Origin of the sequence: Rhodococcus sp. BH5, assembly GCF_027583855.1 — a bacterium.
Taxonomy (GTDB): domain Bacteria; phylum Actinomycetota; class Actinomycetes; order Mycobacteriales; family Mycobacteriaceae; genus Rhodococcus_F; species Rhodococcus_F qingshengii.
Genome location: NZ_JAJHVW010000001.1, coordinates 402,614 through 458,558, shown reverse-complemented (window position 1 = coordinate 458,558; position 55,945 = coordinate 402,614). Strand labels below are relative to the sequence as shown.

Below are 55,945 nucleotides of genomic sequence, written 5' to 3'. Positions count from 1 at the left end.
CGACCGGGCCCCAGGACAAGGCGAAGAAGAACACGAATGCGTTCGCCCCGATAAGAGCGATAGTGGCATTGGCTCCGGTCAGTGTGGCCACGGATTCGCCGATCTCGTTCTTGGTCACTGTTGCCGAATGGAAACAGAACGCTGCGGTGCCCAGTGAGATGGCCATACCGGCGGAACCGACCAGCAACAACGGCTTTCGACCGACCCGGTCGATGACGGCGATGGCGACGAACGTACCGACGATGTTGACCAAGGCGCTCACGACGCTGATCAGCAGGGACCGGTCGGCGCCGAATCCGACCGCCTGCCAGAGGGTGCTCGAGTAGTAGAAGATCACGTTGATACCGACCAACTGCTGCAATGCGGCGAGTGCAATACCGACCCACACCAGATGGGAGACCCCGAGCCGCTTCGAGAAGAGTTGGCGGACTGTGGTCTTGGCTTGCTTCTCCGTCAGAGATTCGCGGATCTCGTTCATGCGTTCGGTGACGGCGTCGTGATCTCCACCTTCGAGATCGGAGATGATCTTGCGAGCACGATCGTCCTTGCCCTGCGCCACGAGGAACCGTGGAGACTCGGGAATCGTGGTTGTCATGATCAGGTACAGGACTGCGGGAACCGCCTCGAGCATCAGCATCCACTGCCAGGCTTCGAGGCCTGCGATCTGATTGCGATCACCACCGGCCGCGGCCTGGAGGGCGTAGTTGACCAACTGCGACACGGCGATTCCGAGAACGATAGCCAGCTGGTACATCGAGCCGAGACGTCCGCGAATCGCGGCGGGAGAGATCTCCGCGATGTAGGCCGGGGCGATGACTGACGCGAAACCCACTGCCAGGCCGCCGACCACGCGCCAGAACGTGAGGTCGTAGACGCTGAACGGAATTGCGGAGCCTACGGCGCCGATGATGAACAACACCGCGGCTATCTGCATGACGCGGATGCGGCCGAGTCGGTCGGCGAGTGTGCCTGCGATCCAGGCGCCGAGTGCTGCGCCGAGCAGAGTCAGTGAGACCGTGAGCCCGGTGCCCGAGGCGCCGATGTCGTACTTGTCTCGGATCGCACCGACCGCCCCGTTGATGACGGCGGTGTCGTATCCGAACAGAAAACCGCCGAGCGCGGCGGCGCCGGCGAAGAGCACTGCATGTCCGACGTCGGCGCGAGTAGCGCCTGATCCTCCGCCGGAGGCGGTTCCGCTGAATGCCATTCCTGCCCCCTCAAAGGCCCTACGGTCGACACCCCGATGCGCCGATCCATCCGCGAGCACTCTGCACGCTACGCCCACCGGGACAGATTTGGCGGGGACTCACGCGCCGTTACCCAGCTGAGTCCATTCCCGCAGAGAATCAGCTTGACACAGTAATGTCGTATTGATTGCAGTTAGTATGCAAACAATATGGTAAGTGCAGGTGAGGGCGCTTTACTCGCCCGAGAGACGCTCGGCTTTTGCTGCGATGTCTTCGAGATCCTTCGCCATGAATTTCCGGGTCACCCGCCTCTCCGGCGAGCCGTTCGATACGGATCACGCCGGAGAGGGTTGTCGGGAAATCTCGTTTCTAGGCCGAGGCGCGCTTTGCGGCTTCGCTCAACGTCGGTGTGATCTGGCCGAGGACCCACGGCGTGCTCAGGACGTTGACGTTGCTCAGTCCGCCGATGACCCGGGTGTCGCTGAGGAATGCGGTGGATCCACGCTTGACCGCGCCGAGTCCACCGACTGCGGGTATGCCGGACGGATCACCGGAGCCGTCGGTGAAGCCGACGATCACATCGGCGTCGATGTCGGCGATGTTCTCGTAGGAGATCGTCTTGAAGAACGATCCACCTGCATTTTCCGCGGCTAGCTTCTCGACGCCCGGTGCGTTGACGAACCCGAGTTCGGTCAGCACCTGGACCCGCGGATCAGTGGGCAGATAGACGTTGATGTTGCTCGAATCGGTGTCGAAGTTGACCACTGCCAATGTCTTTCCGGCGAACTCCGGGTGGGCTGTGGCGGTATCGGCGAGAGTCGCGTCGAGGCCGTCGACGAGCTTGTCGGCCTCTTCGCTCTTGCCGACTGCCTTGCCGACGATGCGGGTCTGGTCCTGCCAGGATGTCTGCCAGGCCGCGCCGGGGTAGGCGGCCGTCGGTGCGATCTTGCTCAGTTGGTTGTAGACGGATTCCTCGAAGCCCTCGTACGGCGCGAGGATGACGTCGGGGGTCAACGACGCGATGGACTCGATCGGCGGTTCTCCGCTGGCCGGCATGTCGAAGAGCGTTGTCTTGTCCGCGTCGAAGTAGTCCTGCGCCCAGGGCATGACGCCGTTGTCGTCCGCGCCGTAGGTGTACTTGGGCTGTCCGACCGGAGTCAGATCGAGTGCGTACAGGATGTCCTGCGCGTTCCATCCGAGGGTGACGAGGCGCTCGGGCTTCGAGTCGATGGTCGTGGTGCCGAAGGTGTTCTCGATGCTGACGGGGAATCCGCCCGTACCTTGGGATGGCGTGGATGTGCCTGAATCCGAGGAGCACGAGACAAGTGCGGTGACCGCGATTGCAGCCGCACCGAGGGCAGTGAAGCCCCGAACAGAAGTTTTCATGAAGGGCAGCCTAACCTACTGAATTTCGGCAGCCAAACGAAACCGATTGTGCCGTTTATGCAGGTGGGAGTCGGATCTGGACCGCGTTTCTCAGTGCACCGTTTCGGTGGGCAATACTTTCCTCGTGCGATCACAGCAGAAGATTCTCGGCGCCGCCCTCGGACTGATCGAAGGTGGCGGATTCGAGGCTGTGAACATTGCCGCAGTTGCCACCGCGGCCGGTGTCTCGCGCCAGACGGTGTACTCGATTTTCGGCACACGTGAGGAGGTCGTCTCCCAGGCGATGGGCGGTCTCGCTGTCGAGGTTCTCGGGGAGATCACGGCACAGGTGGAGTCGGTCGACACGGCGTGTAATTACGTCGTCGAATTCATCGTTGCCGCGCGAACTGCCGTGCGTGCTCACCCGGTGCTCGCGACTCTGCTCCTCGCCGAGCGGGGAAACCCTGTCTTCGATCTCGAAATGATGAGTCGAGCAATACCTTTCGCTGGTCAGATGCTCACCCCTATGGTCGAACGTGGCCTCGCCACCGAGGCGGAGTTGGATGAGATAGTGGAAATTGCCGTGCGACTGGGGCTTTCGGTTGTTGCATTCGACAGTGACCTCGTACATTCCGACGACTCCTTACGGGCCTTTCTCTCGAGGTGGCTCGGGCCCGCAATCCGGTCGACCTCGTAGTTCCTTGCCTGCTCCGCCAAAACCTTGACACTCGAGCGTCAGAGTGTCTAGTTTTGGCGTGCCCGGAATTCTCTGGCGACATTCTTCGAGGGAGCACCAGTCATGTCCGGAGTGAAACGTAGATCGTTCTTGGCCGGTACGGCCGCCGTGGGAGTCGCGATGATGGCGCCACGCACTGCCAGGGCTGCAACAGGGATTCCGCTGACACGTGAAGTGCACCGTGTCGTGGTTATCGGATCGGGGTTCGGCGGCGGGGTGACGGCACTTCGCCTGGCCGAGGCGGGGGTTCCGGTCACTTTGCTGGAGAGAGGGATTCGGTGGCAGACCGGGCCGAATGCCGAAACTTTCCCGCACCCCGCCAGCCCGGACAAGTGCATCCTCTGGCATCAGTCCAACCCGACTCTGTTCGGCAGGCCGGCGATCTTCGAGCCATACGCGGGTTTGTTGGAGACGGTGACCGGTGAGAACATGACCGCGATCTGCGCAGCCGGTGTGGGCGGCGGATCGCTTGTGTACCAAGGGATGACGCTGCAACCGGAAGAAGCGGTCTTCAACACGCACTTTCCGGAGGAGCTCGATTACGCACGAATGGGCCGCGTCCATTACCCGCGGGTGGCGCGGATGCTGCAAGTGGAAACTGCACCAGACGAACTGATTTCCAGCCCGAACTACGAGGCGGCACGTGTATTCGCGCGTAACGCAACGCGTTCCGGTCTACCCGTGTCGAAGATTCCGATGCCGATCGACTGGAACTTCGCGTTGGCCGAACTGAGGGGTGAGATGAAGCCGTCTTACACCAACGGTGACGGCGCGCTCGGTGTCAACAACGGTGGCAAACATTCGGTGGATGTCACCTACATTGCGGCTGCGGAAGCGACCGGATTGGTGAATGTGGAGACTCTGCACCAGGTCACCGATGTCGAGCGGTCCGCCGACGGACGGTGGCGCGTGTACGTGGACCGGACCGACATTTCCGGCAAGATTCTCGAGAACAAGATCTTGACGACGGATGCGCTCGTCATGGCTGCCGGCAGCATGAACACCACCAAACTCCTGGTCCGCGCCGCGGCAACGGGGCGGATCACGGATCTGCCGGACGAGCTCGGCGCAGGGTGGGGGACCAATGCCGATCGGATCTACATCTGGTCGGATCTCGCCGAGAATTTCGGCGCGACGCAGGGCGGGCCGGTCGTCTACGGCAGCCGGAACTGGGACGACCCGCATAACGCGTTCACCGTCATTCAGGCGTCGTTCCCGCCCGTTGCGTTCGACGCTCACAGCACGGTGATGGTCGGATTCGGTGTGAGCCGCGACCGAGGTCGGTTCGTGTACGACTCGGCGCGGGGTGAGGCGGTGCTCCGTTGGCCGAGTGATGGCGACTCTGCGATCCAGCAAGGCCACATCGGACCTGCGGCCCAGCAGATCGCGGCAGGAGGACTGCTCACCGATACGAACGCGATACTGCCGTCCACGTGGCATCCCCTCGGCGGTGCCTGCATGAACTCGGTGTGCGACCTTGATGGGCGGGTTCTGGGCCAGCGGGGGTTGTACGTGCTCGACGGCGCTCTGCTGCCGGGAAACTCCGCTGCGTGCAATCCGTCGATGACTATCGCCGCCGTCGCGGAGCGTGCGCTCGAGAACATCGTGAAAGACGATGTGGGAACCCTATTCTGAGCCTGCAGAACGCCACGGACGGCGTACCCGAGGGCACGCCGTCCGTGACGGGTCGATCGACTGACTCAGACGCTGGCAACACCAGGCGCGAGGAAGCGCTTGCCGTTGACGGCCTCGGAGGTGCCGGTGCGGTCCAGGTACGGCGTGATGCCGCCGTTCCAGAATCCGAATCCGCCGCCGAGCAGCAGGCAGAGGTCGATGTCCTCGGCTGCCGCTACGACGCCCTCGTCGAGCATGATCTGAATTTCCTCGGCAAATGCACGACGTGTGCGCTCGAGGACCTCTTCCGAGGTGGACACCTTGTCACCCTGCGGCCACAGTGCGGCGACCTCGGGGTCGACGGCCTGACCGTTCTCGCCCCAGGTCCACACGCCGGGCTTGCGGGCCTCGACGAGTGCTTCGAGTCCGGGTGAGCTCTTGAACCGGTCCGGGTACGACTCCTGCAGGGTCTCACCGGTGTGCAGTGCCACTGCGGGTCCGACGAGGGCCAGCAAGGTGAACGGCGACATGGGCATGCCGAGTTCGGCGATGGCATTGTCTGCGACGTCGAAGGGGGTGCCTTCGTCGACGGCGGACATGACCTCACCCAAGGTGCGGGTGACGAGGCGGTTGAAGACGAAGCCGGCCTTGTCGCCGCAGAGGACGGCGGACTTCTTCAGCGACTTCGCGGTGGCGAAAGCCGTTGCGAGAGTGGCATCATCGGTCTTGCTGCCCTTGATGATCTCGAGGAGGGGAAGAACGGCCACCGGGTTGAAGAAGTGGAAGCCGACCACACGCTCGGGATGCTCGAGGCCGGACGCCATTTCCGTGATGGAGAGCGAAGAGGTGTTGGTGGCGAGGATGGTTTCGGGAGCAATGAACTGCTCGAGTTCCGCGAAGACCTTCTTCTTGACGTCCATGTTCTCGAAGACGGCTTCGATGACGAAGTCGGTCTTGGCGAACGCGGCCTTGTCGAGGGAACCGGAGACGAGCGCCTTGAGGCGGTTCGCAGCGTCGGGGGACAGGCGCCCCTTGCCCTGGAGCTTCTCGATTTCGGTGTGGACGTAGCCGACACCCTTGTCGATGCGTTCCTGGTCGATGTCGGTCAGGATGACCGGCACCTTGAGCTGGCGGACGAAGAGCAGCGCGAGCTGGCTGGCCATGAGGCCGGCGCCGACGATGCCGACGCCGCTGACCTTACGAGCGAGCGAGCGGTCGGGTGCTCCGGCGGGACGCTTGGCGCGCTTGTTCACCAGATCGAAGGCGTACAGACCCGCGCGGAGTTCGTCCGTCAGGAGGAGGTCGGCAAGAGCCTCGTCCTCGGCCGCGAAGCCCTTGTCGAGCGAGGCGGCATCGGTGATGTCGGTGCTGCGAGCCAGTTCGAGCAACTCGACGGCCTTGACGGCGCCGGGAGCGTTGCCCTTGGTCTTGCCGTCGACGATCGCCTTCGCACGAGCGATCGCGTCGTCCCAGCCCTGGCCACGATCGATCTCGGGGCGAGCGGGGGTCACTGTGCCGGCGAGGACCTGCGACGCCCAGGCGAGGGACTGCTCGATGAAGTCGGCGGAATCGAGAACGACGTCGACGACGCCGAGTTCGAGTGCCTTCTTGGGGGAGAGCACCTTGTTCTGGTTCAGCGAGTTCTCGATAACCACGGTGACGGCGTTCGACGGGCCGACGAGGTTGGGGAGCAACTGCGTTCCGCCCCAACCGGGGACCAGACCGAGGAATGCTTCCGGAAGACCCAGTGCGCCCGCATTGGCGGCAACCGTGCGGTAGTGGCTGTGCAGTCCGACCTCGAGGCCGCCGCCCAGAGCGACACCGTTGATGAAGGCGAACGTGGGAACGGACGACTCACGCAGGCGTCGGAACACCTTGTGACCCAAGCGGCCCAGCTCGAGTCCCTGCTCACGAGAGGTGATCGCGGGAACACCCTTGAGATCCGCGCCGGCGGCGAAGATGAACGGCTTGCCGGTGACGGCGATGGCAACCGGGTTGGCGGCAAAGGCTTCGTCGAGGGCGGCGTCGAATGCTGCGAGTCCGCCGGGACCGAAGGACGACGGCTTGGTGTGGTCGAAGCCGTTGTCGAGGGTGATCAGTGCAAACGGGCCCTCGATGCCGGGGACCGAGATGATCTTCGTGTAGGCGTTCGTCACGACCTCGTCGGCGAATGCTGTTGCAATATCAGACATTTAGTTAACTCCTGCCTGGTAGTCAGCGTGGTTCGGGTTCTCCCAGATGACGGTGCCGCCCATGCCGAGGCCGATGCACATGGTGGTCAAGCCGTAGCGCACGTCGGGACGCGTCGCGAACTGGCGGGAGAGCTGCGTCATCAGGCGAACGCCCGAGGAAGCGAGAGGGTGGCCACACGCGATGGCGCCGCCCCACTGGTTGACGCGCGGGTCGTCGTCGGCGATTCCGTAGTGCTCGAGGAACGCGAGGACCTGAACGGCGAACGCCTCGTTGATCTCGAAGAGTCCGATGTCCTCGATCTTGAGGCCGGTGCGTGCCAGCAGCTTCTCGGTGGCGGGAACCGGGCCGATGCCCATGACGGCGGGGTCGACGCCCTGGTAGGCGAAGCCCACCATGCGCATGCCGACCGGCAGGCCGAGCTCGGCTGCGGTGTCCTCACCGGCGAGCAGTGCTGCGGTGGCACCGTCGTTGAGTCCGGCTGCGTTACCGGCGGTGATGCGTCCGGCCGGGCGGAACGGCGTCTTGAGCTTCGCGAGATCTTCGACGGTGGTTCCGGGGCGCGGCGGCTCGTCTTCGGTGGCCAGACCCCAGCCCGCGGAACTGCGGGTGGCGACGGGGACCAGGGTGTCGGCGATGAAGCCGGCCTTCTTGGCAGCGTCGTACTTGTTCTGGCTGTTGACGGCGTAGGCGTCCGTGCGGTCCTTGGTGATGGTCGGGAACCGGTCGTGCAGGTTCTCGGCGGTGTTACCCATCACGAGGGCGCTCGGGTCGACCAGGCGGTCGGCGAGGAAACGCGGGTTGGGGTCTGCGCCCTCACCCATCGGGTGGTGACCCATGTGCTCGACGCCACCGGCGATCACGACGTCGTACTGGCCGAAGCCGATGCCCGACGCGGTGGTGGTGACGGCGGTCATCGCGCCGGCACACATGCGGTCGATGGCGAATCCGGGAACGGTTTCGGGGAGACCGGCGAGGATCGCAGCGGTGCGGCCGATGGTCAGGCCCTGGTCACCGGTCTGCGTGGTGGCTGCAACGGCAACTTCGTCGATCCGTGCGGGATCGAGCTGCGGGTTACGGCGAAGCAGCTCACGAATCGCCTTGACGACGAGATCGTCTGCGCGCGTGTCGGCGTACATGCCTTTCGGGCCGGCCTTGCCGAACGGGGTGCGAATGCCGTCGACGAAGACGACGTTGCGTTGGTTGTTTGTGGATGGAGCCACGCGAATTCCTCCTGATGGAGCTGCCCACCGCACCGAAGGGCGGCGAGACGTTGGTTCGGCGATCACGGCCAGGCGTCCGGCCTCGTATCGAGCGTACTACTGCCCATTACTGACCGGTAACTTAACGTGCCGAATTGCTCCAACCTCACACCGGGGTCAGGTCAGGATTCCGGCTCTTCCACTTCGGGCTCGGCCGGGACCACGGAGTTCAGTGCCTCGGCGAGGACGGGAACGGTCAAAGTGCGTTGCCAGCCACGTGCGCCACCGGAAGTGAGCTTGGTCTCGATCGCACTCTCGACTTCGGCGATGTCCGAGTCGGGTTCCAGTTTCCAGTCCCAGCACAGGCGCCTGACCAGGTCGGGTTGGAGCAGATTCTCCACGGGCACCGAAACCTCTTTGCTCAGGTCCGACAGTGCTGCGCGCGCCGCGGTCAACCGATCAGCCGCCGCTGGATCCTGGCGGGCCCAGCGACCGGCAGCGGGCGGCCCGACGATGGGCGGGGTTTTCGGCGGAAGCTCGCTGTCGGGGAGCTTCCGCGCGGCTTCCAGTGCATCCATCCAGATACGCGAATAACGGCGTTGACGTGGTCCGCCGAAGACGGGAAGCGAGCGGAGCGCGTCCAACGACCGAGGATCTTTGAGAGCGGCATCGATGATCGCGGAGTCAGGAAGAACCCGACTCGGAGACACGTCGCGCTTGCGTGCGAGATCCTCGCGCGCCTGCCACAGCGCCCGTACCGCCGCCAACTGACGGGTGGTCTTGAGTGAGGTGATGTGCGACGTACGACGCCAGCGGTCCGGTTTGGGCTTGGGCGGGCCGGCCAGACGGATGTACTCGAACTCTTCCTTCGCCCACTCGAGCTTGCCTTGGGATTCGAGTTCGGCTTCCATTGCGTCGCGCAGTTCGAGAAGCACTTCGACGTCGAGGGCGGCGTAGTTCAACCAGGCGTCCGGCAGCGGACGTGTCGACCAGTCCGCAGCCCCGTGACCCTTGCGAAGTTCCACTCGCAGGGTTCGTTCCACGATCGCGGCGAGTCCGACTCGCTCGAACCCGGCCAGTCGTCCGGCCAGTTCGGTGTCGAACAGCTCGGCCGGCGTCAGGCCCAGTTCGGCGAGGCCGGGGAGATCCTGATCGGCAGAGTGCAGCACCCATTGCAACGGGTTGATCACCTCGGCCAACGGCTGCAGGTCTTGCGCTGTCGGAATCGGGTCGAGCAGGAACGATCCTGCTCCTTCGCGTCGAAGCTGGATCAGGTACGCCCGTGCCGAATAGCGGAATCCGGATGCGCGCTCGGCGTCCACGGCGAGCGGGCCGTGGCCGGAGGCCAGCGCGGCCGCGGCGTCGGCGACACCGGCGGCAGTGGTGATGACGTCCGGAACTCCGTCACGCGGAACGAGCAGCGGAACTACGTCGGAGGTGGGCTCGGTTGCATCATCGGTGACTTCGGACATGGTCACTGACTCTACGTCGCAGTCGGGGCCGGGGTTGTCACCTCAGCGTCGAACAGTTCGTCGAGTGCGGCTCCGAAACCTTGCGCGAGCTGGTCCAATTCGGGTGCCAGATCGGAGCAACTGACGATGCCGACGTCGAGTTTTCCGTCGAGAGACATCACCGTCACGTTGAGACCTGCTCCGTGAAAGATCGGGCCGAGCGGGAACATTCCCTTGATCTGGGCACCGAGGAAGTAGAGCGGGACCGGCGGTCCAGGCACATTCGACACGACCAGGTTGGACACGACGGGGTGACGCTCGGCGAGTTTGAGCGACGAGTACACGCGCATGGCGGCGCCGAACACCGCCGGCGAAGCGAACTGCGACCAGTCCTGGAGCATGTTCGCGCCCAGAGCCTCGTTGTGGTTCTTCGAGGTGGCGTTGTAATCGCTGATCGCGTGCAGGCGTTCGACCGGATCGGCGATCTGGGTGCCGAGTTGCGTGAACATGCCCGAGATCTGGTTCGTGCCCGGACGATCGGATTTGCCGTGGACCGACACCGGCACCATGGCGACGAGGGAGTCCTCCGGCAGTTCGTCCCGGTCCTCCAGATACTTACGCAGTGCCCCGGCGCAGAGCGCGAGAACCACGTCGTTGACCTTGACGCCGTGACGGTCCTTGACGGCTTTGACCTTCGCGAGATCGAGTTGGCTGAACGCGACGTTGCGGTGACCGGTGATCGCGCCGTTGAACGAGGTCCGCGGCGCGGTGAACGGAGCAGGCATCGCTTCACCCTTTCGCGCACGCGTCACCCACTTCGGGAGCATGGCGATTCCGCCCGGGACCAGACGGGCAATTCTTGCGGGCCGGGCGATGACGGCCATGAGTCCGCCGATCGCGATGTCCAGCGTTTCCGCGTCGCCCGCACCCTGTGCTGTGGGATCCACGAGCGCCGGTGAATCCGGTTCGAGACTGCACAGCTGAGCCAGGATGTTCGCGCCGGTGACACCGTCGGCAGCGCTGTGATGGATCTTCGACATGACGGCGATCTGTCCGTCGGCAAGTCCCTCGATGACCCACATCTCCCACAGCGGTCGGGAACGATCCAGCGGTTGGCTCGCGATGTGTCCGGCGAGCTCTGCCAGTTCCGCGTGTGTGCCGGGAGCAGGTACCGCGGTCCGATGGCAGTGCCGCTCGATGTCGAAATCGTGATCGTCGACCCACACGGGGTAGTCGAGATTGAGACGGGAATCTTTGAGTTTGCGCCGGAAGGTCGGCATGGTGGCCATTCGCGAGTCCAACTCGCGAAGCAGCTTCCGGTAGTCGTAGCCGCCCGGGATGGTCGTGGGGTCGAGCAGGACAAGTCCACAAACGTGCAATAGCTGGGTCGGTGTTTCCAAGTAGAGGAAGGTCGCGTCGAGTCCGCTGAGACGTTGCATGACTCATTCTAGAACAGGTTCTAGTATTTTTCCGGAGGAATGCTCAAACGAGTGACAGAATCAGTCGTTCTGCCGCGACAGCGTGGTTATCCCGGCAGGCGGAAGCCCCGCCGCGTACGCGAGAACCTCGCAGAAAGCCTCGACGTGGTGAGCCAATTCGGACGAAGTTGCAGTCCAGGACGCTCGCAACTCCAGTTGATGGGCTCGCGGAGGTCCGGCGATGTCGCCGTACCGCACGGAAGTTGTGGCTGTGACCGTACCGCCCAGGGCCACAAAAGGTTCCGGTCCGGCCTCCAAAGCGTCCACCAGCCAACTCCAGGCTACTTCGGGAAGTAGTGGATCCGCGGCGACGGCTTCGTCGAGATCGGCCTGGATGTACGCCACCAACCGCATGGTGCCGTTCCACGCCTCGTCGCCGTCCGGATCGAACAACAGGATCAGGCGGCCGAAAGCGTCACCTTCGGACTGCTCGGCCACGACGTCGGAGTCCGGGTGGAGAACCTCGGCCCCCACCGCGTGGCTGTACGGAGCGAGGCGCTGCGGCGGGCGGATGGGACCGACCTCTATCTCGGGCCGAACCCGCGCAGCGGTCATCGCCTCCACGGCGGCACGGAACTCGGCCGGGTCGGCTGTCGATCCGGATGTCGTCACAGGTCAGGACGTTAGTCGGGGATGCGGGCGGGGAGGTGGAGGCGCGCCGACCGAGTGTGGCTCGGGTGTGTGGCCGCTCACGAACCGCTCGGGTGTCCGATCCCGAGTGTGGGACGTGGCAGCATTGAGTCGATCGAAGACACACGTTGGCGGAGAGCGCGAGGACTGATGAGCGGGTTGGACAACATGAATTCAGGCATTACCGGGTCGGCGGAATACAGCGCTCGGCGAGTCTTGCCCGACGCACCGTTGCTTGCCGCGGCGACCGGACGCACTCCGAGTCGACGGCCGGTGTGGTTCATGCGTCAGGCCGGGCGTTCGTTGCCGGAGTACCGCGAGATCCGCGCCGGGATCGGCATGTTGGAATCTTGTTTCGATCCGGCGCTGGTCTGTGAGATCACGATGCAACCGGTGCGCCGTCACGACGTGGACGCGGCAATCCTGTTCTCGGACATCGTCGTTCCACTCAAAGCCGCAGGAATCGATCTCGACATCGTTGCCGGCGTCGGACCGGTGGTCGCCAATCCGATTCGCTCCATCGCCGACGTTGCAGCACTTCCGCGACTGGTCCCCGAAGAGGTAGGCGCAATCGCGCAGGCCGTTCGGCTTCTCACTACCGAGTTGGGCTCCACGCCGCTGATCGGCTTTGCCGGAGCGCCGTTCACTCTGGCGTCGTATCTGGTCGAGGGTGGTCCGAGCCGGAACCACGAGAAGACCAAAGCGCTCATGCACTCCGATCCGAAGACCTGGCACGCGTTGCTCGGAAGTTTGGCCGACACCACGATCTGCTTCCTGCAGGCGCAGCTCAAGGCGGGCGTCGACGCGGTCCAGCTGTTCGACTCGTGGGCCGGCGCGCTCTCGCTGGCCGATTACCGGGAATTTGTTCTCCCGCATTCCGAGCGAGTGTTCGCCGAGGTTGCCGCTGCCGGCGTCCCGCGTATCCACTTCGGTGTCGGCACCGGTGAACTTCTCGGCGCGATGGGGGAGGCAGGCGCCGACGTCGTGGGTGTCGACTGGCGGATTCCGCTCGACGTCGCGGCTGGTCGTGTCGGTCCGGGTAAGGCGCTGCAGGGCAATCTCGATCCCGCCGTACTGTTCGCGGGCCCCGAGGTGATCGATCGTGAGGTGCGCCGGATCGCCGCCGAAGGGGACCGCGCGATCGAGGCCGGTGCCATCGGCCACATCTTCAACCTCGGCCACGGAGTTCTTCCCGACACCGATCCCACGGCGATCACCTCGGCGGTGGAGCTGGTGCACTCGCTGTGACAACGACTCGGCCGTCGGTCGCGGTGATCGGAGGCGGAATCTCCGGTCTGGTTGCCGCGTACCGGCTTCGGCGCAGTCTGGGCTCCGAAGCGGACATCACGATCGTCGACGACTCACCGCGGCTGGGCGGGAAGCTGCGAACGATTGATCTGGGCGGTGGCCCGATCGACATCGGTGCCGAGGCTTTCATCGCCCGTCGGCCGGAAGTTCCTGCGCTTCTCGCCGAGCTGGGACTGACCGATCAGATCGTCTATCCCGCGGGCCTGAGTCCGTTGATCTGGTCTCAGGGCTCACTGAATCGGTTGCCGACCGGAACCCTGATGGGAATCCCGGCTTCGGCGGAGTCGGTTCGAGATCTTGTCGACGAGCAGACCCTGGCGCGCATAGCGGCCGAGGCCGGCGTCCCGCTGGAGTGGACCCGCGGTTCCGATTGCAGTGTTGCCGAACTGGTTTCGCAGCGATTCGGTGATCAGGTGGTCAGCCGATCGGTGGATCCGCTTCTCGGTGGGGTGTACTCGGGGCTGGCGGAGACCATCGGCGTGCGTGCAGCTTTGCCGACACTCGCTGCGGCCCTCGATGCGGGCTCTCGGAGCCTCACGGATGCAGTCGCAGCCGCATTGCCGACGCCTGCACCGGGGCCGGTGTTCGGAGCGCTCAGAGACGGGTACGGCATCCTGCTCGATGCGCTGCAGCAGGCCGCCGACGCGACCTTCGTCCGTGGCGAGGCTTCTGGGTTGCGCAGCGACGGGGCTGGTTGGAACGTCGATCCGCTCGGAAGCGTCGACGCGGTGATTCTGGCCGTCCCGGCGCCGCGCGCGGCGGCGCTGTTGGCCGGTGTCGATGCGGATGTTGCGAGTACCGTCGCTCGGATCGAACTGGCGTCGTCCGCGGTGGTGGCGCTCCGGTTGTCCGGGCAGGTCGAACTTCCGCAGAATTCAGGGATCCTGGTAGCCACCGACGCCGACCTGACCGCCAAGGCGTTCACGCTGTCGAGCCGAAAGTGGACACACCTCGCTGATCGCGGTGAGCACCTCGTTCGGGTGTCGTACGGTCGATTCGGTGCATCGGAGATCGTCGACCGGCCGGATGGTGAGTTGATCGACTTCGCGCGCGCCGATCTCGAGACCGTGACCGGAATCACCGAGGAGCCAGGCGCGACCTTCGTACAGCGGTGGCACGGAGGTCTTCCCCAATACGCCCCAGGTCACACGGAAATCGTGGCTGAAATCGAGTCCGGGATGACGCAGTTCGACGGCCTCGCCCTGGCCGGGTCGTGGCTGCACGGCGTCGGGGTTCCGGCGTGTGTCGCAGTCGGCACGACGGCGGCTACACGGATATTCGAGCGAGTGGCACGATAGACCCATGGCACGCCTTGATTTCGACAAACTTAACTCTGAAATCCGCTACCTCATGTTCTCCGTGTTCCAGGTGGAACCCGGTGTGCTGGGCGATGATCGGGAAGCTGCGGTCAAGGACGCCCGCTTGTTCTTCGAGGGTCTCGAAGACAAGGGCGTCGTGGTTCGCGGGATCTACGACGTCGCCGGCCTGCGCGCCGACGCGGACTTCATGATCTGGACCCACGCGGCCACCATCGAGGAACTGCAGGCCGCGTACGCGGATTTCCGTCGCACCACCGTCCTCGGACAGGCCAGTGCTCCCATCTGGAGCAACTCGGCGGTGCACCGCCCCGCGGAGTTCAACAAGAGCCACGTGCCCTCGTTCATCGCGGGTGAGGATCCGGGCGACTACATCTGCGTCTACCCGTTCGTCCGCTCGTACGAGTGGTACCTGCTCCCCGACGAGGAGCGTCGCAAGATGCTCGCCGATCACGGTATGGCTGCTCGTTCGTACAAGGACGTTCGCGCCAACACGGTCCCGGCCTTCGCCCTGGGGGACTACGAGTGGATTCTCGCGTTCGAAGCACCCGAGCTCATTCGTATCGTCGATCTGATGCGCGATCTACGTGCCACCGAAGCTCGCTTGCACGTTCGCGAAGAGGTGCCGTTCTTCACCGGCCCGCGCGTGGACATCGAGAAGCTGGTCCTTTCCCTTCCCTGATCTGCTTCGAAAGTAGTTCCTGTGACAACTGCACCGAACCGGCGTCGTCAACACATGTCCCATTGGGGAATGTTCACCGCCGAATCGGTCGCCGGCGAGGTGACCGCCGTGCATCCGTACGAGGGTGATGCGAATCCTTCGCCGATGCTCGGGAACCTCGCCGGTTCGGTGCGCAGTCGGGCTCGTGTTTCGGGCCCGGCGGTGCGTCGGGGTTGGCTCGAGAACGGGCCGGGTCCCAGCGACCGACGTGGAGCCGACGAATTCGTCTCGGTCTCCTGGGACGAACTGACCGAACTCCTCTCGCGTGAACTGCGTCGCGTGGTCGACGCGCACGGAAACAACGCGATCTTCGGCGGCTCGTACGGCTGGGCCAGCGCCGGCCGATTCCATCACGCGCAGAGCCAAGTTCACCGATTTCTGAATCAGCTGGGTGGATACACCAAGTCAGTTCACAGCTACTCGCTCGGTGCCACCGGTGTCATCATGCCGCGTGTGGTCGGAACGCACTGGAAGTTGTTCGCGCGCTCCACGTCGTGGGATGTCATCGCGAAGCACTCCGATCTCCTCGTCTCGTTCGGGGGAGTGCCGATCAAGAACACCGGAGTCAATGCCGGTGGTACGAGCGATCATCCGACGCGCGGGGCGCTCGACGCGTTTCGTGCCCGCGGCGGAAAGATCGTCTCCTTCAGTCCGTTGCGTGACGACGTCGAGGGTGACTGCGAGTGGATCGCACCCGTTCCGGGAACCGACGTTGCAATCATGCTTGCCCTGGCGTTTGTCCTGGCGTCGGAGGACCTGCACGATCGCGATTTCCTGGGCCGTTTCTGCGTCGGTTACGAACGCTTCGAGGATTACCTGCTCGGACGTTCCGACGGTGTACCGAAGGATCCGCGCTGGGCGCAGAAGATCTCCGGTGTGTCGGCGGAGTTCATCACCGACCTGGCTCGGAGAATGGCGTCTGGCCGGACGCTGGTGACCGTCACGTGGTCGTTGCAACGCATCAAACACGGTGAACAGGCACCGTGGATGGGCGTGACACTCGCAGCGATGCTCGGCCAATTCGGGCTTTCGGGTGGAGGTTTCGGGCACGGCTACGGTTCGATGAACGAGCCGGGTCTGGCTCCGGTGCCGTATCCCTTGCCGACCTTCTCGCAAGGTGTGAATCCGGTGTCGGATTTCATTCCGGTAGCCGCGATTTCCGACCTGCTGCTTTCGCCCGGGGAGGAGTTCGATTACGACGGCCGACGCTTGACCTATCCCGACATCCGGTTGGTCTACTGGGCCGGTGGCAATCCGTTTCACCACCATCAGGATCTCCCGAGGCTGCGACGGGCATTTGCGCGTCCGGACACGATCGTCGTTCACGATCCGTACTGGACGCCGATGGCCCGCAACGCCGACATCGTTGTCCCGTCGACCACCTCGCTCGAACGAAATGACCTGAGCTGCACTCGAAACGACCCGCTTCTGGTTGCGATGCAGCAGGTCGTTCCACCTTTCGAGAACTCGCGTGACGACTACGACACGTTTGCCGCTCTGGCGTCTGCGCTCGGATTCGGGGAACAGTTCACCGAAGGGCGATCCTCACAGGAGTGGATCGAGCATCTCTACGGTCAATGGCGGCCGTTCGTCGATGCAGACGGCGGCAACACACCGACGTTCGAGGACTTCTGGGCAGAAGGGCACTACCGGATGCGAACCGAAGACAACCTCGTGCTCTTCGGTGACTTCCGTGAGAATCCCGAGAAATATCCGCTCTCGACTCCGAGTGGGAAGATCGAAATCTTCTCCGAGACCATCGAGTCCTTCGGCTACGACGACTGCGCCGGCCATCCGCGCTGGTACGAGCCCGACGAGTGGCTGGGTGGACCGCGAGCCTCGCAATTCCCGCTTCACTTGATCGCCAATCAGCCCAAGACGCGTCTGCACAGCCAACTCGATCACGGCGCTGCGAGCCAGGCGTCGAAGATTCAGGGACGCGAGCCGATTCGTATGCACCCCGATGCAGCGGCCGCGCGCGGCGTCTCGGCAGGAGACGTGGTGCGGGTGTTCAACGATCGCGGAGCGTGCCTTGCTGGTGTGATCGTCGACTCGGACTTGCGGAGCGACGTCGTCCAACTTTCCACCGGTGCCTGGTACGACCCGCTCGATCCTGCCGATCCCGACTCTCTGTGCGTGCACGGCAATCCCAACGTTCTGACACCGGACATCGGTACGTCGTCACTCTCGCACGGGTGCACCGGCCAGCACGTTCTGGTGCAGATCGAGAAATTCGACGGGGCCCTGCCGCCGGTCAAGGCGTTCGATCCGCCCGTGCTTCGTTCACGCTGACGGAACCGATCGGCCACCTCTCGCGTCGAACCTCGTGAGCGCCTGAATCAGGTGTCACGATCTATCGAAGGTGGGGGCCATCGTGAGTGCAGCGGATGTTGGTTCGATGCGGGGGCAAGTCGAAGTACTTCGGGCTCAGATCGATTCGATGCAGCACGTTCTGTTGGAGCGGACTCGATCGCTGGCGGACTTGCAGGAGAGGATCGCTCGAGCGACGGCGAGCGCGCGTTCGAGTGACGGCAGCGTGGAAATCGTCGTCGACGCCTCGGGGGCGGTGGTGGGAGTCGATCTCTCGGGGAGTTCTTACGCCAAGCATTCGCCGGCAGCGTTGGGGAATCTGATCCTGGCTACGGCCGCGTCTGCGGCAGAAGACATACGCCGACAGGTTGCCGAGATGACGAAGCCGCTCACGGAGGCGGCCGGAATCGACTTGCCGGACCTGGTTCCGGGCGTGCTCGGATTGCGCGAGATTCTCGAACCTCGTCCGAGCTCCACACCGGCTTCCTGCGACGAGAACTGGGACCGCACCGTTCTGAGGAGCTCCGGCAATGTCTGAGCTGGGCGTGAATGTGGCCGCGATGAAAAGTGCTGCACCAGCCTTCGCGGTGGTCGCTGCCGATCTCGACGAGGCGCGGAGCGCTCTCGACGCAGTGGTCGCCGCCGAAGAGGGTTGCTGGGGCACTGACCAGTTCGGATCCGCATTCTCAGGCGCATATGTTCCCGGTGCTGAGTCAGCAGTCGGTGGGATGACGCTGGTCGCGGGCGCGCTCCGCGAATTGACCGCCACGCTGATCGAGATCACCGATCGTTTCGAATCGATCGACACCTCGCTTGCCGACGACATGGCGGGTGGGCTCTGATGGGACTCGAGATTCCCGGCTGGTTACAGGCGGTTGCGTCGGTCGCGGTGGGCAGTGACTGGCCGCAAGGAGACGAAACGGCACTGTGGAGGTTGGGTGATGCCTGGTCAGGTGCGGCCGATCGGATCGAGGCTTCGGCCGCTGCCGGTGGTTACGGATTGCAGGCAGTACTGGCATCGATCGACGGTCGAGCCGGCGACTCGTTGTCTCGGTATTGGTCCGAGGCCGGGGGAGTTGCGGAGGTCTTCGAGCGGTTGTCCTCTGCCGCGGCCGAACTGGGTCAGTCATGCACCGATACCGGCACGGACATCGAGTACACCAAACTGTCGATCCTCGCGGCGCTGGGCGCACTGGCGCTCGAGATTGCCGCCATGGTGGCGGCTGCTGTCCCGACACTGGGTGTCAGTACCGCCGGGGTCGTGGCGGCTGAGGTCGCAACAACACTCACGGTCCGAATGTTGTTGCAGCAATTGTTGATACGAGTGATCGAGGCTGCGGCAGTGGAAGCTGCCGCTGCCGTCTTCTCCGGCCTCGCCATTCAACTCGGGCAGATGACGATGGATCATCGCCAGTCGATCGACGGTGGCAAGGTCGTGACCGAGGGGCGCGACGGTTTCATCAAGGGACTTGCGAACGGAGGGTTGAAGACGACGCCGGATCGTGTCGGCCCTGACCCGAACCCGCTCCCGACCGGTTCGAGAGTGCAGGAGATCGCGCGGGGCGCCTTCGACGACGCGGTGTCGGGAGCGTCCGCTGCGATCGTGACGAAGGAAGTCACGGGCGGCGACGCCTCGTTGACTGACATCACTTCCGGCGCGATCGGTGGCGGGATCGGTTCCGTCAAAGACGGCCTTGTCGCTCGCAACGAGGACCTGAATGCGGCCGGTCTGAGCCCGACTGCGCTGAACTGGGACTTCTGAGTGGAAAGTCTCGAATCGTGGGCTACCAGTGACACGGGGTAGCCCACGACCTGGCTACTGAGCGGGCTTGAGGACCAGCGAGATCGAGTTGATGCAGTACCGCTGATCGGTCGGCGTCGGGTACCCCTCACCCTCGAAGACGTGACCGAGGTGGCTGTGGCACTTCTTGCAGATGACCTCGACGCGGCGCATCCCGAGTGAGCTGTCTTCCTTCAGGATCACGGCATCCGAATCCGCCGGATCGAAGAAGGACGGCCACCCGCAGTGCGATTCGAACTTCTCGGTGCTGCGGAACAGTTCGGCTCCGCAGGCCCGGCAGGAGTAGACACCTTCCGTGGTGGTGTCGGTGTACTCGCCGACGAAGGGGCGTTCGGTGCCGGCTTGGCGCAGGACGGCGAACTCCTCCGGCGTCAGTTTTTCGCGCCACTCGCTCTCGGTGTACGTGACCTCAGGTGTGCTGTCGATGCCATCGTGTGAAGAACTCATGCCTCCACGCTAATGCTTTGTCGCCGTTTCGGCTTCGTGGGCAGGTGAGACGGCATCGAGTGGGGGATCGAGGAGGTACGCGGGATCGATTCCCCGATCCAAACGGCCCTCTCGACGCGCGACCAGATACCGGTATCCGAGGACACAGAAGATCACGATCAGCAGAAGGCTCCAGCCGAGGGTGCTCTTGGTGTATTCGGCCGCCCGGCCGAAGGTCGGCCAGCGGTTCGACCACCAGCTGTCGAACGTCATGAAGCCGTAGACGGCGAGCCAGGCCGGCCAGTTCCGCATGACCGAGTTCTTGAGCACCACGGACATCAGGAGCGGGAGCAGCATCATCGAGTAGTACATCTGGCCGAGCGAGGGCAGCAGGAACGACGCGGTCATGATCACACCGGTCGCGGTGGTGAGGAAGAAAAGTTCGTCGTTGCGGTAGTAGCGGTACAGAAGCCACAGCGAGACGACGACCATGGCGGCCAACACGACGCGCAAGAGCAGGATCAACCATTCGGGCAGACCGAAGTAAGCGCCGTTTCCGACAATCGAACTGTTGAAGTAGTCACGAGATTCGAGCAGGTACGGCACGGTGCGGCGGACGAAGTCCATCGGATCCGACGCCAGCGGCCATGCCACGACCGTGAGAATGAACGGGATGCCCAGGGCGGTGACGAACACCTTCCACTGACCGCGAACGAGTGGCAGCAGGAGCAGCGGCGCGAGAGTGGGTTTCACTGCGATGGTGAGACCGATCGCGGCGCCGGCCCACAGATCCTTCTTGCGCATCAGCAACAGGAGGAAGGCAACTTCGCCGAGCAGGACGAGGCCGTTGATGTTGGTGAACACCAACGTGTTGGTGACCGTCTCCGACATGAACGCGCCGAGCACCAGAATCGGCGCCGCGATGGAACTGATCGTCAGGTCGAACAAGCGCAACAGCAGGTAGAGAGCCACGAGAATTGCGACGGCATTGACACCGATGAACAGCCACCGTGAGCGCTCGGGATCGAGGATCGCCAGGGGTGCCATCAACAAGGAACCCGATGGTGGGTACAGGTAATGGGGGTCTACGGAGTTGAAATCTGCGGTGTAGACGTCGCGCCCGTTCCAGAACGCCAGCGCGGCGTTGTAGACCGGTCGGAAGTCATCGGTGATGGCGCCGTTGACTGCTGTGACGATGACACGATTGAGCACTGTCATCACGGCGATCGGCCACAAAACGAAGTTGACGACTTGTTGGGTTGTCCGCCCGGTACGCGGCTCGAGCTGTCGAAGGAACACTTCGGCACGGTACACCGGAGCAGGGTGTGATCGGGGGATGCACCCCTTTTCGGTCGTGGTGGACGAGCGCCCGAGTCAGGCCGGGCACACGCTTCCGTTACTGGGCAGGGAGGCGTCGCTGAGGTAGAGGCGCATCGCCTGTTGAGCGCACGTGGATTGTGCCGCCGGGTGACCCGCACCTTGCCAGTCCAGAGTTGCGAAGCGCGATCCTGCATTGGTCACGACGCCGGTGACGGTCGAGAGTCCGGAGTTTCCGACGGCCGGGTCACCCTGACCGCTCAGCACGAGGACTGGGGGCTTCAACTGATTCGGCAAGGGAGAGTTGGCGGTCGACGGCCAGCTGGCGCACGCCAGCAACCCGAGCGCGGCTTCTCGCCCGAACACCGGATAGTTGGTGCCCCACGTGTTCGCAAGCTCGCGCGCACGCCCGATGCCCGGCCATTGCATGCCGTCGGTGCATCGTCCGATGAACTGGCCGTCGCCGTCCACCTCGTTCTCCGCCCGGGCGGCGCGCTCTCGAATCGGTGAAGCGTTGCCGGTACCGAGCGCGGACAGAGCGTCGGACAGTGAGCGGGTCTCCTGCTCACGGTTGGTTCCGGCAGTCCACAGGCTCGCCGAAATCGCGTTCGACACCGCAGCGGCGGACAGCGGCTGGAATTCATCGGCGCGAGCGCGCTCCATCAAGTCCGTGACCGATTTCTTCGGATCAGGTCCGAGCGAGCACCCCAGCGCCACACATCGCTGAGCGAATGCCGCCAATGCCGCTTCCTCGCCCTGCACGCGGCTTTCGGCCTCGGTCGCAGCGTCGGTGGCAACCGGAGCGGGAGAATCGAGGATCAATCTCGCGAGGTTGTTCGGGTGGGCTGCCGCATAGCTCAGCGCGATGTCCGAGCCGGACCCTGCAGACCACAGAGCGATGGTCTCGACGCCCCACCGTGTACGTAGAGCGTCGATGTCCTCGGCTGCGGAGTCGGCGCCGAACTTCAGTTCTTGAGGGTCGAGGTAGTCCGTGCAGGCAATGGTGGCGTCGTGACCGAGGGCCGCGACCGCATCGGCGGCGTCACCGGTGGTGTCCGAGTCGAATTGGCCCAGATCGTGAAGTCCGCGCCGAATCTCCGGCGTCATGCAGTCGATTGCGGTGGACCTGTCGATTCCGCGGCGATCGAGGGCAACCACCGGATGTTCGGCGAGAACCGTGTTCAAGCCGGAAGCGGCGAGCATGGCCAGAGAGTTTCCCGACGAACGATCGGTGCCCGATGTGAACACGATCGGATACGCGTCGGCAGGCGTCGACGAGGTCCGAGCGCGGGTCAAGCCGGCAGTGAAGTTGCCGTCGATGGCGCCGGTCACGTCGATGGGGGCATTGAATTCCGCGCATTCGAGAATGACGCCGGCGCTCGACGCCGCGAGAGCCTGGTCGGCGAGTGACGTGCCGGTGCAGTCTCGCCACGGTATGTCATCGGTCGGGACGCCAGGGTCGACCGGCGGCGCATCGGGCGACGGTCCCTCGCTCTGGGCAGGGCTGCCGTCGGTGCGGCCTTCGACCGCGACGGCGGGCCGAAGCGACGGACCGGCGCCGCACGCACAACACGTCGCGAGGACGACGGCCATCAAAGCAACTCTGCGCATGCCGACCAGAGTGCCAGGTTCACCGAAGTGGCTGCTGACGAACCCATCGAGTGAGGATCGTGCCGTCCGTATCACCGAGAATGTGCGCGGGACGCATGGCTGTGGGCATTGCGTTGGGGGAGAGTGAGATTCGGCCGACTTTGCTCCCCACCAGTTGAGGTGACGTGGTGATGCAGAGTTCGTCGACGGCATTGTCCTCGATCAACTGCCCGAAAAGTGACGGTCCGCCCTCGCACAGCACGCGACGGAGCTTGCGAGCCGACAAGGCCCTGTCGATGTCGCCGCTGGTGACGTTCGGTGAGTCCGTCACCTCCACCTGCGCTCCGGCAGATCTCAGCGCCGAAATTGCCGCGGAGTCCGCGTCGCGACCGACAACAAGGATCGGTGGAACTTCGGTATCGCGAAGGAGTCGGCTTTCGGGGTCGATCGACGCGTGCGCCGAGACGACGAGGATCGGTGGGACCGGAGCGAGGCCGCTCGCCTTTCGTCGCGCCCGGGCTTCGTCCGAGACCTGCACACCCCCGTAGTTCTCGGCTCGCGCTGTGCCTGCGCCGACGAGGACGACGTCACAGAGTTCGCGCAAGATCCCGAATACCGACTTGTCGGCCGGTGTGCCGAGTCCATGGCTCACTCCGTCGACGGAGACGCACCCGTCGATGCTGGAAACGAAGTTCACGCGCATCCAGGGTTGCGAGAGGTTCTCCGGATAGGCGTACAAGCCGCGGAGTTCGTCTTCGTGGCCTGGTGTGAAGTAGGTCGCAATATCCATACGGTGCACATGAGAGATCACATCACGTAGATACCCTTGACGGATGCATGAACGTCTTGTCGATCGCAGCCCGGTGGTACCCGCCGATCAACTGGTAGCTCAAATGGTGCCTCCCGCAATGTTCGACGAGGTGAGTTTTGCCTCCTACATTCCTGATCCGAAGGAACCGAGCCAGGCAGCTGCTGTCGCCAAGGCCGAGGAATTCTCCAAGCGCGTCACCAAGATCCGTAGTGGTGGACGCCGCGGACTGTTCGGCAAGAAGACCCAGGCGACCGGCGCCGGCCTGTACCTCGACGGCGGGTTCGGTGTCGGTAAGACTCACTTGCTGGCGTCGATCTTCCACAGCGTTCCGTCGCCGAAGGCTTTCGGAACCTTCGTCGAGCTGACACACGTCGTCGGCGCTCTCGGCTTCAACAAGGCGGTCGAAGCGCTCGCCGACCACAGCGTTCTCTGCATCGACGAGTTCGAGCTCGACGATCCGGGCGACACCATGCTCGTATCCCGCCTCCTTTCGGAGCTTTCCGCGCGCGGCGTGTCCATCGTCGCGACGTCGAACACGCTTCCCGGCCAGCTCGGGGAGGGTCGCTTCGCCGCCCAGGACTTCCTGCGCGAGATCAAGAAGCTCGGCTCGATCTTCGAGACGATTCGCGTCGACGGCCCCGACTACCGTCACCGCGATCTCCCGCCCGCACCCGAGCCCATCTCCTCGGAGGAGTTGGTTTCTCGGGCCGACGCCATCGACGGCGCCACGCTCGACAACTTCGACGAGCTGTGCAAGCACCTCAGCACCCTGCACCCGTCGCGGTACAACAAGCTGGTCGAGGGTGTGAAGGCCGTGTTCATCGACGGTGTCCACCCGGCAACGGATCAGTCCGTTGCACTGCGCATCGTGGTTCTCGCCGACCGCCTGTACGACGCGAGCATCCCGGTCACCGTTTCCGGCGCACGCCTCGACGAGATCTTCACCCCCGAGATGCTCGCCGGTGGGTACAAGAAGAAGTACTTGCGCGCGACCTCGCGCCTGCTCGCACTTTCTCGTTTCGAGGTCGCGGCCGGCTAGTCTGCACGCCTGTCAGCTGACGGGGCGCTCCATCACGAAATCGTGGTGGAGTTGTGCGCCCACGAGGAAAGTCTTCGTGCCGACCTGTGTGAAACCGTGCTTTGCGTAGAACTTCTGGGCGCGCAGGTTCTCCTGATTGACGCCCAGCCAGATCCCGGCACTTCCGCTGCGTCGTGCGTGGTCGACAACCGCGTCCATCAAGGATGCTGCCGCGCCGGTCCCGTGGTTACCCGGAAGCACGTACAACTTGCTCAGTTCCGTTGTCGGGCGAAGTGTCACAGCAGCTTTGACGTCCGGGTCGGAGGGCTCGTCGTCGACAAGCATCGCGTAGCCGACGATCGAACCGTCGCGAATGACCTTGAGAACGGTTCGCGTCGGATCGGTCAGGTACTCGGAGAACTTGTCGACGGAGAGAACGTTGTCGATGAAGGCACTGATGTCGTCGTCCGACGCGTCGGGCGGACAAGCCAGTGGAAATGTCACCGCTGCCACGTCGGCGATTGCTTCGGAATCCCAGATCCCGGCCCGGTCAACGGTGATCGTCACGTCAGTTTCTGCCTCTCGCGCACACAATTCGGTCGATCAAGTACACCACTTTCCTCGGGCGCAATGCTCAAGCGGCGTTCTCGGCGACCGGAGTTGTGGCTCGTTTCGGTGCGAACGCGGGAGCAAGAACTATCAAGATCGCGCAGAACGCCAGCGGAATCAGGAACCCGATTCGAAGGTCACTGAAGGCAGCGACCGCGCCGACGATGCCGCCGCCGACGACTGTGCCGACGTAGTTGAAGAGGTTGATGCGTGCGATCACCGCATCGACCTGATCCGGGGGAGCCATCCTGCCGGCAGCGCTGAAGCAGATCGGGGCGATCACCGGTACGCCGAGGCCGACGATCAGGAAGCCGGCGATGGCAACGGCGGGAGATTGCGCGAGGACAACGATCGTCATGCCGACCACGCCGATGAGAGAGCCGATCCGCACGACGGTGGTCTCACCGAACTTGCCGACCCAGTAGTCGCCGGTCAGTCGTGAGACCAGTGCCGCGATTTGGTACGCCGCCACGGAAAGGGCGGCCGTCCCGGCGTCGGCGAGCAGTTCGTCCTTGACGTACAGCGTCGACCAGTTTCCGACGCTGAAGTCGACCGCATAGAACAATGCCATCGCGACGCCGAGGAGGACGAACGCGCGGGTGGGTACGGTGAATTTCGCGGTGCTCGTGATGTTTGCATCGGCAACCGGAGACTCGGAGCGATCGAGCAGTTGCGGGCCGAAGGCCAGAAGTATCAGTCCGACAACAACTCCCGCGATCACCTGCGTTATGCGGATCGAGATGTCGAGGCTTGCGGTAGCAGAGATGAACAGAGCGCCGACAATCGCTCCGACGCTCCAGGAAGCATGGAACGAGGAGAGGATGAAGCGGCCCTTGGCGTGTTGGATCGAGACTGCCTGCATGTTGGCGGCGGCGTCGACCATGCCGAGTCCGATGCCGTAGATCGCCAGGAAGACGAAGAACATCGCCGCGTTGGGCGCAATTCCGGTTGCCCCGCCGAAGACTGCGATGACGGCGAGTCCGGTTCGCAGAGTCATCTTGCTCGACGTTCTCACGGCCAGCATCTCGGCGAGCACGCTGCCGAGCCCGGCGATGACGGACACGGTGACAACCGCAACCACAACCAGTGTCTCGCTCAGCTCGAACAAGTCCTTGTACTGCGGCAGCTGCGTCAGAATGGCGGCGAGCAGAAATCCTTGAAGTCCGAAGGCCACCGAAGTGGCGATCCGAGCCCTCGTCAGGGTGCGGGTGTTATCCGTCATCAAGCAGGGCCTTTGTCTCGTTCGTTCGGTTAGGCCGAACGGTACTGGATCTTGATACTGGTCGAGTGTCCAACAAAGCTGCGTGTTTTGCACGGTTCTTTGATTAACTGACCGACATGACTCGGCAGCCGACACCAGAATTTCCGTCTTCCTTCGTCTGGGGAACCGCCACCGCGGCCTACCAAATCGAAGGAGCTGTGGCCGAAGACGGTCGCGGACCGTCGATTTGGGACGAGTTCTGTGACCGCCCCGGTGTAGTCGTCGGGGGCGACACCGGGACGGTCGCTGCCGATCATTATCACCGCTGGGAATCGGACATCGAGTTGATGAAAGACCTCGGGCTCGACGCTTATCGGCTGTCCCTGTCGTGGTCGCGAATTCTGCCCACCGGATCGGGGGCCGTGAATGCGAAAGGGCTCGACTTCTATGACCGCCTGATCGATCGACTGTGTTCGGTGGGAATTACTCCTGCCGTCACTCTCTTTCACTGGGATCTGCCCCTTGCCTTGCAGGAGCAGGGCGGCTGGATGAACCGAGACACCTCGTACCGGCTGGGGGAGTACGCCCAGGTCGTCGGCGAACGGTTGTCCGATCGCGTCGGAATGTGGATGCCGCTCAACGAACCGGTAGTGCACACGCTTTACGGGCATGCCCTCGGAGTTCACGCCCCCGGACTGGCCTTGGGGTTCGAGGCTTTCCAAGCCGCACATCACCAGCTGCTCGGGCATGGCCTCGCTGTCGAAGCGCTTCGGGCAACCGGATGCACGAACATCGGAATCGCCTCGAACCATGCTCCGGTGCGTGCCGCTTCGGATTCGCCGGAAGACGTGATGGCTGCCGACATCTACGACCACGTCGTCAATTGGATGTTCGCCGACCCGGTTCTGGTCGGGAAGTACCCGGCCGACGAATTCGCTCAGCTGCTCAGCGGTCCTGTCGACGAGGACTTGAAAATCATCGGGGCGCCGCTCGACTGGTACGGGATCAACTACTACGAGCCGACGATGATTGCTGCTCCGGTGGAAGGCCAGGGGACCGAAGGTGTGCTCGAAGTCGACCTGCCCCCGGGCCTGCCCTTTGCCCCTGTCGCGATTACCGGTTATCCCACAACCGATTTCGGTTGGCCGATCGTTCCCGAGGGGCTGGGCGAGATCTTGCGGACGTTCCACGCCCGCTTCGGTGACGCACTGCCGCCGATCTACATCACCGAAAGCGGATGTTCATTCCACGACGCCCCGGATGCCGCAGGCGTCGTCGACGACGAAGCACGAATCGACTACCACGATGCGCACCTTCGCGCCCTCCGATCGGCAATGGACGACGGTGTCGACGTCCGCGGTTATTTTGTGTGGTCACTTCTCGACAACTTCGAATGGGCTGCGGGATACAAAGAGCGATTCGGCCTGGTGCACGTCGATTTCGACACCCAGAAGCGCACTCCGAAGACCTCGTTCGAGTGGTATCGCGCCCTCATCGCCGAGCACAAAGCGGCTCAGGTCTGACCTGTGCGGAGGCGGTCTGGGTTGCATTCTCGAACCGGGCCGCCTAGCCTCGTCTCTCATGAAGCGAATTCTCGTAGTAAGCCGCCGTAGCGGGGTCTGAATCGGACCGACCCCTCGCTGCGGGTCGTCTTGCTACCAGTTGGTCCTCCACTTCATTCCAGGAAGACCACGATCATGACTTACAACTTCGCTTTCGCTTCTGATTCTTTTTCTGCTGCTGATCCCTTCGCGGCGCGTCACGGCAAATCTCTGCCCGCCGGCTTGCGTGCCGAATGCTCAGCGATGTCGTGGACCGAGTTCGAGTCCACGTATGCGGCTATGAGCGGCCCGATCCGTCTGGGTGCGTGGTCCTCCGAGAAGATTGCGCCGGGTCGTTGGACCTTCGAAGCGACTCTCGGTCTGGGGGAGCGTATCCAGAAAGCGTCCGCCACCTCGACCGGCGCGATCTCGGCCATGACGTCGATGCTGCACGACGCGGGAATCTCGCTCGAGATCCTGTCTTTCCATCAGCACCAGATCGGCCACCGCACTGCGACGTTCATCTTCACCGAGTGCGACGGCCGTCGGAGCTGGGCGATGGGTATTGCGGAGTCGTCGACGGAGTCCTCGCTGCGCGCGATGACTTCGGCAGCGAACCGCTTCTCTCACTGAGCAGTTACAACAATCTGATCAGCTACATCAACCGCAGTACTGACGTGGATGCCCGAGGGGGCTTGCGTCAGTACTGCGGCCCGTGTGTTCGGCGCTCGAACGCAAAAAGCCGGAACCCTGAGGTTCCGGCTTCTTGCATTCTCAAATGGTGCGCGATACTGGGATTGAACCAGTGACCTCTTCCGTGTCAGGGAAGCGCTCTCCCGCTGAGCTAATCGCGCGGGTTCTGGAGAAAAATGGAGCGGACGACGGGATTCGAACCCGCGACCCCAACCTTGGCAAGGTTGTGCGCTACCAGCTGCGCCACGTCCGCATGAGCAATGAACTCCGTTACCGGAACTCAGTACTTTTCTAACTTATCAGACCTGCAAGCAGGTCTTGACCATCAGGCCCTAGGGTCTGACGTGGTGCGCGATACTGGGATTGAACCAGTGACCTCTTCCGTGTCAGGGAAGCGCTCTCCCGCTGAGCTAATCGCGCGAGGTGGAGACGGGAATCGAACCCGTGTGCACGGCTTTGCAGGCCGTTGCCTCACCACTCGGCCACTCCACCGTAAAAGGTTGAGTCACACCTCTCGAGCGGACGACGGGATTCGAACCCGCGACCCCAACCTTGGCAAGGTTGTGCGCTACCAGCTGCGCCACGTCCGCATCGCACCGTGTTGCTTGGGGAGCTGCTCGCTCTCCTCGGTGCGTTGGAAACATTAGCCGACCGTGTCGGATACACACAAATCACCAGCTCAGTGGCGTGTTCGGAGTCGAATCGGCCCGTCGCGCGCGTTGCAACTGTCCGTCTGGGCGATGAATACGGTCTGAAATCAGTTCGAATTCGTAGATTTCGGGGCGGCCTGGAGCAAAACGAATGCCAACCTGGTGATTCGTATTCATCGCGCAGCCGTGTTAATGTTCCAACTCGTTCGAGCGCATGCGTTCGTATGACTTACGGTCCCGTGGCTCAGTGGGAGAGCGTCCGCTTCACACGCGGAAGGTCGCTGGTTCGATCCCAGCCGGGACCACAGAAAAACACTGAAGGCGTTCCCGATCATCGGGGACGCCTTCAGTCGTTTGAGAGCACAGCTGTTTGAGAGCACAGCTGTTCGAGGGCACGGTCGTTTCGGCATGCAGACCGTCGTCGCAGGTCGCCGGGCGACGATTTCGGTAGCCTGGTAGAAGAGACATTTCGCGACCGAAAAGGTGACTGCTTTGAGTACCGAAAAGGTCGATTCTTCCGTCGACGATTCAGACCTGTCCGTCTTCCAGGACGCAGAGTCCCGCTGGGAGCGGTGGCGCGCGGGAATCGCCGCGCGGCCCACCCTCAATCTTGCGTACCGCATCGGCGTCGGAGTCGTGGGCACGATCGTGTTCGCCGCCGGCATCGTGGCTATTCCGTACCCCGGGCCCGGTTGGCTCATCGTTTTCGCCGGCCTCGGCATCCTGGCGTCGGAGTTCGCGTGGGCACATCGACTCCTTCATTTCGCGAAGGCTCGATACGACCGGTTCATGGAATGGTTCGGCAAGCAGTCGCTGTTCGTCAAAGGGTTGGGCGTTCTGTTCACCACAGTGATCGTCCTGGCGACTTTGTGGGTGCTCGGCACTTTCGGCCTGATCGGGACATGGGTGGGCCTGGACTACTCGTGGCTCGAGTCGCCGCTGTGAGTTGAACGCGGCCCGGTTTCCTTCACTCGGTTGTCTCACCATGTCGGTAGGGCCGATAACATGATCGTGCGCGTGCTCGCAGTGGGTACGACGCCTGTCTAACTTGTCGCAATACCTTTAGGAGCACATCGCCGTGACCAGTCCCGCGCCAGAGCACTCAGCCGCCCCACTTCGGGTGCCCGCGGGGACGACCGCCGGGACTGCAGTGCGCGAAGCCGGATACCCCACGAAGGGGCCCGACGTGATCGTCGTTGTCCGCGATGGCGAGGGAACGCTCAAGGATCTGTCGTGGACACCTGAGGTCGATGTCGACGTCGAGCCGGTGGCAGCATCCACCGAGGACGGCCGCAGCGTCATTCGGCACTCCGCGGCCCACGTCCTCGCGCAGGCGGTTCAGAAAGAATTCCCCGACGCGAAGCTCGGCATCGGTCCGCCGATCAAGGACGGCTTCTACTACGACTTCGCGGTGGACCGCCCGTTCACTCCGGAAGATCTGGCCAAGCTCGAAAAGCGTATGAAGCAGATCATCAAGGGATCACAGCGCTTTTCGCGTCGAGTGGTCGATTCGATCGAGGACGCTCGGGTCGAGTTGGCCGACGAGCCGTTCAAGCTCGAATTGATCGACGACAAGTCCGGTATCGACGATCCCGAGATCATGGAGGTGGGCGGCAACGAGCTGACCATCTACGACAATCTCGATCCTCGTACCGGCGACAAGATCTGGTCCGATCTGTGCCGCGGCCCGCACATTCCGACCACCAAGCACATCCCGGCCTTCAAGTTGACCCGAAGCTCCGCCGCCTACTGGCGTGGCAACCAGGACAACGCCGATCTTCAGCGTGTCTACGGCACCGCGTGGGAGTCCACCGAGGCTCAGGACGAATACCTCGAACTGCTCGCCGAGGCCGAGCGTCGTGATCACCGCAAGCTCGGTACCGAACTGGACCTCTTCAGCTTCCCCGACGAGCTCGGTTCGGGTCTGCCGGTGTTTCATCCCAAGGGCGGCATCATCCGCACCGAGATGGAGAACTACTCGCGCAGCCGTCACATCGAGGCGGGCTACGAGTTCGTCAACACTCCGCACATCACCAAGGGGCATCTGTACGAGGTTTCCGGTCACCTCGACTGGTACCGCGACGGCATGTTCCCGGCGATGCACGTCGACGAGGAACTGAACGAGGACGGCACCGTGCGCAAGCCGGGCCAGGACTACTACCTCAAGCCGATGAACTGCCCGATGCACAACCTGATCTTCCGTGCTCGCGGACGCTCGTACCGTGAATTGCCGTTGCGGCTCTTCGAATTCGGCTCGGTCTACCGCTACGAGAAGTCCGGCGTCATCCACGGCCTGACCCGCGTGCGCGGCATGACCCAGGACGACGCTCACATCTACTGCACCCGTGAGCAGATGCGCGACGAGCTGACCACCACCCTGCAGTTCGTTCTGAACCTGCTCAAGGACTACGGCCTCGACGACTTCTACCTCGAACTGTCCACCAAAAACCCGGACAAGTTCGTCGGTAGCGACGACGTCTGGGAAGAGGCGACCGCAACGCTCGCCGAGGTCGGCGAAGCTTCCGGCTTGACGCTGGTGCCGGATCCGGGCGGAGCCGCCTTCTACGGTCCCAAGATTTCCGTTCAGGTCAAGGACGCCCTCGGCCGCACCTGGCAGATGTCGACCATCCAGCTCGACTTCAACCTGCCCGAGCGGTTCGAGCTCGAATACACCGGCAACGACGGCGTCAAGACTCGTCCGGTCATGATCCATCGCGCGCTGTTCGGCTCGATCGAGCGGTTCTTCGGTGTCCTGACCGAGCACTACGCGGGCGCGTTCCCAGCGTGGCTGGCACCGGTGCAGGTTGTCGGAATCCCGGTGGCCGAGGCGTTCGCCGATCACCTGTTCGACGTCACGAAGAAGCTCAAGGCTGCCGGTGTGCGCGCCGAGGTCGACTTCAGTGACGACCGTATGCAGAAGAAGATCCGTAACCACACCACGCAGAAGGTCCCGTTCATGCTCCTCGCGGGCGAGCGTGACGTGGAGGCCGGCGCGGTCAGCTTCCGTTTCCGTGACGGCACGCAGATCAACGGCATTCCCGTCGACGACGCCGTCCGGATCATCACCGAGTGGATCGGCCGCCGCGAGAACGCCTCGCCGACAGCCGAACTGGTGCAGCCAAGCGTGGCGCAGTGAGCGCCCCCGGTGACGACGGTCCGGGTTCGCTGATCGACCACGGCGTCGGTGACCCTGACCATTTGCAGCGCATTTGGTCGCCGCATCGGATGTCGTACATCACCGAGGCGCCCAACACCCCGGGCACGACAGGTGAACCGTTCATCGACATTCCGAAGATGTCGGACGAAGAAGGGCTCATCGTTGCCCGCGGTGAGCATGTCTATGCGGTTCTGAACCTGTATCCGTACAACCCGGGGCACCTGATGGTGGTTCCGTACCGCAAGGTTGCGGCACTCGAAGACCTGACGCCGGAGGAGAGCGCCGAGTTGATGGCGTTCACCCAGCAGGCGTTGCGGGTGATCAAGAGCGTGTCGAATCCTCACGGATTCAACGTCGGCCTGAATCTCGGTGCCGCTGCGGGCGGTTCGCTGTCCGAGCACCTTCACCAACACGTAGTGCCACGTTGGGGCGGCGACGCCAACTTCATCACCGTGCTCGGTGGGGTAAAGGTGATGCCGCAATTGCTGCGGGAGACCAGGGGACTACTCGCCGGTGCCTGGCAACAATAGGTTGACGCATCCGGCTTCATGGCAGGATGCATTGCTGCAACGAGTTCCGAACCGGAACTCACGACGGGGAGGGTTCCTGCGGTGTTGAGCTTCTTCGGGCGCGCATCGGTGTCCAAGGTGACGGCACCTATGGGGAAGGCGCTGGTCAAGACCGGTCTGACGCCGGACTCGGTGACGGTGATCGGCACGGTGGCAAGCGTCGCCGGTGCGGTGACGCTGTTTCCGTCCGGACATCTGTTCTGGGGAACCATGTTCATCTGGTTCTTCGTCATGTTCGACATGCTCGACGGCGCAATGGCTCGTGCTCGCGGCGGCGGAACGCGGTACGGGGCCGTACTGGACGCGACCTGCGACCGCGTAGCCGACGGCGCGATTTTTGCCGGCCTGGCCTGGTGGGCGGTCTACCACGAGAACAGCAAGTGGCTGCTCGTCGCGACGCTCATCTGCCTCGTCACCTCGCAGGTCATCTCGTACGCGAAGGCGCGTGCGGAGGCGAGCGGGCTGACTGCGGACGGCGGGTGGATCGAGCGCCCGGACCGACTGATCATCGTGTTGGTCGGATCCGGCCTGACGGGTATGGGTCTTCCGTGGGCAATCCACATCGCGATGTGGGTACTTGCCGCCGGAAGCATCGTGACGGTCTTCCAGCGAGTGCTCGCGGTGCGCAATTCCCCTGGCGCTCGGGAACTTCTGCCGATCGCCCCGGCCGCATCGACGGTCGAAGGTGCGCCGGACACGGACGGCGAGGCAGAGAAATGAGCTTTGCCGAGCGTGCAACCGACCTGGGATACGCCGCGGGTTGGCGTCTGGTGCGAAGCCTGCCGGAATCGGTGGCGGTCAAGCTGTTCGACGCCGGAGCGGATTTCGCGGTACGCAAGGGCGGACCCGAACAACTCAGGAAGAACCTCGCGAGAGTTCTGGGCACGACGCCGGAGGAAGTTCCGGATCAGTTGATCAAGGATTCTATGCGCTCGTACGCCCGGTACTGGCGTGAGGCATTCCGTCTACCGTCGATGGACCTGGTCGCGACAGGTAAGGCGTTGCATGCGCTGGTCGAGGGCCAGGAACATCTGGAAAAAGCAATGGCAGCAGGTCATGGCGCGGTATTGGCGCTGCCCCACAGCGGTAATTGGGACATGGCCGGCGTGTGGTGTGTTCAGCAATGGGGTGGGTTGACCTCCGTTGCCGAGCGGCTCAAGCCCGAATCCCTGTACGAACGGTTTGTCGAATACCGCGAGAGTCTCGGTTTCGAGATCTTTCCGCTCAGCGGCGGGGAGCATCCTCCGTTCGTCGAACTGTCCAAGCATCTGCGCGAGAACAAGATCGTGTGCTTGCTGGGGGAGCGCGATCTGGCGAAGAAGGGTGTGCCCGTCACCTTCTTCGGAGAACCCACTCGCATGCCCGCCGGCCCGGCGAAGCTCGCGATCGACACCGGCGCGCCGCTACTTCCGGTCCACTGCTGGTTCACTCCCGACGGTTGGGGTTTCAAGATCGACCCGCCGATCGACGTATCCGGCGGAGTCGGCCCGGCCACGCAGGCACTTGCCGACCGTTTCGCGGTCAACATCGCAGCGCACCCCGCTGACTGGCACATGCTTCAGCCGCTGTGGCGCTCCGACCTCTCCGAATCGCGGCTCGCCCGCATGGAGGGTGAATGAAGATCGGCATGATCTGCCCGTACTCCTTCGACGTCCCCGGTGGTGTGCAGGCGCACGTGGTGGATCTGGCAGAGGTGCTGATCGAACGTGGTCACAAAGTGAGTGTGCTTGCGCCGTCGTCCGATGACGACGAGTTGCCGGATTTTGTGGTTTCCGCAGGTAAAGCCGTCGCGATTCCCTACAACGGTTCTGTTGCACGGTTGTCTTTCGGCCCGACGGCGAACAACCGCCTCCGCAAGTTCATCGCGGAAGGTGACTTCGACGTTCTACATATCCACGAACCCAATGCGCCGAGTCTGTCCATGCTCGCGTTGCGTATCGCGGAAGGCCCGATCGTCGCCACCTTCCACACGTCGACCACGAAGTCGTTGGTGCTGAGCACTTTTCAGGGTGTCTTGGCTCCGTATCTCGAGAAGATCAGTGGCCGGATCGCAGTCTCGGAGTTGGCGCGTCGTTGGCAGGTCGAGTCCCTCGGATCCGACGCGGTCGAAATTCCCAACGGCGTCGATGTCGCAGCGTTTGCCGAGGCCGACATGTTGCCCGGCTATCCGCGCGAGGGTGGAACCATTCTGTTCCTCGGGCGCTACGACGAACCGCGCAAGGGGATGGCCGTCCTCCTCGGTGCACTGCCGGAGTTGGTCGAGCGTCACCCGGATCTCGAGGTGATCGTGGTCGGACGCGGCGACGAGGAAAAACTCCGCAAAGAGGCGGGCAAGTACTTCAAGCATCTCCGACTGCTCGGGCAGGTCAGTGACGAGGAGAAAGCGTCGGCGCTTCGCAGTGTGGACGTCTACTGCGCGCCCAATCTCGGCGGTGAGAGCTTCGGGATCGTGCTGGTCGAGGCCATGGCGGCCGGTACCGCCGTCGTCGCGAGTGAGTTGGACGCCTTCCGTCGTGTTCTTCGCGACGGCCAGGCCGGCTTGCTGGTCCCCATCGGGAACTCCGATGCCCTGGCCGAGGCAATCGATTCCGTCCTCGGCGACCCGGATCGACGACGCGCGCTGGTCAACACCGCGACAAGTGTTGTCGCCGAATACGACTGGCCGGTGGTGGCCGAACAGATCCTGCGTGTCTACGAGACCGTCACGGTTGGCGGCACCGGCGTACGCGTGGTGGGGTCATGACCTTCTCCGCTCTGACGATCTTCATTCTCGGGCTCGTCGCTGCCGTCGTCCTGGTCGTCGGACTGTGGGCGTACGGGACGGCGAACCGACTCGATCGACTGCATGTGCGTTCGGATCAGTCGTGGTTGGCGCTCGATGCGGCTCTGTCCCGTCGTGCCGCGGTTGTCCGCGCGGCGGCTGTGGACATGAGCGCCGACGACGCCCGCAGATTCGTCACCTTGGCGGACGCCGCCGAACGTGCGGATCGTCAGGATCGCGAGCTTGCCGAGAACCGGCTGTCCAATGCTCTCGCTGCCTACGGCACGACGTCGCTGCGACCTCAACTGGTGGCCGAGTTGGCCGATGCCGAGGCGAGGGTCCTGATCGCTCGGCGGTTCCACAACGACGCGGTGCGCGACACTCTCGCGTTGCGTACGCGTCGACTTGTTCGCTGGCTGCACCTCGGGGGAACGGCACCGCTACCTCAGTACTTCGAGATATCGGAGCGCACGACCGCGGCGGCGGTGCCCGAGGGCATCACCGTGGATACGTCACGGACCTCTGCCCGCGTGGTGATGCTGGACGAGGAAGATCGGGTGCTGCTGTTGCGCGGGCACGATCCCAAGATCCCGAACACTTACTTCTGGTTCACCGTCGGCGGCGGGCTCGAACGCGGCGAACATCTGCGAGCGGCCGCGGTTCGTGAGATCGAGGAGGAAACGGGGTTCAAGGTAGCGCCGGAGAATCTGCGAGGTCCGCTTTGGCGTCGGGTGGCGATCTTCCCGTTCGACGGTGAGCTGATCCGTTCGGAAGAGCTGTTCTTCGCTACGCGCACTCACGGCTTCGAGCCGGTCTTCCAAGGCCACACGGAATTGGAACAGCGTGCCATCACCGGCCATCGCTGGTGCAGCGCCGACGAGATCCGCCGACTGGCCAAGTCCGGTGAGCCCGTCTACCCGTTGGATCTGGCAAACCTCCTGGTGGAGGCCGCGACGATTGCGGACGGTTCCGAGGATCCGGAAGTGCGTTCCATCCGCTGATCGTTCGGTCGTTCAGTGCTCGCGGGCAGTATAAGGCCAGCAATGGCAAATTGGATACGGAATCGAAGGCCGGTTCGTCCTAGAGTTCTGGCCAGAGGCCTCCGCGCGAATGAACTCGTGTGTTCGCCGTGCCTTGTTTCTTTCGTCACGCCACTACTGCAGGAGTTTGCTGTGAGCACCCCCGACTCTGCCCCCACCACCGCCATCGGCACCGCCCGCGTCAAGCGCGGCATGGCTGAAATGCTCAAGGGCGGTGTGATCATGGACGTGGTCACCGCTGAGCAGGCCAAGATCGCCGAAGACGCCGGCGCCGTCGCCGTCATGGCACTCGAGCGGGTCCCCGCAGACATTCGCGCACAGGGCGGCGTCTCGCGCATGAGTGACCCGGACATGATCGACAGCATCATCTCCACCGTCAGCATCCCCGTCATGGCGAAGGCACGCATCGGTCACTTCGTCGAAGCGCAGATCCTGCAGAGCCTCGGCGTCGACTACATCGACGAGTCCGAGGTCCTGACCCCGGCCGACTACGCCAACCACATCGACAAGTGGAAGTTCACCGCTCCCTTCGTCTGTGGCGCCACCAACCTCGGCGAAGCGCTCCGTCGCATCAACGAAGGCGCGGCCATGATCCGCTCGAAGGGTGAAGCAGGCACCGGAGACGTCTCCAACGCCACCACCCACATGCGCACCATCCGCGGCGAGATCCGCCGGTTGACCTCGCTGAGCGAAGACGAACTGTACGTAGCCGCCAAGGAACTGCAGGCCCCGTACGAACTGGTCGTCGAGGTCGCCAAGGCCGGCAAGCTGCCGGTCACCATGTTCACCGCGGGCGGCATCGCGACCCCGGCAGACGCTGCCATGATGATGCAGCTCGGCGCCGAGGGCGTGTTCGTCGGATCGGGCATCTTCAAGTCCGGCAACCCGAAGCAGCGCGCCGAGGCCATCGTCAAGGCCACCACGTTCTACGACGACCCGGACGTGCTCGCCAAGGTCTCGCGCGGACTCGGCGAGGCAATGGTCGGTATCAACGTCGACGACCTGCCTGTCGGACACCGCCTCGCAGAGCGCGGTTGGTGACAGCAGGTTCGACGACCGGGCCCAGTGCCTGAAAGTCCTCACAGACGAAGGGGCGGCGGTTGCGTTGGCAACCGCCGCCCCTTCGGGGTGTGGCAGACCGATCAGATGCTGTCCGATACCTCGAACACGAACTCGACCTCGACGGCACTGTTTCGGGGTAGTTCGGCGACGCCGATCGCTGAGCGGGCGTGTTGTCCAGCCGAACCGAAGATCTCGGCCAGCAGGTCGGACGCACCGTTGATCACCTGGGGTTGTTGCGAAAATCCGGATCCGGACGCAACAAATCCAACGACCTTGACGACCCGAACGATGCGATCGAGCCCGACTAAGGCATCGACTGCCGCGAGTCCGTTGAGAGTGCACAACCGCGCCGCCTGGGCGGCGTCTTCGACGGAGACGCCCTCGCCCAACTTGCCGATGCACGTCGTAGTGCCGTCGACGAGCGGCAATTGCCCCGATGTATAGACGTATGACCCCGTCTGAACGGCGGGAAGGTATGAGCCTGCGGGGGTGGCAACAGGCGGGAGGGTCAGGTCGAGTGCGGCGAGTCGTGCGGTCCAGGTACTTGCGTCGTTCATCGGTTCCTCAATGGGTTCTTTTGTCCGGGAATGGTGTTCGAGTCTGTCATCGGGAGTCTCGGCAAGTCCAAGTCGTATTTGCGCCCACCCCATCACTTTTGGTGATATTCGCCGTCGTCGGATTCAAAATGGTGTTCGAGTTGGCCACCCAAACTGTGTCGTATGTCGTCAATTCGTAACATCTCACTGGGGATACCTGTCCGTTCCGGTCACGTACTCATGCTCGACGGCACGGACTCTGTCACGGGGGAGAACTTTCATCGATTGATCGGTGGCGGTATCGAGTTCGGTGAGACGGCCGAGGCAGCGCTGCGACGCGAGTTCGCGGAGGAACTCTGTGTCAGGCTGGGAAGCGTCGAGTTGCTCGAGGTCGTCGAGAACATCTTCGAGTTCGAGGGGCGGCCTGGGCATGAGATTGTCCATGTCTTTGCAGTCGACTCAGCTGACATCGATGCGTTTCCGCTCGACGTGCAACTCCGAGTCCTAGACGAAGGTAGTCCAGTCCACTGGGTATTGAGTGGTGGGTCCGACCGCCCTATCTACCCGGCCGAAGCTGCCCGCATTATCAACGCCCTGGTTCAGTAGGGGAATCCGTTGCCGGAACACGAGTGGCCGCAAAGGTTGCTCCGCAACAATTTTCGGTCAATCAGGATTGTTCGGACTGATTCCTGGAAATCATGGATGTCGAACGTATATTCGAATAATGTTGAGGAATGTTCGATGACGGAGCAGGAAGTTCGGGTACCGCAGCGCAGCTGTCCGGTGCTGAATCCGACTGCGCCCTCATCGATCTCATCGCCGATCTGCATGCGCGCGAATCGATGCTCGTGGAACGGAAACTGGCTGCCATTGCCGAGTTTTTCGAGCGTCGCAGCGCTGACCACACTGATAACGGTGCTTGGTCGTCTACCGCTCACGAACTGGCTGAGGCCGAGCTCGGCGCGGCATTGACCATGGGCCGTGCCGCAGCGGGAAAGTTGATCGGTCTCGGCTTTTCTCTCAAGACTCGCCTCCATCGCACGCGTGCCGCCATGGCGCGCGGAGAACTGGATCTGTATCGAGTCGGATTGATCGACTCCGCTACGGCCAACGTAGCCGACGATTTGATCGACGAGGTGGAACGGCAACTCCTCGAGAAGATCTCGGCGCCACCGATGCCTGGCGGTACCGGCTTGACGGGTCGCCGATTGACAGCGGCTATCGACCGGATCGTCGCCGTGGTGGATCCCGAGGGGATACGCGAACGTCGACGCCGCGCCCTGGCTGATCGGTTCGTGGGTGTGAGCGCTGCCGAGAACGGAATGGCGCGGATATTGGGGAGTATTCCGGCGGAGGAAGCACGGGCTTTTGACCGTCGGTTGCGGGAGTTGGCAATGTCGGTGTGTCGACACGATTCCCGTAAGTACGAGCAACGACGAGCTGACGCATTGGGAGCGTTGGTATCCGGGTCGACGATTCTGCCGTGCGATTGCGGCCGGGACGAGTGCCCACAAGATCGAAGCGGGATTGTGGTGGTGCGTCGGCCGTTGGTTCACGTGGTCATGCTGGAATCAACGCTTCAGGGCGGTGACGCACCAGGTGCAGACGAACCCGCTCACCTCGACGGTTATGGAGTGATCAGTGCAGAGCATGCGCGTGACATCGCCGCGGGTGCGCTGATTCGGAAGGTGAAGGTACCAGCCGATGCCGCGCTCGAGTCTTCCGGTGAGGGCGAGCCAGTACCTCCGCCCGTTGTTCCTTCGGCGTCGGTCTACCGCCCCGGCGCTGTCCTCGACACCTGGGTGCGGGTGATCGCAGGAAGCTGCCAGTGGTTGCACTGCGATGTCGCTGCATGGAATTCAGATCTTGATCACACTGAGCCCTTTGATCATCGCGATCCCACTTGTGGTGGAAAGACCGTGGCGTCGAATCTGAGTGCGTATTGTCGAAACCGTCACCGCCTCAAGCATTCCGGTCAGTGGTTGCATATCTCGAACCCGGACCGGAGTGTCATGCTGACCTCGCCGACCGGACATTGCTACCGAACTAGGCCGTCAGGTCTGCTGGCGGGAATGCTCGAGCCTGTGCTGCCCGAGGGTGGTCGGCGTCGGCGCACACGTCTGGAAAACAAAGCCGCTCGTGTGCGGGGTGAACGCCGGCGGCAGCGGTTACGAATGCACCTCCGAATGAAGAAGAAGGCCCGGAGGAGGACCTTCGACGGCGGAGGCGATCCACCCCCATTCTGAGTAGGGCGGCATGCAACTCCATGATTTTGTATGCCCACTTTGGTGGCCGGCGGTGCGTCAGGCATTGTGTGAAGGTCGGTAGACGTCGGTACACGGGAAGATGTGGAGCATCGATGGCGAGGATCGAAGAAATTCTGGAGTTGGAACGCCTCGAGCGGGACATCTTTCGAGGAATCATCGCGGAGACCACCCTGACCCGCACTTTCGGCGGCCAGGTCGCCGGACAGGCATTGGTGTCGGCGGTACGCACGGTCGATCCGGCCTACTCGGTTCATTCGTTGCACGGATATTTCCTGCGTCCGGGAAATCCGATGGAGCCGACGGTTTTTCTGGTTGATCGTGTTCGGGACGGTCGATCGTTCGCGACCCGCTTGGTCACCGGAATTCAAGACGGGCAAGCCATTTTCACGATGTCGGCGTCCTTCCACGTCCAAGACGAAGGCATCGAGCACCAGGACGAGATGCCACCCGTTCCTGACCCCGAGACCTTGGCCATCGCCCAGGATTCGGAGGATCCCGAGACTGCGTGGCTGGCGCGTGAGTGGTCCGATTGGGACCTTCGAATGGTGCCGAAGGCCGACATCGACAAACGTCCGGGCGCTGCCGCGCAGCAGCAAGTGTGGTTCCGTTCCCGCGAGGCACTCCCGGACGACCCGGTATTTCACGTGTGCACGCTTGCCTACATGAGCGACATGACGCTGCTCGGATCTTCTCGCGGCCCCCACATGGACGTCGCCATGCAAAGCGCTTCGCTCGATCACGCCATGTGGTTCCTGCGGCCGTTCCGCGCCGACGAGTGGCTGTTGTACGACCAGACGTCGCCGTCAGCGGGCTTCGGTCGCGCACTGACGCAGGGACGAATCTTCGACAGCCGAGGAAATATGGTTGCTGCAGTCGTCCAGGAGGGTCTGACCAGGCTGTATCGCCCGAAGTGAGGTCGGCCGACGTGAGATCAATCGCAGTGAGACCTTCACTGGCGAGACCGCACCGCAGGCCGGGCCGGATGGTCGTATCTGACCTCGAAATCGACCTCCTCGGACACTTCTGATCGGTGTTCGAGGAGTGCCTCGACGGTCCACAGATCTGCCTCCGGTGTGTGCCGCCGCATGGCAGGTTCGCTCATGTCCAGGCGGACGCTGACGTCGAACTCCAGCCCGCGCCCGAGCAACATCGGACCGGCGATCACGATGACCGCGCGCTCATGGACGGGGATACGGGTCGACCGAGCCGATCGATCGGTGGGTTCGTCCCAGAGTTTCGGCAAGAACGCCCGTTTTGTGCGGGCTGCGGTGATCACTTCACGATCGAGTGCCGGATAGTCGAACCAGATAGTGCGGTAACTCAGCGCATCCTCGTGGCCGAACTCGTATCGCAGCGAAGCCGGCCGCACGTAGTCGTGCAGTGACACAACAGCACTCGGCCTGTTGCGCGACTCGACGGCGGTGCCGACCAGTTCCGCGAGCCGAGACGGCTGTGCACAATCAGGTCCGTCGATCGCTACTACCGCCACCGACGGAAACGATCCGCTCAGCGTTGCAATCTGCTCGGCCAAGGCGAGGGGACTGGACGGGATGAATGTACTCACGCCCACCATGGTGCCGTGCCCGCTCGCCGAGGCGATATTGTGAACCGTCATCGCGCCCAGTGCGGCGGTCTATGTTTTCGGAGGACTCATGGTTGGTATCGAGGAGATCCTCGCGCTCGAACACCTGGAGAAGGACATCTTCCGTGGTGCGGTCCATCCCACCGCACTTCAACGGACGTTCGGCGGGCAGGTTGCCGGGCAGTCGTTGGTTTCTGCCGTGAGCACCGTTGACGAGAGCTACCACGTGCACTCGTTGCACGGATATTTCCTGCGCCCGGGCAATCCGAAGATTCCGACGGTCTACCTGGTGGACCGCATCCGCGACGGGCGCTCGTTCTGCACCCGCCGGGTGAATGCAGTTCAGGACGGCAAGACGATCTTCACGATGTCGGCCTCGTTCCACGTCGACGACGAAGGTATCGAGCACCAGGACCGGATGCCCTCCGTTCCGGCGCCGGAGGACTTGCCGGATGCGCAGACCGTTCCGAAGTTGGCTGAATCGCAGTTCTATCAGGAGTGGAAGAACTGGGACATCAGAATTGTGCCCGCTGAGCAGAGCGCGTCAGCGCCGGATCTCGCCGCGCAACAACGCGTGTGGATGCGCTACCGCGAGGCTCTGCCGGATCGTCCGCTGCTGCACATCTGCACCCTCGCGTACCTCAGTGACATGACCCTGCTCGGAACTTCCAAAGTCCCGCACCGCGGCGTGAAGACGCAGACTGCTTCGCTCGATCACGCGATGTGGTTCCTGCGTCCGTTCCGGGCCGACGAGTGGTTGCTCTACGACCAGACGTCGCCGTCGGCAGGTTTTGGTCGCGCGCTCACTCAGGGGCGTATCTACGATCGCGATGGCAACATGGTGGCAGCGGTGGTTCAGGAGGGTTTGACGCGTCTCGAACGCGAACCCGACAGCCATGAGAGCAAGAACAGCCGTGAGAACAAGACAGGAACTGTGTGATGACGCGTCCGTTGATCGGTGTACTCGCCCTCCAAGGTGATGTTCGCGAACACCTTGCCGCACTCGATGATTCGGGAGCGGATGCGGTGGGTATCCGGCGCCCGGAGGAACTCGACAAGGTCGACGGCATCGTGATCCCCGGTGGCGAATCCACCACGATGAGCCGGCTTCTGCAGGTATTCGAGCTGCTGGAACCGCTTCGTGAGCGACTCCGCGGCGGGCTGCCGGCTTACGGATCGTGTGCGGGCATGATTCTGCTCGCCAGCGAGGTACTAGACACCCGGCCGGACGCCGAGCATCTCGGCGCCATCGACATGACGGTGCGCCGCAACGCTTTCGGTCGGCAGGTCGATTCTTTCGAGTCCGACCTGGAGTTCGAGGGCATCATCGGTGATCCCATTCGCGCTGTCTTCATCCGCGCGCCGTGGGTGGAGCGAGTTGGGCCGGGCGTTGAGGTCCTTGCGCAGGTTCCCGCCGCCGCGGGGGAGGCCGCGGGCCGGATCGTCGCGGTTCGGCAGGGCTCGGTGATCGCCACTTCTTTCCATCCCGAGGTTACCGGGGACCGTCGAGTGCACGAGATGTTCGTCGATCTGGTTCGCGGATAACTGGAGTAGTCAGCCTCGGCCGAACCTACAGCTCCAGTTCGCGGGCAAGGATCGCCGCCTGGACGCGTGAGGTGAGGTGCAACTTCGACAGAACTCGCGACACGTGCGACTTCACCGTCGGAGCACCGACTCCGAGTTCACGCGACAGTTCGGCGTTGGACATACCCGTCCCCAACAGCGCGAGCACCTCGCGTTCACGGTCGGTGAGCTCGCTCAATCCCAGCGGTTCGGTGGGTTTGGGTGCGCGCTGCACGAACTCGCCGATCAGTGCACGCGCCGCACGAGGAGCGAGCACTGCATCTCCGGCTGCGACATTGCGGATAGCGCGGGTCAGTTCGTCCGCGGTCGCAGTCTTGAGCAGGAATCCCGACGCACCGGCGCGCAGGGCCGCGAAGACGTATTCGTCGAGGTCGAAGGTGGTCAACACCAGAACCCGGCTGCGGGTCGTCCCGATGATCTGACGCGTCGCCTCGATGCCGTCGGTGCCCGGCATCCGGATGTCCATCAGCACGACGTCGGGTTGATGCGTGCGGGTGACGGTGATCGCCGACGCTCCGTCACCGGCTTCTGCAACGACATCGATGTCGTCGTGCTGCCGCAGGATCATCGCCAGGCCGGAGCGGATCGCGGCGTGGTCGTCGACCAGGGCGACGGTGATCACCGATCCGTTCCGTTCGGCGCGGGGACCGGTATCTGTGCGCATACCGTCCATTCTCCGTCGACCGGAAGTGCGTCGAGTGAACCGCCCAGCAGTTCGGCGCGGTGACGCATGTTTGCAAGTCCGTGCGTTCCCGCCCGAAAACTGGATGTGTCGCGACCGATGGGGTTTCGGATCTCGATCTGTAATGCATTGTGCTGGAGAGAGATCGACATCGAGATCGGTGCACCAGGCGCATGCTTGAGCGCATTGGTCAACGCCTCCTGGGTGATCCGGTACGCCGTGTGATCGACCACGCTCGGCAGGTCGGCAGTATCGATGTCGATCGCAACGTGCACGGCGGCGCCGGCTGCCCGAACTGCGTCCAGGACGACGGGCAACTCGGTCAGCCGCGGGGGAGAGGAACGCGGGTCCGGGGTCTCGTCGTCCCCGGCGTGGAGCAGTTCGATCATCGACCGCATCTCGGAAAGGCCCGCGAGACTGCTCGATCTGATCGCTCCGATCATCTCCCTCAATCCGTCGTCTGGTTGGCCCCGTTCACCGGAGAGAGCTGAGGTGGACAGTGCCGCCTCCGAATGGATTGCGATGGCGGAGAGGTGGCTTGCGATGACGTCGTGCAGATCGCGCGCCATGGTTGCTCGTTCGTGAGCGACTGCGGCCTCGCGGTCCAGAGTGGCGAGTGCTTCGTGGACTCTGGAACGCTCGCGTTCGGCCTCGGTCAGTTCGACTTGTCGACGGATGACCAGTGCCCACCACACCGGTGTACCGAAGAACAGAGCGGTCACCACGCCTGCCCCAGCCGCAGCGCGGACGTCCTGGGTGGACAGGTAGACGAGTGCGGTGAGCGCGGCAACCGTCACCGCGGTCAGAGAACACACCACTCGGCCCAGCCGCGCCGTCCCGTACAGAACTGCGGCGTAGGTGAGATCCGAGAGGACCAGCCACATCGGCAGAGTGGGTCCCAGGGCAGCGTCGACCGCGACGATGACGGCCCCCGCCGCCAAAGCTGTTGCCGGACGCACCCGCCGGAACGAGTCGATCGCACACAGCAGAGCCAGCATCCCGATCCGAACCCCGGCGGGAACGTCGGCGACACCTCCGACATCGGTCCACATTTGGTACAGGCCGACCAGGTAGAGGAGTACCCCGATCGCGAACAGGCCGAAGGCGATGAGCGGATCGTTCCACTTGCCGACACTCCGACTTCTGGTCACCACAGACTTATCAGAGCACATCGGGGCGCCTGACTTGTCATACCAAATGATGAGGTCGGCGTTGTTCCGATGGCTGATGTGCGGATTCGATAGAGAGGACAGGCTCGACGTATGAAAATTCGCTTCGAGTTGATGATCGGCATTCTCTTGGTCGTCGGTGGCGGCTGTCTGTGGCTGTTCGCGCGTGACGCCGAGTTCTTCTGGTTTCGCGGCGGACCACTCGGCGTGATCCTCGCGATCATCGGTGCCTTCGACATCGTGAATGCAGTCCGAACGAGGGAGACAGCGATACCCGAGCGCCGAAACGACTGACGTGGAACTCGTCCTGCTCACCACGCTGGGCGGGCTCGCCCTGCTGGACAGTACGAGCATCGGAACATTGGTCGTCCCGGTCTGGATGTTGTTGATGCCGGGACGACCGCAGGTTCGCAGGCTGCTGACATATCTGGTGGTCATCACGACGTTCTATTTTGTTGTCGGGGTGGTCGTCTGGACGACGGCACGGGTAGGCATGCCAGTCGTCGCCCCGCTACTCGACACCCCCGCCGCCCGCGTTGCGCAGTTGATTCTCGGTATCGCGTTGTTCGCGTGGAGCTTTCGATTCGATTCCGAGAAGAGACGCACATCCGGTCAGGCCGATCGAACCCATGTTTGGCGAGAGCGGGTGCTCGGCTCGGCCAGTTCCGCGAGAAGTGTTGTACTTCTGGCGATTGCTGCCGGAACCGCCGAATTGGTGACGATGTTGCCCTACTTGGCGGCGATCGCGATGATCACCGCTGCTGGGCTGCCCGCAGTCGCGTCTGCGTCGATACTTGCCGGATACTGCCTGATCATGGCCATGCCCGCAGTGCTTCTGTTGTGCGGGCGGGTCGTGGCCGGCAACCGCCTCGACAAGCCGCTGCGCCGAGTGGACTCGCTGATGTCTCGCTACGGCGACAGCGCAATGGGTTGGGTATTCGGCATTGCCGGTTTCTACCTCGCCGGCAATGCCGCTGCCGTGTTGTTCGTGAATTGACGTTGTTCGTGAATCAACCAGCCTGAACCAACGAATTGATCAGCTTCACACCGTCTTCCGGGTGATCGACGGTTACGGCGAACAGTCGTCCGCTCTCGAGAGTGACCACGATGGCCTCACCCGAGCGGAGAGTGACGGCTGTTCCGCGCGGTGTCATTCGGTAACCCCATCCGCCCCATTCGGCTGGACGTATCGCGTCGACCGACGCGGACTTCACCTTCGAGATGGGGATCTTCTTCCATCGAACGCCCCAGGAACTGATGCCGACACCGTGACGGTCGACGCGCACGGTGACCGACGCGAATGCTGTGACGGCGAGGGTGGACACACCCAGGATCACGGCAACCCACCAATCCGAGTACGCGGCAGTCGCGATCACGAGAACTACGAGGCCGGCGGTAACGATCCACGGCCAGACGCTGCGGACCTGCCCGACCCACACTGCACGTTCGGAGGCCGTCAGCGGAGTGTCGAGCGTCGGGGTCGGCAGTGGCGACTCCGGGCCGCTTCGTTGCTGGTCAGGCAGCGCGTATGCCAGAACTCCTACGAGTACCGCCGCGATCGGCGCAAGAATCCACCAGCCGATACGCGCGGCTTCCGGCGACCCGGCGTCGATCGTCAGGGCGACGCTCAGAATCCAGATCGTCGCCAGTGTCGCACTCGAGATCGAGGTTACGGCGAGAAACAAGGGCGCGTTGTCGCTCGAACGGGCCGCGACGACACAGGCGCAAACGACAGCCACCAGAGAAATCACCAGCGCGATGGCGAAAAACGTCGTCGTGGTGCTGAAGCCGTCCGGGGTCGATCCGGACCAATGGCTCGCGACGGTCTCGGGTAGGCGGTCACCCCACGCGAAGCGTGCGAGAACCAGGATCAGGGTCGGGATCAGAGTCAGCGAAGCTGCTGTCCAGAGTCGGATCTTGCTGGTCGTCATTGTGTGCTGGTCTCCTTGATGAGGTCGAGCATGTGCGCAGTGTCGAGTCCGAGATTTCGGGCCTGCCGTACGAACTCGCGCGCAGATTCGTTGAGAGCTGTCCTTCCCGAGTCGAACTCGGCGCGAATGACGGCGCCACGTCCGCGTCGGAGGTCGATCAGGCCTTCGTCGCGGAGTGTTGCGTACGCACGAAGAACCGTGTGGAGATTGACGTCGATCGACTCGGCGAGAGCGCGAGCGGACGGCAGGCGGTCACCTGGTCCGATCTCACCGCGGATGACCGAGCCACGAACCCCGGCTGCAATCTGCTCCGCTAGTGGAGTTGTGGAGGCGTGATCTATTCGGACCAACATGTTTGCATTCTATGCAAACAATGCGCGGTTTGACTAATTCGTGTCGGGGGATGCAGCGAGTTGTGACGTGGGACGGGTAACATCGGCAGAGCTGAAAGACGCGCATTCGGCGTGCGCAACGCAGCAGGAAAGGGGCTTGAATCGCATGAGCGGCCACTCAAAATGGGCCACCACCAAGCACAAGAAGGCTGTGATCGACGCACGTCGTGGCAAATCCTTCGCGAAGCTGATCAAGAACATCGAGGTGGCGGCACGAACCGGCGGTGGCGATCCCACGGGCAACCCCACCTTGTACGACGCCATCCAGAAGGCGAAGAAGACGTCTGTTCCCAATGACAACATCGAGCGTGCGCGCAAGCGCGGCGCCGGTGAAGAAGCGGGCGGCGCAGACTGGCAGACCATCATGTACGAGGGCTATGGACCCAACGGCGTCGCCGTTCTGATCGAGTGCCTCACCGACAACCGCAACCGCGCAGCCGGTGAAGTTCGCACCGCGATGACCCGTAACGGTGGCAACCTCGCTGACCCGGGTTCCGTCTCCTACCTGTTTGCTCGCAAGGGTGTCGTCACGCTCGAGAAGAACGGCCAGTCGGAGGACGACGTCCTGATGGCTGTGCTCGACGCCGGTGCCGAGGAAGTCACCGATCTCGGTGAAACCTTCGAAATCGTTAGTGAGCCACAGGATCTGGTTGCCGTACGTTCGGCCCTTCAGGAAGCCGGCATCGACTACGACTCCGCTGAAGCCGATTTCCGCGCTTCCGTCGAGGTTCCCTTGGATGTCGACGGCGCACGCAAGATCTTCAAGCTCGTCGACGCGCTCGAAGATTCTGACGACGTGCAGAACGTCTACACCAACATCGATCTGTCCGACGAGGTTCTCGCGGCTCTCGAAGACTGATTGTTTTTCAACTCAACCCGGCCCTGACGTCCGCGTCCGGGCCGGGTTGCGTGTTGATGCGGGGTAGTAGTCCCGCGCACCGCTAAGCTATCGAACAGCTGTTCGGTATGGAGAGGTGTGACAAGTGCGCGTGCTCGGAGTGGACCCAGGCTTGACTCGCTGCGGGTTGGGAGTGGTCGACGGGAGCAACGGCAGGAAAGTGCGCCCCATTGCGGTCGACGTGGTGCGGACTCCGGCCGAGATGGACCTTGGTTCTCGGCTTCTGCGGATCTCCGATGCGGCTGAACTGTGGATCGAGCAGTACAAGCCGGAGGTGGTCGCGATCGAGCGCGTGTTCGCGCAGCACAACGTCAGTACCGCGATGGGGACGGCGCAAGCAGGCGGAGTTGTCGCGCTCGCTGCCGCCAGACGCGGCATTCCGGTGTGTTTCCACACGCCCAGCGAGGTGAAGGCCGCCGTCACCGGCAGCGGTAACGCCGACAAGGCGCAGGTCACCGCGATGGTGACGCGAATTCTGAATTTGAAGACGGCGCCGAAACCGGCTGACGCTGCCGACGCTCTGGCGCTGGCGATCTGTCACTGCTGGCGAGCACCGATGATCGAGCGGATGGCCCGCGCCGAGGCGATGGCCGCTGAACAAATGCGTAAGTATCAGGCAAAATTGGCCGAGACGAAGAAGGCAGGTTCACGATGATCGCGTCGGTACGCGGCGAGGTACTCGATATTGCGCTCGATCACGCGGTCATCGAAGCGTCAGGTGTCGGCTATCGGGTCAATGCCACCCCGGTGACTCTCGGTGCGCTGCACCGGGGAAGCGAAGCGCGACTGTTCACGACGATGATCGTTCGCGAAGACTCGATGACGCTGTACGGTTTTTCCGATACCGAGTCGAAGGACCTGTTCAGCCTCCTGCAGACGGTTTCCGGAGTCGGACCGCGCCTGGCGATGGCAACTCTCGCAGTTCTCGAACCGGACGCGCTGCGGCGGGCGCTCTCGGAAGGCAACCTGACGGCGTTGACGAGGGTGCCCGGTATCGGAAAACGCGGCGCCGAGCGCATGGTTGTCGAACTGCGTGACAAGGTCGACGCCGTCGCGACGACGGCCGGCGCGGCGTCCGGCGTCGTCGTCGGCAGCTCGATCCGTGATCAGATCGTCGAGGCTCTCGAAGGTCTGGGCTTCCCGATCAAGCAGGCTGAGCAGGCCACGGATTCGGTTCTGGCGGAATCGCCCGAGGCCACCACGTCGGTCGCACTGCGTTCCGCTCTGTCGCTGCTCGGTAAGACTCGATGAACTTCGACCCGATCGACGATTTCGACGACGAGTCGCAGGTCTCTGCCGAATTGGTGGCGGGAGACGGTGATGTCGAAGCGAGTCTGCGCCCCAAGAGTCTCGACGACTTCATCGGTCAACCTCGTGTTCGCGAACAACTGCAGCTCGTGCTCACCGGAGCAAAACTTCGTGGCAGCACGCCTGATCACATCCTGATGTCCGGTCCCCCCGGGCTCGGCAAGACGTCGATGGCGATGATCATCGCGGGGGAGTTGGGCTCTTCTCTGCGGTTGACGTCCGGACCGGCGCTCGAACGCGCCGGAGACCTGGCTGCGATGCTGAGCAACCTCGTCGAGGGCGACGTGTTGTTCATCGACGAGATTCACCGAATCGCTCGTCCGGCCGAGGAGATGTTGTACCTGGCCATGGAAGACTTCCGTGTCGACGTCGTCGTCGGTAAGGGGCCGGGCGCCACGTCGATTCCTCTGGAGGTTGCACCGTTCACGCTGGTCGGTGCGACTACGCGGTCGGGTGCGCTGACCGGTCCGTTGCGCGACCGCTTCGGGTTCACCGCTCACATGGATTTCTACGAACCCGAAGAGCTGCAACAGATTCTGATGCGTTCGGCCGGAATTCTGGGCGTCGATCTCGAAGTCGACGCCGGTGCCGAAATCGCACGACGCGCGCGGGGGACACCGCGTATCGCGAACCGATTGCTGCGCCGGGTTCGCGACTTCGCCGAGGTGCGCGCCGACGGAATCGTCACCATGGACGTCGCTCAGGCGGCCTTGGCCGTCTACGACGTGGACCAGTTGGGCTTGGACCGTCTCGACCGTTCGGTACTGAGTGCGTTGGTGCGGTCGTTCGGCGGCGGGCCCGTCGGCGTGTCGACGCTTGCGGTGGCCGTCGGCGAGGAACCGTCGACGGTGGAAGAAGTGTGCGAGCCGTTCCTGGTCCGGGCCGGGATGATCGCCCGGACGCCGCGAGGACGTGTGGCTACCGCCGCTGCCTGGACTCAACTCGGAATGACACCGCCGCCGGATGCCGCAGCGGGCGGTATCGAGGTTCGTGTCAACGAACCGCAGGCCACGTTGTTCGATCCGAACGGCGAGTGAAATTTCGACTGGAAAGGCCTACTTGAACGGCCGATCTGTCAGGAATCCTCAGCAACTAATGGCACACTGGTGTATTGCGTAGGTCCATCCGGGACCATCGCGGCGTAAAACGTGCAACACAACCGAGGTTGATCAACACATGTCGAGTTTGCTTTTCCCCCTCTTGATCCTCGCACTGCTGGTGCCCATGTTCCTGGGCATGCGCAAGCAGAAGAAGGCCTTGGCCGCGACTTCCGAGATGCAGGACTCGCTGCAGGTCGGCGATCGGGTGCAGACCACGGCCGGGCTCTACGCCACGATCGCTTCCCTGGACGACGACACCGTGGACCTCGAGATCGCGGACGGTGTCATCACCACCTGGTCGCGTCTGGTCATCCGTGAGCGCGTCGTCGAGACGACCGAGACCGACGAGTATGACGACGACTCGATTTCCGAGATCGAAGAGTCTGCTGCCGACACCGAAATCCGGCTCACCAAGGAGTCCTGACTTCGTCGAACTGGTACGTGTTCTAGAGTTGTGAACTCGGACACATGTCCAGATCGGTTTGTCCGCTCTTACACCAGCAGCTCAGTTCACCCCGTTGATCAATCGTTGCAGTTCGAACGCCGCAGCTCGGGTGGTCGTCGACCACCCGAGCCGTGCACTTACTGAAGCTCTGCACCTACCGAGGAGACTTAAAGATCGTGGCACCTTCCACCGGAACGGTGCATCCGGTCCGCTACCTGGCCCTTTTCGGGGTCCTGGTAGTGGCACTGTATGCCCTGGTGTTCTTCACTGGAGACAAGTCGGCCACGCCGAAGCTCGGCATCGACCTGCAGGGTGGAACGCGCGTCACGTTGACCGCTCGTACCCCGGACGGCAGCGCTCCCAGTCAGGACAGTCTCAAGCAGGCTCAGGAAATCATCGAGACCCGCGTCAACGGTCTCGGCGTTTCCGGTTCCGAGGTCGTTGTCGACGGTGACAACCTCGTCATCACCGTTCCCGGCGACGACAGTGCGCAGGCTCGCTCGCTCGGCCAGACCGCTCGTCTGTACATCCGCCCGGTGACGGGTTCGATCGACGTCGCCACCCGTGACGCGAATCGGACAGCTACGCCTGAGGCGCCGGCGGCCGAAACTCCGGCCACTGATGCACCGGCCCCCGAAGCACCCGCTGACGGGACGCAGACGCCGCAGAACCGTCCGTTCCTGGCTCAGGACCCGACTACTCCCGAGGCAACGCCCGCGCCGCAGACAACGACTCCGGCCCCCACCGGGGACGCGCCGAGCGACGGCACCGACGAAGGCGACGCAGCAGCAGCGGAAATCGCCGCAGCGCGCGCCCTCCGGCAGAGCAGCGATCCGACAGTGCAGCAGCAAGCAGTGGCGAACCTCGACTGCTCCGTCGCGGATCCGCTCCGTGGAAACGACGACCCGACCCTGCCGCTGGTCGCCTGCTCGCAAGACGGACTGAACATCTATCTCCTCGGTCCTTCGATCATCGACGGACAGGAGATTGCCGACGCGTCTTCGGTCTTCAACTCGCAGCAGTCGCGCCACGAGATCAGCCTCTCGTTCAAGACGACCGGCAGCAACACCTGGGCCGAGTTCACCTCAGCCAACATCGGCAAGCAGGCAGCGTTCACGCTCGACTCGAAGGTCGTCAGCGCTCCCACGATTCAAGGTGCAACGCCTGCGGGTAGCGCCACCTCGATCACGGGCAGTTTCACTGCCGAGAGTGCCAAAGAACTTGCCAACACACTGAAGTACGGTTCGCTTCCGCTCTCGTTCGCAGCCTCTGAGGCCGAGACGGTCTCGGCCACGCTCGGCCTGGCCTCACTGCAGGCGGCATTGATCGCCGGCGCGGTCGGTCTCGTTCTCGTTCTGCTGTACTGCCTCGTCTACTACCGCATGCTCGGCGTCCTGACGGCGTTGTCGCTGATTCTCTCCGGAGTCATGGTCTACGCGATCATGGTTCTGCTCGGCAGATACATCGGCTTCACGCTCGACTTGGCCGGCATGGCTGGTCTGATCATCGGTATCGGTATGACCGCCGACTCGTTCGTCGTGTTCTTCGAACGCATCAAGGACGAAATGCGTGAGGGCCGTAGCTTCCGCTCGGCGGTGCCACGCGGTTGGGCAAGAGCACGCCGAACAATTCTTTCCGGCAACGCGGTGAGCTTCATCGCCGCCGCAGTTCTGTACGTGCTTGCGGTCGGACAGGTGCGCGGCTTCGCCTTCACCTTGGGTCTGACGACCATTCTCGACGTGATTGTCGTGTTCCTCGTGACGTGGCCACTGGTCAGCATGGCGTCCCGTTCGGCGTTCTGGTCCAAGCCCAGCGTCAACGGTCTCGGCGCAGTGCAAGAGGTTGCCCGCGAACGTAAGGTTGCCGCCGCTGCGTCGGCTAAGGAGACACGAGCATGAGCGAGTCCAACAACTCCCCGGTGGGGTCCACCAACAGTTCCGCCGCCGAGTCCGCCGATGCGGCGGCCCGGTCGGAGATCACCGACTCAGGCGTCGATCAGGGCGCGATGCCCAAGCACAGCTGGCTCTCGCGGTTGTACACCGGAACGGGTGCGTTCGAGGTCGTCGGCAAGCGTCGCTTCTACTACGGACTGACCGGCGCTCTGGTCGCCATTGCGCTGCTGAGCATCATTCTGCGCGGCTTCACCTTCGGTATCGATTTCGAAGGCGGATCACGCATTCAGTTCCCGGCCGAGGGCGGAGTCGAGACGTCGGCGGTGGAAACCGTCTACTCCGACACACTCGGGTTCGAACCGGTCAGCGTGCAGACAGTCGGCTCGGGTGCCAGCGCAACCGTGCAGATCCGGTCGGAGACGTTGAACGCGACGCAGATCAACGATCTTCAGTCGGCTCTCTTCGACGAGTTCCAGCCCAAGGACAAGAACGGGAACCCGTCGGCGCAAGCCATCAGTTTTGCGGACGTGAGTGAAACCTGGGGTGGCCAGATCACCAAGAAGGCGCTGATCGCGCTGATTGTGTTCCTGGTGATCGTGAGTATCTACATCGCCATCCGCTTCGAGCGAGACATGGCGGTAGCTGCGATCGTTGCGTTGTTCTTCGACATCATCGTCACTGCCGGCGTCTACTCGCTCGTCGGTTTCGAGGTGACGCCCGCGACGGTGATCGGTTTGCTCACCATTCTCGGCTTCTCGCTGTACGACACCGTGGTGGTGTTCGACAAGGTCGAAGAGAACACCCGCGGTGTTCTGCATCTGACGCGCCGGACGTACGGCGAGCAGGCCAACCTCGCGGTGAATCAGACCTTGATGCGATCGATCAACACGACCGTCATCAGCGTGCTCCCGGTGATCGCTCTGATGGTTGTCGCGGTCTGGATGCTCGGCGTCGGCACACTCAAGGACCTTGCGCTCGTTCAGCTCGTCGGCATCATCGTGGGTGCGTACTCCTCGATCTTCTTCGCGACGCCGCTCCTGGTGTCGATGAAGGAACGCTGGGGACCCGTTGCCGCGCACACTCGTAAGGTGCTCTCGCGCCGGGCTACGCTGGCCGAGAAGGGTACGCAGACGGTTGCCGTCGGCGCACCAGTTGCACGCCGTGCGCCGGTTGCTCCGCAGCCGGGTGCGCGGCCGACCGGAAAGCGAAACAAGAAGGGGCACTGAACATGCTCCCAAGAACACGCACACTGGTTCGATCGATGACGTTCGTTGCGGCCACCGCTGTGGCTGCGGGTTCGTTGGCGGCCTGCTCGGAAAGCGCCGAGCAGGTTCCGTCCATCGGATATGCCATCGACAACTCCATCTCCACGTACAACGCCAACACGACAGCTGGATCGGTGTCCGGGGCGATGGCCGCGTTCGGCCGGGTGCTTCCCGGCTTCACGTTCACCGGCCCGGCCGGAGCACCTGTCTCCGACACCGACATCGGAACGGCGTCGGAGTTGCCCGGTGACGTGCTCACGGTCTCGTACAAGCTCAATCCGGCGTCCGTGTACTCCGACGGGATTCCGATGTCCTGTGACGATCTCGTCCTCACCTGGGCGGCGTCGAGTGGCAAGTTCACCGAAGGCGTCGATGGTGCCGTGAAGCCCATGTTCGACACGGCGAACAATCTCGGATACGCGGACATCGACCGGATCGACTGCCAGAGCGGGGCGAAGGACGCGACGGTGTTCTTCAAACCCGGGCGATCGTTCACCGATTGGCGGTCGTTGTTCGGTGCGACTGCGTTGATGCCTTCACACGTCGTGACGCAGCGCACGGGTGTCAGCGACGTGGTGAGCGCGGTGAATGCCGGTGACACCGAAGCGTTGTCGAAGATCGCGGACTTCTGGAACACCGGGTGGAACCTGACTCCAGGTCAGGTGGACACCTCCGTACTGCCCTCCGCTGGTCCGTATCGAATCGACTCGTACAGTACCGACGACGGCCTGGTACTGGTCGCGAACGAGCGGTGGTGGGGCAACAAGCCTGCGACCGATCGCATCGTCGTCTGGCCACGTGGTGTGAATCTGACCGAGGATCTCGACAAGAACTCGATCGAGGTAGTCGACGTCGCTTCCGGCTCGGCTGGCGAACTCGGTACTCCGTCCGGGTTCGACGTCCAACAGATTCCGTCGCGGTCGATCGAGCAGTTCGTTCTCGCGACCTCTGGTTCGCTTGGTGACGAAGCCGCCCGTCGAGCGTTCGCGCATTGTGTTCCGCGGACGACCCTGTTCGAGAAGTTCGGGCAGACGGATAACGCGCCGCAGGCTGGTCTGGGTTCCGGCGTGGTCGATTCGCGACTGATGGCGCCGGATTCACTCGTTTACAGCGACGCCGCTGCGGTCGACGGTGATCGGT

The 55,945-nt window shown here is 63.2% G+C and carries 54 protein-coding genes and 6 tRNA genes (2 of these 60 cut by a window edge); 36 read left to right on the top strand and 24 right to left on the bottom strand.

The genetic code is table 11. The features are described from left to right. Positions 1-1,207, bottom strand: the 5' portion of a protein-coding gene (locus tag RhoBH5_RS02005) for a sugar porter family MFS transporter (protein WP_007732869.1). The gene continues 236 nt to the left of window position 1, outside the view; only the first 1,207 of its 1,443 coding nucleotides appear in the window; its start codon is at positions 1,205-1,207; its stop codon lies off the left edge, out of view. Between the two features lie 349 nt (positions 1,208-1,556). Then, complete coding sequence (locus tag RhoBH5_RS02000) at positions 1,557-2,573, bottom strand: iron-siderophore ABC transporter substrate-binding protein (RefSeq protein ID WP_054188508.1); 1,017 nt, start codon at positions 2,571-2,573, stop codon at positions 1,557-1,559. A gap of 124 nt (positions 2,574-2,697) precedes the next feature. On the opposite strand from RhoBH5_RS02000, the gene RhoBH5_RS01995 reads away from it, so the two are divergent. Continuing rightward, a complete protein-coding gene (locus RhoBH5_RS01995; protein ID WP_270007902.1) occupies positions 2,698-3,249 on the top strand; it encodes a TetR/AcrR family transcriptional regulator in 552 nt (183 codons plus the stop codon). Positions 3,250-3,351: 102 nt separating this feature from the next. Continuing rightward, entirely contained in the window at positions 3,352-4,923 is a 1,572-nt protein-coding gene (locus tag RhoBH5_RS01990) for a GMC oxidoreductase (RefSeq protein ID WP_270007901.1), read from the top strand. Between the two features lie 65 nt (positions 4,924-4,988). Here RhoBH5_RS01990 and RhoBH5_RS01985 read toward each other — a convergent pair whose 3' ends face one another. The 5 genes from RhoBH5_RS01985 to RhoBH5_RS01965 form a co-directional block, all read right to left on the bottom strand. Continuing rightward, the gene (locus tag RhoBH5_RS01985) at positions 4,989-7,094 is read right to left on the bottom strand and encodes a 3-hydroxyacyl-CoA dehydrogenase NAD-binding domain-containing protein (protein ID WP_007732875.1); all 2,106 of its coding nucleotides are present in this window, start codon (positions 7,092-7,094) and stop codon (positions 4,989-4,991) included. Continuing rightward, entirely contained in the window at positions 7,095-8,315 is a 1,221-nt protein-coding gene (locus tag RhoBH5_RS01980) for a thiolase family protein (RefSeq protein ID WP_003942598.1), read from the bottom strand. Positions 8,316-8,476: 161 nt separating this feature from the next. Continuing rightward, positions 8,477-9,766: an HRDC domain-containing protein gene (locus RhoBH5_RS01975; RefSeq protein WP_050656618.1), complete on the bottom strand. Its 1,290-nt coding sequence runs from the start codon at positions 9,764-9,766 to the stop codon at positions 8,477-8,479. A gap of 11 nt (positions 9,767-9,777) precedes the next feature. Further along, a complete protein-coding gene (locus RhoBH5_RS01970; protein ID WP_270007900.1) occupies positions 9,778-11,184 on the bottom strand; it encodes a WS/DGAT/MGAT family O-acyltransferase in 1,407 nt (468 codons plus the stop codon). Between the two features lie 60 nt (positions 11,185-11,244). Next, the gene (locus RhoBH5_RS01965) at positions 11,245-11,835 is read right to left on the bottom strand and encodes a DUF3000 domain-containing protein (RefSeq protein ID WP_003942604.1); all 591 of its coding nucleotides are present in this window, start codon (positions 11,833-11,835) and stop codon (positions 11,245-11,247) included. A gap of 168 nt (positions 11,836-12,003) precedes the next feature. Between RhoBH5_RS01965 and hemE the strand changes: the two genes are divergently transcribed. From hemE to RhoBH5_RS01930, 7 genes are all read left to right on the top strand, one after another. Further along, the gene (gene hemE, locus RhoBH5_RS01960; protein ID WP_030536874.1) at positions 12,004-13,101 is read left to right on the top strand and encodes a uroporphyrinogen decarboxylase; all 1,098 of its coding nucleotides are present in this window, start codon (positions 12,004-12,006) and stop codon (positions 13,099-13,101) included. Next, complete coding sequence (locus RhoBH5_RS01955) at positions 13,098-14,459, top strand: protoporphyrinogen oxidase (protein ID WP_270007899.1); 1,362 nt, start codon at positions 13,098-13,100, stop codon at positions 14,457-14,459. Before hemE ends, RhoBH5_RS01955 begins: the two co-directional genes overlap by 4 nt. Positions 14,460-14,463: 4 nt before the next feature. Beyond that, entirely contained in the window at positions 14,464-15,159 is a 696-nt protein-coding gene (gene hemQ, locus RhoBH5_RS01950; RefSeq protein WP_003942644.1) for a hydrogen peroxide-dependent heme synthase, read from the top strand. Positions 15,160-15,213: 54 nt separating this feature from the next. Continuing rightward, a complete protein-coding gene (locus RhoBH5_RS01945; RefSeq protein ID WP_270008057.1) occupies positions 15,214-17,490 on the top strand; it encodes a molybdopterin guanine dinucleotide-containing S/N-oxide reductase in 2,277 nt (758 codons plus the stop codon). A gap of 82 nt (positions 17,491-17,572) precedes the next feature. After that, a complete protein-coding gene (locus tag RhoBH5_RS01940; RefSeq protein WP_223304570.1) occupies positions 17,573-18,046 on the top strand; it encodes a YbaB/EbfC family nucleoid-associated protein in 474 nt (157 codons plus the stop codon). After that, positions 18,039-18,350 carry a hypothetical protein gene (locus tag RhoBH5_RS01935; protein WP_003942588.1) on the top strand — a complete coding sequence of 104 codons (312 nt, stop codon included), beginning with the start codon at positions 18,039-18,041 and terminating at the stop codon, positions 18,348-18,350. Before RhoBH5_RS01940 ends, RhoBH5_RS01935 begins: the two co-directional genes overlap by 8 nt. Then, a complete protein-coding gene (locus tag RhoBH5_RS01930; RefSeq protein ID WP_003942627.1) occupies positions 18,350-19,270 on the top strand; it encodes a WXG100-like domain-containing protein in 921 nt (306 codons plus the stop codon). The genes RhoBH5_RS01935 and RhoBH5_RS01930 overlap by 1 nt, the downstream gene beginning before the upstream one ends. A gap of 54 nt (positions 19,271-19,324) precedes the next feature. Here RhoBH5_RS01930 and msrB read toward each other — a convergent pair whose 3' ends face one another. From msrB to RhoBH5_RS01910, 4 genes are read right to left on the bottom strand one after another with little or no spacing between them, the layout of a single operon-like run. Further along, positions 19,325-19,756 carry a peptide-methionine (R)-S-oxide reductase MsrB gene (gene msrB / locus RhoBH5_RS01925; protein ID WP_003942631.1) on the bottom strand — a complete coding sequence of 144 codons (432 nt, stop codon included), beginning with the start codon at positions 19,754-19,756 and terminating at the stop codon, positions 19,325-19,327. 9 nt (positions 19,757-19,765) lie between these two features. Beyond that, the gene (locus RhoBH5_RS01920; protein ID WP_054828358.1) at positions 19,766-21,049 is read right to left on the bottom strand and encodes a glycosyltransferase family 87 protein; all 1,284 of its coding nucleotides are present in this window, start codon (positions 21,047-21,049) and stop codon (positions 19,766-19,768) included. A 60-nt stretch (positions 21,050-21,109) separates the two neighbouring features. Continuing rightward, positions 21,110-22,663 (bottom strand): alpha/beta fold hydrolase, encoded by a 1,554-nt coding sequence (locus RhoBH5_RS01915; protein WP_064688821.1) that lies wholly within the window; start codon positions 22,661-22,663, stop codon positions 21,110-21,112. A gap of 19 nt (positions 22,664-22,682) precedes the next feature. After that, positions 22,683-23,432 carry a pyrimidine reductase family protein gene (locus RhoBH5_RS01910; RefSeq protein ID WP_047269329.1) on the bottom strand — a complete coding sequence of 250 codons (750 nt, stop codon included), beginning with the start codon at positions 23,430-23,432 and terminating at the stop codon, positions 22,683-22,685. A gap of 43 nt (positions 23,433-23,475) precedes the next feature. Here RhoBH5_RS01910 and zapE point away from each other — a divergent pair, with 43 nt between their 5' ends. Further along, positions 23,476-24,492, top strand: coding sequence for a cell division protein ZapE (zapE, locus tag RhoBH5_RS01905; protein WP_003942629.1), 1,017 nt, complete (start codon positions 23,476-23,478; stop codon positions 24,490-24,492). 12 nt (positions 24,493-24,504) lie between these two features. On the opposite strand, the gene RhoBH5_RS01900 is transcribed toward zapE, so the two are convergent. Together RhoBH5_RS01900 and RhoBH5_RS01895 are read right to left on the bottom strand one after the other, a co-directional pair. Then, positions 24,505-25,038 (bottom strand): GNAT family N-acetyltransferase, encoded by a 534-nt coding sequence (locus RhoBH5_RS01900; RefSeq protein WP_007732909.1) that lies wholly within the window; start codon positions 25,036-25,038, stop codon positions 24,505-24,507. A 67-nt stretch (positions 25,039-25,105) separates the two neighbouring features. Further along, entirely contained in the window at positions 25,106-26,302 is a 1,197-nt protein-coding gene (locus tag RhoBH5_RS01895; protein ID WP_270007898.1) for an MFS transporter, read from the bottom strand. 116 nt (positions 26,303-26,418) lie between these two features. On the opposite strand from RhoBH5_RS01895, the gene RhoBH5_RS01890 reads away from it, so the two are divergent. Together RhoBH5_RS01890 and RhoBH5_RS01885 are read left to right on the top strand one after the other, a co-directional pair. After that, positions 26,419-27,804: a GH1 family beta-glucosidase gene (locus RhoBH5_RS01890; protein WP_270007897.1), complete on the top strand. Its 1,386-nt coding sequence runs from the start codon at positions 26,419-26,421 to the stop codon at positions 27,802-27,804. A 174-nt stretch (positions 27,805-27,978) separates the two neighbouring features. After that, a complete protein-coding gene (locus RhoBH5_RS01885; RefSeq protein ID WP_270007896.1) occupies positions 27,979-28,455 on the top strand; it encodes an alpha-isopropylmalate synthase regulatory domain-containing protein in 477 nt (158 codons plus the stop codon). A gap of 146 nt (positions 28,456-28,601) precedes the next feature. Here the strand turns inward: RhoBH5_RS01885 and RhoBH5_RS01880 are convergent. The 5 genes from RhoBH5_RS01880 to RhoBH5_RS01860 form a co-directional block, all read right to left on the bottom strand. Further along, positions 28,602-28,676, bottom strand: a tRNA-Val gene (locus tag RhoBH5_RS01880). A gap of 16 nt (positions 28,677-28,692) precedes the next feature. Beyond that, positions 28,693-28,768, bottom strand: a tRNA-Gly gene (locus RhoBH5_RS01875). A gap of 92 nt (positions 28,769-28,860) precedes the next feature. After that, positions 28,861-28,935 (bottom strand) — tRNA-Val (locus RhoBH5_RS01870). A gap of 1 nt (position 28,936) precedes the next feature. Further along, positions 28,937-29,007, bottom strand: a tRNA-Cys gene (locus RhoBH5_RS01865). Positions 29,008-29,032: 25 nt separating this feature from the next. Then, positions 29,033-29,105: transfer RNA gene (locus RhoBH5_RS01860), tRNA-Gly, on the bottom strand. A 293-nt stretch (positions 29,106-29,398) separates the two neighbouring features. Between RhoBH5_RS01860 and RhoBH5_RS01855 the strand changes: the two genes are divergently transcribed. From RhoBH5_RS01855 to pdxS, 9 genes are all read left to right on the top strand, one after another. Beyond that, positions 29,399-29,470, top strand: a tRNA-Val gene (locus tag RhoBH5_RS01855). Positions 29,471-29,699: 229 nt separating this feature from the next. After that, positions 29,700-30,110 (top strand): TIGR02611 family protein, encoded by a 411-nt coding sequence (locus RhoBH5_RS01850; RefSeq protein WP_085989954.1) that lies wholly within the window; start codon positions 29,700-29,702, stop codon positions 30,108-30,110. Positions 30,111-30,243: 133 nt separating this feature from the next. After that, complete coding sequence (gene thrS, locus RhoBH5_RS01845) at positions 30,244-32,301, top strand: threonine--tRNA ligase (RefSeq protein WP_007732914.1); 2,058 nt, start codon at positions 30,244-30,246, stop codon at positions 32,299-32,301. After that, a complete protein-coding gene (locus tag RhoBH5_RS01840; protein ID WP_003943307.1) occupies positions 32,298-32,852 on the top strand; it encodes an HIT family protein in 555 nt (184 codons plus the stop codon). Before thrS ends, RhoBH5_RS01840 begins: the two co-directional genes overlap by 4 nt. Before the next feature lie 81 nt (positions 32,853-32,933). Continuing rightward, positions 32,934-33,611: a phosphatidylinositol phosphate synthase gene (pgsA, locus tag RhoBH5_RS01835; RefSeq protein ID WP_007732918.1), complete on the top strand. Its 678-nt coding sequence runs from the start codon at positions 32,934-32,936 to the stop codon at positions 33,609-33,611. After that, a complete protein-coding gene (locus tag RhoBH5_RS01830) occupies positions 33,608-34,510 on the top strand; it encodes a phosphatidylinositol mannoside acyltransferase (protein ID WP_042919909.1) in 903 nt (300 codons plus the stop codon). Before pgsA ends, RhoBH5_RS01830 begins: the two co-directional genes overlap by 4 nt. Further along, positions 34,507-35,634, top strand: coding sequence for a glycosyltransferase family 4 protein (locus tag RhoBH5_RS01825; RefSeq protein WP_047269325.1), 1,128 nt, complete (start codon positions 34,507-34,509; stop codon positions 35,632-35,634). The genes RhoBH5_RS01830 and RhoBH5_RS01825 overlap by 4 nt, the downstream gene beginning before the upstream one ends. Beyond that, on the top strand, positions 35,631-36,653 hold the full coding sequence (locus RhoBH5_RS01820; RefSeq protein WP_042951805.1) for an NUDIX hydrolase: 1,023 nt from the start codon (positions 35,631-35,633) through the stop codon (positions 36,651-36,653). Before RhoBH5_RS01825 ends, RhoBH5_RS01820 begins: the two co-directional genes overlap by 4 nt. A gap of 171 nt (positions 36,654-36,824) precedes the next feature. After that, positions 36,825-37,733 carry a pyridoxal 5'-phosphate synthase lyase subunit PdxS gene (gene pdxS, locus RhoBH5_RS01815; protein ID WP_003943338.1) on the top strand — a complete coding sequence of 303 codons (909 nt, stop codon included), beginning with the start codon at positions 36,825-36,827 and terminating at the stop codon, positions 37,731-37,733. A gap of 101 nt (positions 37,734-37,834) precedes the next feature. On the opposite strand, the gene RhoBH5_RS01810 is transcribed toward pdxS, so the two are convergent. Then, positions 37,835-38,311 carry a RidA family protein gene (locus tag RhoBH5_RS01810; protein WP_050656607.1) on the bottom strand — a complete coding sequence of 159 codons (477 nt, stop codon included), beginning with the start codon at positions 38,309-38,311 and terminating at the stop codon, positions 37,835-37,837. Positions 38,312-38,473: 162 nt separating this feature from the next. Between RhoBH5_RS01810 and RhoBH5_RS01805 the strand changes: the two genes are divergently transcribed. The 3 genes from RhoBH5_RS01805 to RhoBH5_RS01795 all read left to right on the top strand — a co-directional run bounded on the left by RhoBH5_RS01805 (position 38,474) and on the right by RhoBH5_RS01795 (position 41,471). Next, complete coding sequence (locus RhoBH5_RS01805; RefSeq protein ID WP_054827788.1) at positions 38,474-38,896, top strand: NUDIX domain-containing protein; 423 nt, start codon at positions 38,474-38,476, stop codon at positions 38,894-38,896. Between the two features lie 128 nt (positions 38,897-39,024). Beyond that, on the top strand, positions 39,025-40,536 hold the full coding sequence (locus RhoBH5_RS01800) for an HNH endonuclease signature motif containing protein (protein ID WP_270007895.1): 1,512 nt from the start codon (positions 39,025-39,027) through the stop codon (positions 40,534-40,536). A gap of 113 nt (positions 40,537-40,649) precedes the next feature. Next, the gene (locus tag RhoBH5_RS01795; RefSeq protein WP_003943337.1) at positions 40,650-41,471 is read left to right on the top strand and encodes an acyl-CoA thioesterase; all 822 of its coding nucleotides are present in this window, start codon (positions 40,650-40,652) and stop codon (positions 41,469-41,471) included. A gap of 35 nt (positions 41,472-41,506) precedes the next feature. Here RhoBH5_RS01795 and RhoBH5_RS01790 read toward each other — a convergent pair whose 3' ends face one another. Continuing rightward, entirely contained in the window at positions 41,507-42,172 is a 666-nt protein-coding gene (locus tag RhoBH5_RS01790) for a hypothetical protein (protein WP_007732932.1), read from the bottom strand. A 37-nt stretch (positions 42,173-42,209) separates the two neighbouring features. Between RhoBH5_RS01790 and tesB the strand changes: the two genes are divergently transcribed. Both tesB and pdxT read left to right on the top strand, forming a co-directional pair. Further along, on the top strand, positions 42,210-43,079 hold the full coding sequence (gene tesB / locus RhoBH5_RS01785; protein ID WP_007732935.1) for an acyl-CoA thioesterase II: 870 nt from the start codon (positions 42,210-42,212) through the stop codon (positions 43,077-43,079). Continuing rightward, entirely contained in the window at positions 43,079-43,684 is a 606-nt protein-coding gene (pdxT, locus tag RhoBH5_RS01780) for a pyridoxal 5'-phosphate synthase glutaminase subunit PdxT (RefSeq protein WP_007732937.1), read from the top strand. Before tesB ends, pdxT begins: the two co-directional genes overlap by 1 nt. Before the next feature lie 25 nt (positions 43,685-43,709). Here pdxT and RhoBH5_RS01775 read toward each other — a convergent pair whose 3' ends face one another. Then, on the bottom strand, positions 43,710-44,387 hold the full coding sequence (locus RhoBH5_RS01775; protein WP_270007894.1) for a response regulator: 678 nt from the start codon (positions 44,385-44,387) through the stop codon (positions 43,710-43,712). Beyond that, a complete protein-coding gene (locus tag RhoBH5_RS01770) occupies positions 44,342-45,556 on the bottom strand; it encodes a sensor histidine kinase (protein WP_230359835.1) in 1,215 nt (404 codons plus the stop codon). The genes RhoBH5_RS01775 and RhoBH5_RS01770 overlap by 46 nt, the downstream gene beginning before the upstream one ends. A 111-nt stretch (positions 45,557-45,667) precedes the next feature. On the opposite strand from RhoBH5_RS01770, the gene RhoBH5_RS01765 reads away from it, so the two are divergent. Further along, on the top strand, positions 45,668-45,868 hold the full coding sequence (locus RhoBH5_RS01765; RefSeq protein ID WP_003943331.1) for a hypothetical protein: 201 nt from the start codon (positions 45,668-45,670) through the stop codon (positions 45,866-45,868). Position 45,869: 1 nt separating this feature from the next. Further along, the gene (locus RhoBH5_RS01760) at positions 45,870-46,571 is read left to right on the top strand and encodes a GAP family protein (RefSeq protein ID WP_081557824.1); all 702 of its coding nucleotides are present in this window, start codon (positions 45,870-45,872) and stop codon (positions 46,569-46,571) included. A gap of 13 nt (positions 46,572-46,584) precedes the next feature. Here the strand turns inward: RhoBH5_RS01760 and RhoBH5_RS01755 are convergent, their stop codons facing one another. Next, positions 46,585-47,505, bottom strand: coding sequence for a hypothetical protein (locus RhoBH5_RS01755; protein ID WP_050656601.1), 921 nt, complete (start codon positions 47,503-47,505; stop codon positions 46,585-46,587). Beyond that, positions 47,502-47,858: a GntR family transcriptional regulator gene (locus RhoBH5_RS01750; RefSeq protein WP_003943322.1), complete on the bottom strand. Its 357-nt coding sequence runs from the start codon at positions 47,856-47,858 to the stop codon at positions 47,502-47,504. Before RhoBH5_RS01750 ends, RhoBH5_RS01755 begins: the two co-directional genes overlap by 4 nt. 145 nt (positions 47,859-48,003) lie before the next feature. Between RhoBH5_RS01750 and RhoBH5_RS01745 the strand changes: the two genes are divergently transcribed. From RhoBH5_RS01745 to RhoBH5_RS01710, 8 genes are all read left to right on the top strand, one after another. Beyond that, positions 48,004-48,756 (top strand): YebC/PmpR family DNA-binding transcriptional regulator, encoded by a 753-nt coding sequence (locus RhoBH5_RS01745; protein WP_007732951.1) that lies wholly within the window; start codon positions 48,004-48,006, stop codon positions 48,754-48,756. Positions 48,757-48,880: 124 nt separating this feature from the next. Then, positions 48,881-49,450 (top strand): crossover junction endodeoxyribonuclease RuvC, encoded by a 570-nt coding sequence (gene ruvC / locus RhoBH5_RS01740; protein ID WP_003943325.1) that lies wholly within the window; start codon positions 48,881-48,883, stop codon positions 49,448-49,450. Further along, positions 49,447-50,046: a Holliday junction branch migration protein RuvA gene (gene ruvA, locus RhoBH5_RS01735; RefSeq protein ID WP_007732953.1), complete on the top strand. Its 600-nt coding sequence runs from the start codon at positions 49,447-49,449 to the stop codon at positions 50,044-50,046. The genes ruvC and ruvA overlap by 4 nt, the downstream gene beginning before the upstream one ends. Then, a complete protein-coding gene (ruvB, locus tag RhoBH5_RS01730; protein ID WP_064112872.1) occupies positions 50,043-51,140 on the top strand; it encodes a Holliday junction branch migration DNA helicase RuvB in 1,098 nt (365 codons plus the stop codon). The genes ruvA and ruvB overlap by 4 nt, the downstream gene beginning before the upstream one ends. 139 nt (positions 51,141-51,279) lie before the next feature. Further along, positions 51,280-51,627, top strand: coding sequence for a preprotein translocase subunit YajC (yajC, locus tag RhoBH5_RS01725; RefSeq protein WP_003943339.1), 348 nt, complete (start codon positions 51,280-51,282; stop codon positions 51,625-51,627). Positions 51,628-51,824: 197 nt separating this feature from the next. Next, complete coding sequence (gene secD / locus RhoBH5_RS01720) at positions 51,825-53,546, top strand: protein translocase subunit SecD (RefSeq protein ID WP_007732956.1); 1,722 nt, start codon at positions 51,825-51,827, stop codon at positions 53,544-53,546. Beyond that, positions 53,543-54,766 (top strand): protein translocase subunit SecF, encoded by a 1,224-nt coding sequence (gene secF / locus RhoBH5_RS01715; RefSeq protein WP_007732958.1) that lies wholly within the window; start codon positions 53,543-53,545, stop codon positions 54,764-54,766. The genes secD and secF overlap by 4 nt, the downstream gene beginning before the upstream one ends. Positions 54,767-54,768: 2 nt before the next feature. Beyond that, a protein-coding gene (locus tag RhoBH5_RS01710; RefSeq protein ID WP_270007893.1) for an ABC transporter substrate-binding protein crosses the window boundary here: on the top strand, positions 54,769-55,945 show its 5' portion. The gene runs 554 nt beyond the window's last position; only the first 1,177 of its 1,731 coding nucleotides appear in the window; it begins with the start codon at positions 54,769-54,771; its stop codon lies off the right edge, out of view.

What these genes read in the sequence shown, in the direction of transcription:
- RhoBH5_RS01825 (WP_047269325.1), top strand. Translation starts at nt 34,507, where the DNA reads ATGAAGATCGGCATGATCTGCCCGTACTCCTTCGACGTCCCCGGTGGT.
- RhoBH5_RS01990 (WP_270007901.1), top strand. Translation starts at nt 3,352, where the DNA reads ATGTCCGGAGTGAAACGTAGATCGTTCTTGGCCGGTACGGCCGCCGTG.
- RhoBH5_RS01830 (WP_042919909.1), top strand. Translation starts at nt 33,608, where the DNA reads ATGAGCTTTGCCGAGCGTGCAACCGACCTGGGATACGCCGCGGGTTGG.
- RhoBH5_RS02000 (WP_054188508.1), bottom strand. Translation starts at nt 2,573, where the DNA reads ATGAAAACTTCTGTTCGGGGCTTCACTGCCCTCGGTGCGGCTGCAATC.
- RhoBH5_RS01985 (WP_007732875.1), bottom strand. Translation starts at nt 7,094, where the DNA reads ATGTCTGATATTGCAACAGCATTCGCCGACGAGGTCGTGACGAACGCC.
- RhoBH5_RS01970 (WP_270007900.1), bottom strand. Translation starts at nt 11,184, where the DNA reads ATGCAACGTCTCAGCGGACTCGACGCGACCTTCCTCTACTTGGAAACA.
- RhoBH5_RS01775 (WP_270007894.1), bottom strand. Translation starts at nt 44,387, where the DNA reads ATGCGCACAGATACCGGTCCCCGCGCCGAACGGAACGGATCGGTGATC.
- ruvB (WP_064112872.1), top strand. Translation starts at nt 50,043, where the DNA reads ATGAACTTCGACCCGATCGACGATTTCGACGACGAGTCGCAGGTCTCT.
- RhoBH5_RS01910 (WP_047269329.1), bottom strand. Translation starts at nt 23,432, where the DNA reads ATGGATATTGCGACCTACTTCACACCAGGCCACGAAGACGAACTCCGC.
- RhoBH5_RS01805 (WP_054827788.1), top strand. Translation starts at nt 38,474, where the DNA reads ATGTCGTCAATTCGTAACATCTCACTGGGGATACCTGTCCGTTCCGGT.
- hemE (WP_030536874.1), top strand. Translation starts at nt 12,004, where the DNA reads ATGAGCGGGTTGGACAACATGAATTCAGGCATTACCGGGTCGGCGGAA.
- RhoBH5_RS01800 (WP_270007895.1), top strand. Translation starts at nt 39,025, where the DNA reads ATGTTCGATGACGGAGCAGGAAGTTCGGGTACCGCAGCGCAGCTGTCC.
- RhoBH5_RS01890 (WP_270007897.1), top strand. Translation starts at nt 26,419, where the DNA reads ATGACTCGGCAGCCGACACCAGAATTTCCGTCTTCCTTCGTCTGGGGA.
- RhoBH5_RS01750 (WP_003943322.1), bottom strand. Translation starts at nt 47,858, where the DNA reads ATGTTGGTCCGAATAGATCACGCCTCCACAACTCCACTAGCGGAGCAG.
- RhoBH5_RS01820 (WP_042951805.1), top strand. Translation starts at nt 35,631, where the DNA reads ATGACCTTCTCCGCTCTGACGATCTTCATTCTCGGGCTCGTCGCTGCC.
- RhoBH5_RS01885 (WP_270007896.1), top strand. Translation starts at nt 27,979, where the DNA reads ATGACTTACAACTTCGCTTTCGCTTCTGATTCTTTTTCTGCTGCTGAT.
- tesB (WP_007732935.1), top strand. Translation starts at nt 42,210, where the DNA reads ATGGTTGGTATCGAGGAGATCCTCGCGCTCGAACACCTGGAGAAGGAC.
- RhoBH5_RS01915 (WP_064688821.1), bottom strand. Translation starts at nt 22,663, where the DNA reads ATGCGCAGAGTTGCTTTGATGGCCGTCGTCCTCGCGACGTGTTGTGCG.
- RhoBH5_RS01795 (WP_003943337.1), top strand. Translation starts at nt 40,650, where the DNA reads ATGGCGAGGATCGAAGAAATTCTGGAGTTGGAACGCCTCGAGCGGGAC.
- RhoBH5_RS01935 (WP_003942588.1), top strand. Translation starts at nt 18,039, where the DNA reads ATGTCTGAGCTGGGCGTGAATGTGGCCGCGATGAAAAGTGCTGCACCA.
- RhoBH5_RS01755 (WP_050656601.1), bottom strand. Translation starts at nt 47,505, where the DNA reads ATGACGACCAGCAAGATCCGACTCTGGACAGCAGCTTCGCTGACTCTG.
- ruvA (WP_007732953.1), top strand. Translation starts at nt 49,447, where the DNA reads ATGATCGCGTCGGTACGCGGCGAGGTACTCGATATTGCGCTCGATCAC.
- RhoBH5_RS01975 (WP_050656618.1), bottom strand. Translation starts at nt 9,766, where the DNA reads ATGTCCGAAGTCACCGATGATGCAACCGAGCCCACCTCCGACGTAGTT.
- msrB (WP_003942631.1), bottom strand. Translation starts at nt 19,756, where the DNA reads ATGAGTTCTTCACACGATGGCATCGACAGCACACCTGAGGTCACGTAC.
- RhoBH5_RS01745 (WP_007732951.1), top strand. Translation starts at nt 48,004, where the DNA reads ATGAGCGGCCACTCAAAATGGGCCACCACCAAGCACAAGAAGGCTGTG.
- secF (WP_007732958.1), top strand. Translation starts at nt 53,543, where the DNA reads ATGAGCGAGTCCAACAACTCCCCGGTGGGGTCCACCAACAGTTCCGCC.
- RhoBH5_RS01945 (WP_270008057.1), top strand. Translation starts at nt 15,214, where the DNA reads ATGTCCCATTGGGGAATGTTCACCGCCGAATCGGTCGCCGGCGAGGTG.
- RhoBH5_RS01765 (WP_003943331.1), top strand. Translation starts at nt 45,668, where the DNA reads ATGAAAATTCGCTTCGAGTTGATGATCGGCATTCTCTTGGTCGTCGGT.
- pdxT (WP_007732937.1), top strand. Translation starts at nt 43,079, where the DNA reads ATGACGCGTCCGTTGATCGGTGTACTCGCCCTCCAAGGTGATGTTCGC.
- RhoBH5_RS01790 (WP_007732932.1), bottom strand. Translation starts at nt 42,172, where the DNA reads ATGACGGTTCACAATATCGCCTCGGCGAGCGGGCACGGCACCATGGTG.
- RhoBH5_RS01895 (WP_270007898.1), bottom strand. Translation starts at nt 26,302, where the DNA reads ATGACGGATAACACCCGCACCCTGACGAGGGCTCGGATCGCCACTTCG.
- yajC (WP_003943339.1), top strand. Translation starts at nt 51,280, where the DNA reads ATGTCGAGTTTGCTTTTCCCCCTCTTGATCCTCGCACTGCTGGTGCCC.
- zapE (WP_003942629.1), top strand. Translation starts at nt 23,476, where the DNA reads ATGCATGAACGTCTTGTCGATCGCAGCCCGGTGGTACCCGCCGATCAA.
- RhoBH5_RS01930 (WP_003942627.1), top strand. Translation starts at nt 18,350, where the DNA reads ATGGGACTCGAGATTCCCGGCTGGTTACAGGCGGTTGCGTCGGTCGCG.
- hemQ (WP_003942644.1), top strand. Translation starts at nt 14,464, where the DNA reads ATGGCACGCCTTGATTTCGACAAACTTAACTCTGAAATCCGCTACCTC.
- RhoBH5_RS01810 (WP_050656607.1), bottom strand. Translation starts at nt 38,311, where the DNA reads ATGAACGACGCAAGTACCTGGACCGCACGACTCGCCGCACTCGACCTG.